Source organism: Rhodoferax sp. P1_F3 (genome assembly GCF_056405715.1).
Map to the genome: position 1 here is coordinate 1 of NZ_JBFUBO010000006.1, position 54,916 is coordinate 54,916.

Genomic DNA, 54,916 nt, shown 5'->3' on the forward strand with positions numbered 1-54,916 from the left:
TGAGTGGTCAAAATCGAGAGTGAAGACTGCGGTGTTTGTCGCTATTTTTATGAGAGCAGCTCACGCAGACTGGATATGAAAAAATGCCATTTTTTATAGACCACACTCCCACGTTATACCGCAGCGCTTTGCGGTATAAATTACGTTAAACGTCCATGGAAGCATCGACCTTTCTCATAGACTTTCACTCTCATCTCGGCGAAGAAAGCTGGCGAAATTTCATGCTCGCTGTCGGAACTGCCGGGGCAAGCAGTCGCTGGCTCGGCTCTCACCAAGTCGAGTTGACCTGCATAAAGCGCAGTCAACTTCAGCACGTAGGTTTCATCATTTACAGAGTCTGTCAACCTCGCCTAGGCAATGTCGTTGGCGTCACCGGGCTAGCTGAAGATCGGGCAAGTGCATATGCGCAGGCCGTTTAACAGGTTCGTCGAATGGACCCACAACGGCGGCCAACGTTAGACATTTGAAGTCATGAGTACGCTTTCGCCACAAGAGCTTGAGAAACTGTTCCATCCAACGATGGAAGAACCATTGCAATGGACAGTCATACGCTATGAGGTCGATTTGGCGTATGAAACTGGGTGCGCGGAGTTTGTCCTGCTCACCTTCCAATCTGTCTCTGGCTCCTTGAAACGCCTGAGATTTTCTGTCCCTCGGACCATGAACTTTTCTTGTCAGTTGCCACAAAACCTCTATGTGGCCGACTTGAGTAGTCTGGGATGGGAGAATGGTCAGCAGATTGAGGTCGGCGAATGGGGGGAAGACAATGCAGTGGTTTTTTGGGCCAAATCAGTCGAAGAAGATGTCTAACAATTTGTTCGTCGCGGACATGCAGCAGCAGAATGCCGCTGCGCGGCGTGTGCTGCCCGCCGTACAACGTCGACGTTAACGACTGCTTGGGAGCACTGTGAAAGACTGTAACCAGTCTGCAGGCGCCTCGGCTCCGCGGCGGAAGCGGGCCCTTAGAAACGATTCGCTGCTAAATCACGTTAAGCGGCAATATGACATTCGTTCGTGAAATTTGTACTACTCAAGTCTTCAACGCGCTGCGCTTACCGCATAGTCTGCTTGAGGATGAAAAACTAAACTTTCTCGAACAGCACTTGATTTTTGAAATCGACAGCTGTAGCGCGCTCATTATTCGGCCGTTTCACTACTCAAGTTACCCAGATCGCCAGATGGACTTCTATGTAGAAGAAAAACACTTCATTGCTTGGGAATTAATACAACCCGCCGATGGGCCTGAGAGGGTTGAAATCTACTTCAATAAAAGTGCGTCGAAAGAAGAAAGGGCCAAAGTTACTGCATTGCTTCAAGAGGCAGTTGGAACAATGCGAGATGGATTTCGCGAGTCACCACGTTTACTCCCAATCGTTGGCCGGGAATCAGGCTGGTCATGAATTCAATTTCTATGCTGCTACCCTTTGACCATTCGGCTCTGAATGAACATGCAACCGACAATGATCCCTTCGCGGCAAAGATTGCGCACCAGTAGTCTCCACTGTTAAAGCTAGAAATCGTAGTTGTTTAATGACCGCTTCCAGTCTGATGCCGCTATCTGATAAATCTCGCTGAATGTCACCTATTAGTCGAATCGCTGCTCTTAACGCCTTGGTCAAAGTCTCAATACCCGTTCCCGAAGCTATTTCAAATCTAGCCCTACTTCCGTGGGACTCGGAATCAAACTTGATAGTCCTCAACCCTGATGACTTCAGCCAGGTGCTGTCCAAGTTTGTTCGAGGAACATTGGCTGAATCTGACGTTGAGGCGTGGGCAAACGCACTTGAGTGGCGGGAGGATATTGGGTACGCCAACTCGACAGTAAGAGAGCTGCTGCATGAACTTGCAAACCCGTTGCTAACCATGCAACTGACACCTCAGAGAGCGGCGCTTCTGTTGGCAATAGCGCAGAAAGTCAGCTAACAGTCTGTTGACGCCTCAGCTACTCGGCAGAATCTGACATCTGAAGTGTCGATAACATTGCCCAATCCATAGTTCACCTAGCCGCAATATGACATTTTCATTCGTCTTAGTTGATGAACCTACGCATGTAAAAGATCATTGCTGTCCGGACATGTCGGAGCAAAGCAACATGTCCTTTCCGGCAGCAGAAAGTCCTCTGCTGGGTTCAACTGACAAGCGAATCTATTGGTCGCCAGTGTTCGACGAATACGGCTTGATTTGTCAGCCTTCGGCCGAAGTTCTGCAGATAAATCATTGTCCTTTCTGTGGCTCTAAGCTCCCACCATCTCGACGAGATAGATGGTTTGAGAAGTTGGCAGAGCACGGATGGAGTACTTGGGGCGACCCAATCCCCGCTGAACTACTTACATATAACTGGTGAGTGTTTTGACCGCTTTCAGTCGGCAGGCACCTCAGCTACCCGAAGGATCTGGACCCAATTTAAGCTCCTTAGACTTGCGCAGCAAATCCCTGTAAATGACCACTATGGGTAGTCGTTGGGATCTGCTTTTAGACTAAAGTTTTCAATGCTCTTCCGCTGGCGTATTGGGAAGAGCTCGCGAACGCAGAATGGTTGCCAGCACGCCACTGGTCACGATGACCGCAATGCCCGCCCATCCCATCGGTTCGATGTGGTCGCCAAACAGCACCAGGCTAAAGACCACAGCAAACACAATGCCCGAATACTGCATGCTGGCCACCACCAGCGTTGCGCCTTTGCGGTAGGCGCGCGTCATGCACCACTGGCCCAGTGAAGCCAGGATACCGATGGGGATGACCCAGGCCGCGTCTTGCCAGGCCACTTCGCTCCAGGGCGTGATGTGGGTAAACAGCGTGCCCACGCCGCCCACCACGGCACTGCCCACCGAGAAGTAAAACACCGTGCGTTCCTCGGGCTCGCCCACCTTGCCCAGTGCGGTGACCTGCATATAGGCCAGGGCGGAGCCCAGACCCGAGAGCAGGCCCACCACGCCGCCGAAGAGCTGGTTTTGGTCGATGGTGGGGCGTAGTGTCATCACCACCCCCGCGAAGCCCATGAACACCGTGCCCAAGAGCGCGCCCTGGGGTTGGTTCTTGCCGTAGAGCAGGGCGCCGCCCACCACAAAGGCCGCCACCCATACGCCGCTCATGTAGTTCAGCGTCATGGCGGTGGCCAGGGGCAGGTGGGCGATGGCGTAGAACCAGGAACTGAGCGAGGCCACGCCAATGAAGCTGCGCCACACATGCATCATGGGCACCGGCGTGCGCAGGGTGGCACCACGGGCGCGCACCACAATGCCCATGAAGATGATGCTGACGATGCCGCGGTAAAACACCAGCTCAAACGTGCCAAAGCTGTGGGAGGCGAACTTGATGCCCACCGCCATCAGCGCGAACCAGAACGAGGCCAGAACCATCCACAGTGCTTGCATGGTGTCTGTCGTGCTCAGGCCAGGTGTTGGGACAGGTCGACCTTGCCGCGGTACCACTCGTGGAAGTGCTGCATGCCGTCTTCCATAGGGCTTTGGTAGGGGCCGATCTCGTTGTCGCCACGCGCCAGCAGGGCGGCACGTCCGGCGTCCATGCGCTCGGCGATTTCATCGTCCTCGATACAGGTTTCCATATAGGCAGCCTGCTGGGCTTCGACGAACTCGCGCTCAAACGCGGCAATCTCTTCGGGGTAGTAGAACTCGACCATGTTCATGGTCTTGTTCGGCCCCATCGGGTGCAGCGTGGACACGGTCAGCACATGCGGGTACCACTCCACCATGATGTGCGGGTAGTAGGTCAGCCAGATGGCGCCAAACTTGGGCGGCACACCGTTGCGGTAGTTCAACAGGGCGTTTTGCCAGCGCTCGTAGGCGGGGGAGCCTCCAGAGGCGTCGGCCTTGCCCAGGCGGTTGGCCACGCCCACGGTTTGCACCGAGTAGTTGTCGTGCATTTCCCAGCGCAGGTCGTCACACGTCACAAACTGGCCCAGGCCCGGGTGGAAGGGGCCCACGTGGTAGTCCTCCAGATAGACCTCAATAAAGGTCTTCCAGTTGTAGTTGCACTCGTGCATCTCCACGCGGTCCAGCACATAGCCGTCAAAGCTCAGGTCGGCGCGCGGGCCCATATTGGCCAGTTGGGCCGCCACGTCCACGCCATTGGCTTCAAACAGCAGGCCGTTCCACTCCTGCAGCTTGTAGTTGTTCAGGTTCAGGCAGGGGTCTTGGGCAAAGTGGGGGGCGCCGATCAGCGTGCCGCTTTGTGTGCCATGGCTGCCTGCGTGGGCGCCGCTGTAGGTCCAGCGGTGCAGCGGGCAGACGATGTTGCCACTGGCGCTGCCCTGGGCGTTGTGGGTCAGCGAGCCGCGGCCCTTGAGCATCACGGCCTGGCGGTGGCGGCAGACGTTGGAGATGAGTTCGATCCCGCCCGCATTGCGCACCAGCGCGCGGCCTTCCTTTTCCTGGGGCAGGGCGTAGTAGTCCCCCACGTTGGGAACGCTCAGGGAGTGCCCCACATAGCGGGGCCCTTGCTGGAAGATACTTTGCATCTCAAGCGCATAGAGCGCCGGGTCAAAGTAGCTTGAAACTGGTAGTTGGCTGTGTGCCTGCTGCAGTTGAAGACTTAAATCAGACATGGGTGACCTGACCTGAAGACTCCCCACAGGGGGGTGCGCCATAGGGTGCGCATTCAGGTGCGCAACAAGGAGCTCGGTAAATGGGAGCCGTCCATCCCAGAAGCGGGAGGCCGGAGGCGGGAGGGGCGATTGTACCTGCTTGGGCCTAAAATCGCGGTTTGCTTTTTGAACGTCTCCCATGCCCAAGGCCAGTGCTTCCTCTCCTACCCTTGCCAACGCCGCTGTCGACAGCAGCGTGCCCCCGCCCGCCAGCTATGAGGCTGCCATGGAAGAACTGGAGCGCCTGGTCGCCCGGCTGGAGTCTGGCGAGATGCCACTGGACCAGTTACTGAGCGGTTACCAACGCGGCGCGGCACTGCTGCAGTTCTGCCGTGACAAGCTGCAGGCGGTGGAAGAACAAATCAAGGTGCTGGACGACGGCGCCCTGAAACCCTGGAAAGCCTGATGCTCGCAGCCGTTGCCCCCCACCCCGTGGCCCCTTTTGACTTGGACAGCTGGAGCCGCGAACGCCTGAACCAGGTAGAGCGCGCGCTGGAAGCCTGGATCACCGCTGACGCGCCCCAGGGCGTGGACCACGGCGCGCCCGCCGCGCTGGTGGAAGCCATGCGCTATTCCGTGCTGGACGGCGGCAAGCGCCTGCGCCCGCTGCTGGTTTTGGCCGCGCATGAGGCCGTTGCGGCCAATGGCCATGGCTGCCCCGCCGCCGCCCTGCGTGCGGCCTGCGCGGTGGAGCTGATCCACGCGTATTCGCTGGTGCACGACGACATGCCCTGTATGGACAACGACGTGCTGCGCCGGGGCAAGCCCACGGTGCATGTGCAGTTTGGCGAGGCCAGCGCGCTGCTGGCCGGTGACGCTTTACAGGCTCTGGCGTTTGAATTTTTGACGCCCCAGGACGACTCGGTGCCCTGTACCGTGCAAGCGCGCCTGTGCGGCCTGCTGGCGCGCGCCGCGGGCAGTGCCGGCATGGCCGGTGGCCAGGCGATTGACCTGGCCAGCGTGGGCCTGCCACTGACGGAGAACCAGCTGCGCGAAATGCACCAGCTCAAGACCGGCGCGCTGCTGCAGGGCAGCGTGGTGATGGGCGCACACTGCGCCGCCCCCTCGGTCCAGGCGCTCAAGGGCCTGGAGGCGTATGGCGCGGCCATTGGCCTGGCCTTCCAGGTGGTGGACGATATTCTGGATGTGACCGCCGACTCGGCCACGCTGGGTAAGACCGCTGGCAAAGACGCCGACAATGACAAGCCCACCTATGTGTCGCTGATGGGGCTAGCCGCCAGCCAGGCTTATGCGGCCCAGCTGCTTCAACAGGCGCTGGACGCGCTGCAGGCCAGTGGCCTGGCCGACACCCGCGCCCTGCAGGCCCTGGCCGGCATGGTGGTGCACCGCGCAAGCTAGGTGTTGAGAGAGAAATAGGCCTCTAGCCCCCGAATAATATGCGCAAGCAGCTACAAAAAAGATAGCAAATGCCCTCTAACGACATCATTCCATTGCCCCTGCTCTCCACGATTGAGGACCCCGCGGCACTGCGCCAGCTGCCGCGCGCGCAGCTGCGCACCCTGGCCGACGAGCTGCGCACCTACTTGCTCAACAGCGTGGCCAAGACCGGTGGGCACCTGAGCTCCAACCTGGGCACGGTGGAGCTGACCGTGGCGCTGCACTATGTGTTCAACACCCCCGAAGACCGCGTGGTCTGGGACGTGGGCCACCAGACCTACCCGCACAAAATTCTGACCGGTCGGCGCGACCGCATGCATAGCCTGCGCCAGTTCGGCGGCCTCTCGGGCTTCCCGCGCCGCGACGAGAGCGAATACGACACCTTTGGCACCGCGCACTCCAGTACCTCCATCTCGGCTGCGCTGGGCATGGCGCTGGCGGCCCGCATCAAGGGCGAAGACCGCTACTCGGTGGCGGTGATTGGCGACGGCGCGCTGACCGCCGGCATGGCCTTTGAGGCGCTGAACAACGCGGGCGTGGAAGACTGCAAGCTGCTGGTCATCCTGAACGACAACGACATGTCCATCAGCCCGCCGGTGGGTGCGCTGAATCGCTACCTGGCCCAACTCATGAGCGGCCAGTTTTACGCCGCTGCCAAGAACGTGGGCAAGACCGTGCTCAAGGGCGCGCCCCCGCTGTTTGCGTTGGCCAAGCGCATTGAAGAGCAGGCCAAGGGCATGGTGGTGCCCGCCACGCTGTTCGAGAAATTCGGCTTTAACTACATCGGCCCCATCGATGGGCATGACCTCGATTCCCTGATCCCCACGCTGGAAAACATCAAACAACTCAAAGGCCCGCAGTTTTTGCACGTGGTTACCAAAAAAGGCCAGGGCTACCAGCTGGCCGAGGCCGACCCCGTGGCCTACCACGGCCCCGGCAAGTTTGACCCGGCCGTGGGGCTGGTCAAGTCCACCGCCGTGGCCAAGCCCACCTTCACCCAGGTGTTTGGCCAGTGGCTGTGCGACATGGCTGCCGCCGACCCGCGCCTGGTCGGCATCACGCCCGCCATGCGCGAGGGCTCGGGTATGGTGGAGTTTGAAAAGCGCTTTCCCGCACGCTACTTTGATGTGGGCATTGCCGAACAGCACGCGGTGACGTTTGCCGGTGGTTTGGCCTGCGAGGGCTTGAAGCCCGTGGTGGCGATTTATTCCACCTTTTTGCAACGTGCCTATGACCAGTTGATCCACGATGTGGCGCTGCAAAACCTGCCCGTGGTATTTGCGCTGGACCGTGCCGGTTTGGTGGGCGCAGATGGGGCCACCCATGCAGGCGCCTACGACATTCCTTTCTTGCGCTGCATTCCCAATGTCAGCATTGCCTGCCCGGCCGACGAGAACGAATGCCGCCAGTTGCTGAGCACCGCGTTTGCCCAAAACCACCCGGTGGCGGTGCGCTATCCGCGTGGCAGTGGCGCCGGTGTGGCGGTGCAAAGCAGCCTGGAAGGACTGCCCTTTGGCAAGGGTGAAATTCGCAAGCAAGGCAAGGGCATTGCCATTCTCGCCTTTGGCACACTGCTGCAGCCGGCGCTGGTAGCCGCCGAAGCGGTGGGCGCCACGGTGGTGAACATGCGCTGGGCCAAGCCGCTGGACACGGCCTTGCTGCTGCAGGTGGCGAACAGCCACCAGGCGCTGGTGACGGTGGAAGAGGGCGCCACCATGGGCGGTGCGGGCAGTGCGGTGCTGGAGGCATTGCAGGCCGCCGGGCTGGAGCTGCCGGTGCTGCAACTGGGCCTGAGCGACGAGTTCATCGAGCATGGTGACCCCGCGTATTTGTTGCAACTGCAGGGGCTGGATGCCAAGGGCATGCAGGCTTCCATCACGCAGCGTTTTGGTGCATTGTTGGCACCTGCCGCACGCGCTGCGTAAGCCACCCGTCAGTTAGAAAGCCAGCGCGCAACACGCTGGCTTGCAGAATCCTGAATGCGGCGTGCCAGCGTGCCCGTGTCGAGGGAAAACCCCCACGAAAGGGGGGCACCGCGTTCCTACAATCGCGCTTGACTACTACAGTCCTTGCGGCAAGGGAGCACTTCGCCGTGAGATGGTTACAACACAATTACCGGAGTACACCGAATGGATCGTCGTTCAATCATCAAAAACGCAGGCATTGCTGGCGTTTTGGCCGCAGGTGCAGCACCTGCTGTGCATGCACAAGCCGCAGTGCGCTGGCGCCTGGCCTCCAGCTTCCCCAAGGCGCTGGACACCATCTTCGGTGCTGCCGAAGTGTTCGCCAAAAAAGTGAAAGAAATGTCGGGCGGCAAGTTTGAAATCTCCACCCACGCGGGCGGCGAAATCACGCCTCCGTTCGGTGTGGTCGATGCCGTGAAAGATGGCGCGGTGGAATGCGCACACACAGCGCCTTACTACTTCTTCGGCAAGAACGAAGCGTTTGCTTTGGGCTGCGCGATTCCCTTCGGCCTGAACAGCCGCCAGATGACCGCCTGGATGTACGAAGGCAACGGCCTGAAGCTGATGCGTGAGTTCTACACCAAATACAACATGATCAGTTTCCCCATGGGCAACACAGGCGCCCAGATGGGTGGCTGGTACCGCAAGGAAATCAAGTCGGTGAAGGACCTGCAAGGTCTGAAGTTCCGTACCGGTGGCTTCCCCGGCAAGGTGATGGAAAAAATCGGTGTGGTGCCCCAGAACATTCCTGGCGGCGAAATCTACACCGCGCTGGAAAAAGGCACCATCGATGCGGCCGAGTGGGTCGGTCCTTACGATGACCAGAAGCTGGGCTTCAACAAGGTGGCACCGTACTACTACTACCCCGGATGGTGGGAAGGCGGCCCTCAGCTGGACCTGTACATCAACCAGAAGGCCTACGACGCACTGTCGGCGGAAAACAAGGCCATCGTCGAGTGCGCCGCGGCCTATGCCCACACCGACATGCAAGCCAAGTACGATGCCCGCAACCCTGCTGCACTGAAGCAGCTGGTGGGCAGCGGCACCAAGCTGCGTCCGTTCCCCAACGACGTGATGGCTGCTGCGTTCAAGGCCGCAGAAGCCCTGTACGCCGAACTGAACGACAAGAACGAAGACTGGAAGAAGATTTACGCAGACTACTCCAAGTTCCGCGCTGACTCTAACCTCTGGTTCCGTTTCACCGAAGCCAAGTTCGACGGCTTCATGCAAAACCAGAAGCTGTAAAACACCACGTCAGTGGCAACAAAAAACCGCGCTACGGCGCGGTTTTTTTTATGGGCGCACGCGCAGCCTTCAGGGGTTGTTGCGCAGCACGGTCAGCGCCAGTTCCAAGCGTTTGAATTCGGCCAGCATGGTGGCATCGGCAGCATAAAAGATGATCAGCTTGCCGCCAAAACTCTTGGTGTAGAGCCGTGGGGCAATCAGCCAGTCCAGCCCGCCAATGCGGATGACCTTGGCATAGGCCAGGTTGTTCAACTCCACGCGCTTGCGCCACATCCACGACTGCTCCAAAAACTGGCCGTTGAGTCGAGTTTTTCCGGTAACCACAAACCATACGGTGTAGGCCATCAGCCCCCAGGGTGCCAACAGCCAGAAAACGGGCTGCGGTGCGGCCTGCTGCAAATTCCATTGGTGCATCTGCCAGGCCCATGCGCCGGCCAGCATCAGCAGCACCAGGGCAATGCCCTTGAACACGGTGCCATAAGCGGCCGAGGTGACCTCACCAGCCTCGGGGGCGAAATTCAGTACGGCGGGAGGTGTGGGTGCCAGGGGGGGGGAGGTGTCTTGGGACATGCAGGTTCCTGAAAGTAAAAAGGCCCCACCCAGTGAAGGCGGGGCCGTGGCAGGCAAGGCCCCAGCGGGGCTGGGGCGGTGGTCTTATTTTTTGAACAGCTCGTCGATTTTCTTCTGCTCGTCTTCAGCCGCTTTTTCTGCAGCCTTGTCGACAGCCGCAGCGTCCACAGGGGGGGCCACTTCACCGGGCTTGAGTTCCATGGTGGCGGGGGCGCCTTCTTCGGCGGGCATTTCAATCGTCACCTTGTCGATGTCCACGACGATCTTCTCGTCCAGGAACATGGTGACCGATTGGGGCAGGAAAATCACCACCACCACCAGGATGATTTGCATGATCACCCATGGAATGGCACCGAGGTAGATGTCGTTGGACAGCACGGGGCGGGGAATGCGCTTGTCCTTGAACAGCGTGTCGGCAATGCCGCGCAGGTAGAACAGCGCGAAGCCGAATGGTGGGTGCATGAAGCTGGTTTGCAGGTTCACGCACAGCAGCACGCCGAACCAGATCAGGTCGATGCCCATCTTGTCGGCCACCGGGGCGAGCATGGGCACGATGATGAAGGCGATCTCAAAGAAGTCCAGGAAGAAGGCCAGGAAGAACACAAACACGTTCACCACCACCAGGAAGCCGACTTGGCCGCCGGGTAGACCGGTCAGCAGGTGTTCGACCCACTTGGCACCGTCCACGCCCTGGAACACCTGGCTGAACACGCGTGAACCGATCAGGATGAACACCACCATGGCCGTCAGGCGCATGGTGCCGCTCATGGCTTCCCAGATCAGGGCGGGGGTCAGGCGTTTGGACATGGCGGCCAGAATCAACGCGCCCACCACGCCCATGGCGCCGGCTTCGGTTGGTGTGGCAATGGCGGTGTTCTGGAAGGGCAGGCCGCCCATGGAACCCAGCACCGCAAAAATCAACACGGCGGAGGGGATGATGCCGCGCAGGCACTTGGACCACAGGGCCCAGCCGTCCAGCGTGCGTTCGCTCTTGGGGATGCCGGGCAGGTACTCGGGCTTGAAGCGCGAGAGCGCAAAGGTGTAGGCCGCAAACATCAGCACCTGCAGGATGGACGGGCCCCAGGCGCCCTTGTACATATCGCCCACGGGCTGGCCCAACTGGTCAGCCAGCACCACCAGCACCAACGACGGTGGCACCAACTGCGTGATGGTGCCCGAGGCCGCCAGCACTCCGGTGGCGTAGCGCATGTTGTAGTTGTACTTCATCATCACGGGCAGCGAGATCAGCGCCATGGCGATCACCTGGCCAGCCACGGTACCAGTGATGGCCCCTAGGATGAAGCCCACGATGATGACTGAGTAGCCCACGCCACCGCGCACCGGGCCAAACAGTTGGCCCATGGAGTCCAGCATGTCTTCGGCCAGGCCGCACTTCTCCAGAATCGTGCCCATGAAGGTGAAGAAGGGAATCGCCAGCAGCAGCTCATTGTTCAGGATGGAGAACAGCGAGATGGGCAAGTTGCCCATGAAGGCGGCGGGAAACCAGCCCATCTGGATGGCGTAAAAGCCGCTGGCCAGGCCCAGCGCAGCCAGGGAGAATGCGACCGGAAAACCGATCAGCATGATGACGACCAATCCCGCGAACATCAGCGGGGGGAAATGTTCCAGTTGCATAGGAGGTTCCTGAGTATCTTGTCGTTGTAGGTATGGGGGGCGGCCGTGCTTACTGCAGGGGTTTTTCGTAATGGGTGTCCATCTCGTACTTGCCTTGCAAATACGCCACGCGCTTGATGATTTCAGCCACGCCTTGCAGCCATACCATGGCAAAGCCTACGGGCATGGCCAGCACTGCGGGCCAGCGAATCAGGCCACCGGCGTTTTGCGACATTTCGCGGGACACGTAAATGCCCCAGAAATAATGGGCCGACAGGTAGGTGAGCAGGGTGATCACGGGCAGCAGGAAAAACAGCAGCCCGAACAGGTCTACGTAGACCGGCTTGTTGCCCTTGAGCTTGCCGTAGATCAGGTCCACCCGCACATGTTCGTTGAGCTTGAGTACGATGGGGGCGCCCACCATCACGGTGTAGGCAAACAGGTACCACTGGATCTCGATCCAACCGTTGGAGGTCAGGTCGAAGCCGTAGCGGATGAAGGCGTTGCCCGCGCTGATCAGGGCGGCCAGTAACACCGTCCACGACGCGAAGGTGCCCAGCTTTTCGCTGAGCCAGTCAATGCCAAAAGCGAATTTCAGTAGTGCAATCACAGAGGAGTCTCCATTAGTCTTGTTCGGGGGCACGCGCAGGCGCAGGCCGTGCTTTCAAGTCTTGGATAGTGCCTTAAATCCCCTGTAGAAAGCCTGACGCATGCGCTTGGTGTTTACCCTTAAGCGAAGGTCCGCAAAGCGCACTGTGGCGCTAGTGCAGCCAGCGCTCCAGCCCCATGTAAACGACGGCACCAGCCAGGTAGCCCAGCAGCGCCAGCCCGCCGATTTTGCGGGCGTACCAGAGGAAGTCAATCTTCTCCAGGCCCATGGCCGCCACCCCGGCGGCCGAGCCAATGATGAGGATGGAGCCCCCAGTGCCCGCGCAGTAGGCCATGAACTCCCACAGAAAGCTGTCGGCAGGGTACTGCGCCAGGCTGTACATGCCCATGCTGGCGGCCACCAGGGGTACGTTGTCCACCACGGCGCTGACCAGGCCTATGATCATCACGATGGCGTCCTGGCGTCCCACGGTCTGGTCCAGCCATTGGGCGATGGACGACAGCACATGGGTGTGCTCCAGCACCGCCACGCTGAGCAAGATGCCGATGAAGAACACCAGCGAACCCATGTCGATTCGCGTCAGCGCGCGTGCCAGCGTCAGGCGCTGCTTGCGCAGGTCTTCTTCCTGGCGGTGCACCAGATCGCCCACCAGCCAGAGCACGCCCAGGCCCAGCAGGATGCCCATGAACGGGGGCAGATGCGTCAGCGTCTTGAACACCGGCACCAGTACCAGAATGGCCAGGCCCAGAAAGAACATCAGGTTGCGTTCGAACGCACTGGTTTCCAGGCCGGCATCTTCGGCGCTGCGCTGCGGGGCCAGCACAGGACGCTTACCCAGCATGTAGCTCGTCACGGCCAGCGGCACCAGCAGGTTAACCAACGAGGGCAGGAACAGCCCTTTCATGATCTCCAGCGCGGTGATCTGGCCACCGATCCACAGCATGGTGGTGGTGACATCGCCAATGGGGGTCCAGGCGCCACCGGCATTGGCCGCGATGACGATGATGCCGGCGAAGAACAGGCGGTCATCGCGCTCTCGCAGCAGCTTCTTCATGAGCGAGACCATGACGATGGTGGTGGTCAGGTTGTCCAGAATCGCACTCAGAAAGAACGCCACCAGACCGACCAACCACATCAGTGTGGACAGCCGGGTGGTCTTGATGCGCGAGGTGATCACCTCAAAGCCGTTGTGTGCGTCCACCACTTCCACAATGGTCATGGCCCCCATCAGGAAGAACACGATCTGCGCGGTACCCATGAGTGACTCGCCCAACTGAGCGTTGACCAGCGCAGCATCGTTGTGGCCCAGCGCATACAGCGTCCACAGCAGGCCCGCGCCCAGCAGTGCGGATGCCGACTTGTTGACCCCGAGCGGATGCTCCAGGGCAATGGCGACATAGGCCAGAACGAAGATACAAATCAGTGCGGTCAGCATGGGGGCCTTTCTCGGGTCGGGGGAGTGTAAGGCCGTGTCATCACGACGTCATCGCTGCGCGTGACGATGGCGCCTCACAAGGAGGTGCCCATGGCATGGTTGGTACGTTGGCGAATTCGTTCGCGGTTGTTATTGCTGTTGGCGTTCTCGGTGGGGGCTCTGGCACTGGTGGGGGCGTTCGCCGCCTTCACCATCACCCGCGAGGCGCAGCGCGCCACCGACTTCATCGACGCCGAGTTTGAAGCCGTGCAAACCCTGGGCGATGTGCGCACCGCGCTGGGCAGCGCCCGTCGGTTTGAAAAAGACATTTTCCTGACCATGGGCGATGAGCAGGAGACTGAGCAGTTCACCGCCCAGTGGGCTGCCGAAGTAGCCCGCACGCGCGAGGCCATTGCCCGCACCCAGGCGCTGGCGCAGCCCGCTGATGCCGTGGCGCTGGCGGACATGCTGCAGGCGCTGGACCGCTACGCGGCGGGCTTCAAATCCATCCTCGGGCAAATGGCCCGTGGCGAGCTCAACGATCCTTGGGCTGGCAACCGGGCCATGGCGCCGCACAAGGCGCAGATTCAGCAGGCCGAGGCCGCGTTGCAGACATTGACCGCATCCATCTCGGCCCGGGCTGCGCAGCGGCGCGATGCGCTGGAGGCCACTGGTGCGCAGGCACCTTGGTTAGTGGGCGTGGCCACGCTGCTGGTGGCCGCACTGGCCACCGCACTGGTGCTGGCCATCGTGCGCTCCATCCTGCGGCCCATTGCCCAGCTGCAAACCACGGCAGACGCATGGGGCCAGGGCGATTTGCGTGCCCCGCTGCAGGTGTTCGGCCATGACGAACTGGGCGCTGTGCAGCGCGACCTGGGGCGCATGCACACCGCACTGGCCGGCTTGGTGACGCAGGTGCGCGCAGGCGTGGAGGTGGTGAGCAGCAATACCGATGAAATTGCCATGGCCAATACCGACTTGTCGGAGCGCACCGAGAAGGCTGCGGTGTCGCTGCAGCGCACCACGGTGGCTGTGGGCCAGTTGTCAGACGCTGTGCGGCATACAGCCGAATCGGCCCAGCAGGCGGTGCGCTCGGCCGTGGCGGCCCACCAGGTGGCCGAGCGCGGCGGCGCGGTGGTGGCCCAGGTGGTGCAAACCATGCAAGACATCAACGGTGCCTCGCGCAAGATTGCCGACATCATCCAGGTTATTGACGGTATTGCGTTCCAGACCAATATCCTGGCGCTGAACGCCGCCGTGGAGGCCGCCCGTGCCGGCGACCAGGGCCGTGGCTTTGCCGTGGTTGCCAGCGAGGTACGGGGCCTGGCGGGCCGTTCGGCCGAGGCCGCGCGTGAGATCAAGGCCATCATTGGCCGCTCGGTAGAGGCGGTGGAGCAGGGTACCGTGCTGGTGGCCAGTGCCGGGCGCACCATGCAGGACATTGTGCGCAGCGTGGGCCAGGTGTCCCTGACCATTGAGACCATCCGCAGCGCCGCCCAGGCGCAGCACACCGGCATAGGCCAGCTGCGCATCACGCTGGACCAGATCGACCAGGCGACCCAGCAGAACGCGGCCATGGTGGAGGAGTCGGCGGCGGGCGCCTTGAGCCTGGCCCAGGAAACCCAACACCTGCGCAGCGCAGTCCAAGTGTTTCAGCTCGACGACAACCCGAGTTTCATGCCAAATAGGCCGCTAGCCCTCATGAACTATGCGTGAGAAGCTATAAAAAACGTAGCAGACCGGATGCCTGCCACGGTGAGCAGCAGCGAGCCCAGCAGGTGTACCGCCGAGGTGCCCAGCGCCAGCGCATAGCGCTGCTGGCCCAGCATGCCGACCACTTCAGCCGAGAAGCTGGAGAAGGTGGTGAGCGCGCCCAGAAAGCCCGTGACCAGCGCCAGGCGCCAGGCCGGGTCCAACTGCGGCAGGGCCTGGAACACCGCCACACACACGCCAATCAGGTAGCCACCAATGAGGTTGGCGGCCAGCGTGCCCAGCGGCAGTGTGGTGCCCGCTGCAGCGGCTGCAGGGTTGAGCCACAGGCCCAACTGCCAGCGGGCCAAGGCACCGGCGCAAGCGCCCACACAGATGGCGAAAACGGCCAGCATTACGGGGTGGCTCCGGGGTAGGTGGCTCCGCCTACGGTCAGGCCCTGGGCGGAGAGTTTGGTGGCCGTTGGGGCCTTGATACCTTTGACGCGGACCATGAAGTCGGCCCAGCTTTTGAATGGTCCGGCCTCGCGCGCCTGCAGAATGCGCGCGGTCTGGCTGGGGCCCAGGCCACGCACACCATCGAGCTGTGCTTCAGTGGCGTCATTCACCTCCAGCGCCCAGCTCGATAGGCTGAACACCAGGCCGGCGGCCAACAGGGTCAGGGCGCGTGCGTATGCCATCGAGGTTAAGCCTTGCGGTTGGCCAGCCACTGCACGTACTTGCCCACGCCGGTTTGCACGTCTACAAACGCGTGGTCGCAGCCGGTGGCGCGCAGGGCCGTCAGATCGGCCTGGGTGTAGCACTGGTATTTGCCACGTAGCGCATCGGGGAAGGGGATGTACTCCACCAGGCCTTGGGCTGCGATATCGGCCAGTGGCAAGGCGGCCTCGCCGCGCAGACCTCGCATCGCGTTGACGACCGAGCTGGCCACGTCGTTGAAGGGCTGGGCGCGGCCCGACCCGAGGTTGAAGATGCCACTTTGCCCCGGGTTGTCGAAGAACCAGAGGTTCACGGCTACCACGTCGTCGATAAATACAAAGTCGCGCATCTGGCCGCCCTGCGGGTAGCCACCGTATTCACCAAACAGCTTGACCTTGCCTTCGGCATTGAACTGGTTGAACTGGTGAAACGCCACACTGGCCATGCGGCCCTTGTGCTGCTCGCGCGGGCCATAGACGTTGAAGTAGCGAAAGCCCACCACCTGGTGCGTCTTGCCGGCCTTGGTGCGCTGGAAGTCGTTGCCGCACTCACGGCGCATGCGCTGGTCAAACAGCAGCTTGGAGTAGCCGTAAACATTGAGTGGCGCCTCAAACGCAGGGTCTTCGCGGAAGGTGTCGGAGCCGCCATAGGTGGCCGCGCTGGAGGCATACAGCAGGCGCGCCCCGCGCTTCTGGCAGGCCTGGAACAGGTGCCACGACAGCGTGTAGTTGTTGGCCATCATGTACTTGCCGTCCTGCTCCATGGTGTCGCTGCAGGCGCCTTCGTGGAACACGGCTTCCACCTGGCCATAGTGACCGGAGGCAAAGTCGTCGTAGAAGCTGTCGGCATCCACATAGTCGGCAATTTGCAGGTCCGCCAGGTTGCGGAATTTGTCGCCCTGCTTGAGGTCGTCCACTGCAATGATGTCGGTCAGGCCGCGGGCATTGAGCCCGGCAATGATGTTGCTGCCAATGAAGCCGGCCGCGCCGGTGACCACGATGCGTGTCATGCAAATAGCTCCTCGTAAGACACCGTAGCGGTGCCGAATTTACCCACCACCAAACCACCGGCGCGGTTCGCCAGAGGCACGGCCTCACGCAAACTCAATCCGGCCCCGACCATGGCCGCCATGGTGGCAATCACCGTGTCGCCAGCGCCGGTCACGTCAAACACTTCGCGCGCCTGGGCGCTCACATGCAATTGGCCCGCGGCATCGAACAGCGTCATGCCTTCCTCGCTGCGGGTGAGCAGCACGGCGTCCAGCTGGAGTTGTTGGCGCAGGGCGCTGACCTTGCTGCGCAGTTCGTCTTCGCTGTGCCAGGCACCGATGACTTGCTGCAGTTCGGCGCGGTTCGGTGTGATGACGGTGGCCTGCTGGTAGCGCGAGTAATCGCTCCCCTTGGGGTCGATGAAGATCGGTTTGCCCGCAGTGCGCGCGCGTGCAATCATGTCGCTCACGTGGGCTAGGCCGCCCTTGCCGTAGTCGGAAAACAGAATCGCGTCGTGCTGCGGCAGCAGGTTTTCAAAAATGGCGGTCTGGCCGGCCAGGATTTCGTGGTTCGGGGTGTTTTCAAAGTCCAGGCGGATCAGTTGCTGCTGGCGCCCAATGACGCGCAGTTTGACCGTGGTCTTGAGGTCGCTGTCGCGGCCAAAGTGGGTGCGGATGCCGGTGGTGGCTACCAGCGCTTCGAGCTTGTGGCTGGCTTCGTCGTCACCCACCACGGTCAACAACGACGCCTGGGCGCCCAGCGTGGCGGCGTTGAAGGCCACGTTGGCGGCGCCACCGCAGCGCTCTTCTTCGCGGGTGACGCGTACCACGGGCACCGGGGCTTCGGGGCTGATGCGGTCTACCGCACCGTACCAGTAGCGGTCCAGCATCACATCGCCCACGACCAACACGCGGGCTTTTGAGAGAGTCAGTTTGGAAATCGTCATGGTCTTGTTATAGCGATTCAGAGTTCTTCGACGCGACGTGCGGGGTAGCTGTCCCATGCCTGGCAGCCCGGGCATTGCCAGAAGTGCACCTTGGCTTCAAAGCCGCAGGCTGCGCACCGGTAGCGCGTCAGGGGTTTGACCGCATGGTCCAGCGCACGCTGGACCTGGGGGTGGAAGGCTTCGCGTTCCAGCTTTTCGCCGGCAATCCATTTGGCAGCAGCCACCAGCGAGGGTTCTTTTTCGAGGTGGCGTGCGTACCAGTCGCGGGCGGTGGGCGTGGTTTCGCTACTGGCAGCTTCCAGCGCCACGATGGCGTCCAGCACGTCCAGCGAGGCAACCTGGGCGTAGCAATCCTTGAGCAGTGCCAGCGCGGCCGCGCCTTGGCCCGCGGCCACAGCCTGCTGGGCCAACAGCGGAGCGATCAGGGCCACGGCACTGGGAGCCGCCTGCATGGCCTCGGTCAGCGTGGTGTAGGCCTGGGCCGCGTGCCCGTTGTGGGCCTGTAGGTCGGCCAGATCCATGCGCGGGCGGGGCACGTCAGGCGCGGTGGCAATGGCCTGGTGCAACAGGAACTGTGCCTGGGCGGTTTCGCCAGCGGCCCGCAGCGTGGCGGCCTGTTCGCACAGGTAATGTGCCAGGCGACCCTTGAAACTGCCCTGGTCGCTGGATTCCAGCTTCTGCGCCACCAGCGCGGCCTGTTCCCAGTCGCGCGAGCGTTCGTAGTTGGCCAGCAGAGCCAGGCGGGCCTGGGCTTCAAAGCGCGTGCCTTCGAGTTTCAGCAGCGCGTCTTCGGCTCGGTCCAGCAAGCCGGCCTTGAGGTAGTCCAGCGCCAGTGCATGTTGTGCGCGATGGCGGTCGTCCAGGCTCAAGTCGCCGCGCGAGAGCAGGTGCTCGTGCACGCGCACGGCGCGCTCGTATTCGCCGCGGCGGCGGAACAGGTTGCCCAGCGCAAAGTGCAGCTCCGAGGTATCGGGGTCGTTCTGCACCGCCTCGATGAAGGCGTCGATCGCCTGGTCTTGCTGCTCGTTGAGCAGGAAGTTCAGGCCTTTGAAATAGGCTTTGGGCGCCTGCCGGTTTTCCATGCGCAGCTGGCGCATGTCCATGCGCGAGGCCAGCCACCCCAGCACAAAGGCCACGGGCAGGCCCATGAGGATCAGAGTGATGTCAAAGTCCATGCGGTGGGGCCATCGGCGGTTTGTTGGATTCGGCGTTGGCGTTGGCAATGGCGGCGGCTGCGGCCTGGCGTGCCAGGCTGGCAGCCCGTCGGTGGCGCCACCAGCGCGGCACCATGCCCAGCACACCAATTAGCAGGCCGGCGGCAAAGGCAATCAGCACCACTAGCACCAACGGAGCAGTCCAGCGAGTGCCAAAGAAAAATTGCACGGTCACATCGCCCTGGTTGTTCAGGGCAAAGGCGAACAGGGTAAAAAAAATGGCTGCTTTAAGTAGCCACTTAAAGAGCCATACGAGCTGTTTCATTGATCTCCTCAGTAGCGAGGAATTCTACTCAGCCCTTGGGGTGGGATTCCAGCTCGGCAGTACGTTGGTCCACAGCTTCACGCAGGGCCTTGCCGGGCTTGAAGTGAGGGACGCGTTTTTCGGGGATAGCCACGCTCTCGCCACTGCGCGGATTGCGGCCCATGCGGGGCGGGCGGCGGTTGATCGAGAAGCTGCCAAAACCACGGATTTCGATGCGGTGACCACGGACCAGGGCGTCGTTCATGGCGTCCAGAATGGCCTTCACGGCGAATTCGGCGTCGCGGTGGGTCAGTTGGCTGAAACGGTTGGCCAGTTCTTCAACGAGGTCGGAGCGGGTCATGACAATCCAGGGATAAGGCTAAGAAAAAACGACCGGCACCCCAACAAGGGAGGCCGGTCGTTCGTTCAGGTCAACAACATATCAGATGTTTGGTGGGACAGACCTTGAGCCTGTCCCCAACTGATGATTAAGAGTTGTTGTCCAGTTTGGCACGCAACAAAGCGCCCAGGCTGGTCGTACCGGCGTTTTCGCGGGCAGACTGCTGGCTCAGGGATTGCATGGCTTCGTTTTGGTCAGCCATGTCTTTCGCCTTGATGGACAACTGGATGTTGCGGGTCTTGCGATCCACGTTCACCACCACAGCCGTCACTTCGTCGCCTTCTTTCAGCACGTTGCGAGCGTCTTCAACGCGGTCGCGGCTGATTTCGGAAGCGCGCAGGTAACCCAGAATGTCTTCACCCAGGTCGATTTCAGCGCCCTTGGCGTCCACGGTCTTGACCTTGCCGGTCACGATCTGGCCCTTGTCGTTGACCGACACGAAGGTGGTGAAAGGATCGGAGTCCAACTGCTTGATACCCAGGGAGATGCGCTCGCGGTCCACGTCCACAGCCAAGACCAAAGCCTCGACTTCTTGGCCCTTCTTGAATTCGCGCACGGCGGTTTCGCCGGACTCGTTCCAGGACAGGTCGGAGAGGTGCACCAGGCCGTCGATACCGGCAGCCAGACCCACGAACACGCCGAAGTCGGTGATGGACTTGATGGGGCCCTTCACGCGGTCGCCGCGCTTGGTGTTCTGAGCAAACTCTTGCCATGGGTTGGCCTTGCACTGCTTCATGCCCAGGGAGATGCGACGCTTGTCTTCGTCGATTTCCAGAACCATGACTTCGACTTCGTCACCCAGGGCAACGATCTTCGAAGGAGCAACGTTCTTGTTGGTCCAGTCCATTTCGGACACGTGGACCAGACCTTCGATTCCAGGTTCCAGTTCCACAAACGCGCCGTAATCGGCGATGTTGGTGATCTTGCCGAACATGCGGGTACCTTGGGGGTAACGGCGGTTCACGCCCATCCAAGGATCGTCGCCCATTTGCTTCAGACCCAGAGACACGCGGTTCTTTTCGGTGTCGAACTTCAGGATCTTGGCAGTGATTTCCTGACCAGCAGTCACCACTTCGGATGGGTGACGGACACGGCGCCATGCCATGTCGGTGATGTGCAGCAGGCCATCGATACCGCCCAGGTCCACGAACGCACCGTATTCGGTGATGTTCTTGACCACGCCTTGCACAACAGAACCTTCTTTGAGGGTGTGCATCAGCTTGGCGCGCTCTTCGCCCATGGAGGCTTCCACCACAGCGCGGCGGCTCAGCACCACGTTGTTGCGCTTGCGGTCCAGCTTGATAACCTTGAATTCCAGGGTCTTGTTTTCGTAGGGAGACAGGTCCTTGGTAGGACGGGTGTCGACCAGCGAACCGGGCAGGAAGGCGCGGATGCCATTGACCAGAACGGTCAGGCCGCCCTTGACCTTGCCGGAGGTGGTGCCGGTCACGAATTCGCCGGATTCCAGGGCCTTTTCCAGGCTCATCCAGGACGCCAGACGCTTGGCCTTGTCGCGGGACAGGATGGTGTCGCCATAGCCGTTTTCCACGGAGTCGATGGCCACAGACACGAAGTCGCCCACTTGGACTTCGAGTTCGCCCTTGTCACTCTTGAACTCTTCGATTGGCACATAGGCTTCGGACTTGAGGCCAGCGTTAACCACGACGAAGCTGTGTTCGATACGGACAACTTCAGCGGTGATAACTTCACCGGTGCGCATTTCCGAGCGTTGTAGAGACTCTTCAAATAGGGCTGCGAAAGATTCAGACATGAGGTGTGCGGTTTGCACCGCGGGGTTAAGTTATTGAACCCCACAGCCGGTGCGCAGACGCGCGAGAGGAGCTATGGGGACCAGGTTGCCTAGAAAGGCTGTTTGCTTTGCCACCAGGCCAACACCGTTTCAACAGACGATTCGACTGTCAAATCCGAGTTGTCCAGCAACTGGGCATCTTCTGCAGGCTTCAAGGGGGCGACGGTGCGGGACGAGTCCCGGGCGTCGCGCGCCTCTAGGTCTGCGCGAAGACTGTCGATTGTAGTTGGAATTCCCTTTGAAATCAACTGCTTATAACGCCGCTCTGCGCGGCAGGCGGCGCTGGCGGTCAGGTACACCTTGAGCGGGGCGTCCGGGAAGATCACCGTGCCCATGTCGCGCCCGTCGGCCACCAGGCCCGGCAGCTTGCGAAAACCGCGCTGCAAGTCAATCAGGGCGGCGCGCACGGCCGGGAAGGCCGATACCTTGGAGGCGTTCATGCCCGCATCTTCAGTGCGGATGGCTTCGCTCACGTCTTCCTGGGCCAGCCAGATGTGGCTGCCCTCGAAATGGATGGGCAGGCTGCGTAGCAGGTTGACGATGGCCTGTTCGTTGGCGACGTCCAGCGCAATGCCGGCGCGGGTCGCGGCCAGGCCGGTGATGCGGTAGAGGGATCCGGAATCCAGAAAGTGGTAACCCAGCTTTTCGGCCAATACGGCCGCCAGCGTGCCTTTGCCGGAAGCCGTGGGGCCGTCCACGCAGACCACGGGGATGGCGGCGGTGTCGGCGGTAGCAACCGAGAACAGCGCCTCAAAGTAGTCGGGGAAGGTTTTTGCCACGCATTTGGGGTCTTCGATGCGCACGGGCAATCCGGCCGGGTTGAAAGCGGCCAGCGAGAAACACATGGCCACGCGGTGGTCGTCGTAGGTGTGGATGCTGCCGGTTGCCCATTGCGCAGCAGAGGCGGGCGGCGTCACGCTGATGAAATCCGCGCCCTCGACCACGGTGGCGCCCAGCTTGCGCAGCTCGGTGGCCATGGCGACGATGCGGTCGGTCTCCTTGACGCGCCAGCTGGCGATGTTGCGCAGCGTGGTGGTGCCGTCGGCGTAGAGCGCCATCACAGCCAGCGTCATGGCGGCGTCGGGGATGTGGTTGCAGTCCAGGTCAATGGCTTTCAAGGGCCACGCGCCGCGCTGGATGTGCAGCCAGTTCGGGCCGCTGTCAATCTTGGCGCCCATGGCCTGGGCGGCTTCCATGAAGCGGATGTCCCCCTGGATGGAGTCGGCACCCACGCCCCGGATCTTGATGCCATTCTGGCCGTCAGCCCCCGTTGTAATTGCGCCAAGTGCTATGAAATAGCTAGCACTGGAGGCGTCCGCTTCGACGTGGATGTCGCCCGGCGACTGCAGCTGGCAGCCCGCGGGAATAGTGAAACGCTGCCAGCCATCGCGCCGCACCTGTACGCCAAAGCGCGCCAGCAGATTGAGCGTGATCTCGATATAGGGGCGGGAAATCAGCTCGCCGACCACCTCAATCACGATGTCCTTGGCGGCGACCAGAGGCAGCGCCATGAGCAGGGCGGTGAGAAACTGGCTGGAAACATCGCCACGCACTTGGATGGCAGCATCGAGTTTGAGCGCCGGGCGGCCCAGGCGCAGCGGCGGGTAGCCGTTGTTGCCCAGGTAGTCAATCTGGCAGCCCAGCTGGCGCAGCGCGTCCACCAGATCACCGATGGGGCGCTCGTGCATGCGGGGCACGCCGCTGAGTTCAAAGTCGCCACCCAGCACGGCCAATGCGGCCGTCAGCGGGCGCATGGCGGTGCCGGCGTTGCCCAGGAACAGCTTGGCCGACGGATTGGGCAGCTTGCCGCCCAGGCCGGTGATGCGCACGATGGCTCCGGATTCTTCCACCCCGCAGCCCAGCGTGCGCAGTGCGACCAGCATGACGCGGGTGTCGTCAGAGTCCAGCAGGTCGTGGATGGTGGTGGTGCCGGCGCTCATGGCGGCGAGCAGCAGCACGCGGTTGGAAATACTTTTGGAGCCGGGGAGGGTGACGGTGCCCGCCGCGTGGGCGAGGGGGGGGAGGTCCAGAAAGGCGGTGGAGAACATTATTTATTGTGTTTGGACGCCATGGTCCAGTTGGCGCGGGTGTTGCTGGCCTGTTCGATCAGGCCTTCGAGCGCATCGCCATTGCCGCTGGAAATCATGAGTTCCATGGCCTGCAGGGTGCGCTGAAAAATCTTGCTTTGCTCCAGCAGCTCTTCGCGATTGGAGACCATGATGTCGCGCCAGATCTTGGGGTCGCCAGCCGCAATGCGGGTGAAATCACGGAATCCGGGACCGGCCAGCGAGAGGTAGTCCTTGCCCTGGGGCTGGCCTGAGATGGCATTCATCAGCGCAAACGCAATCAGGTGCGGCAGGTGGCTGACCGCGGCAAACGCGGCATCGTGCTGCTCGGGCGACATCTTGAGCACCCGGCAGCCCAACGCGGTCCACACGTCCACGGCTTTTTGCAGCTGGTTGGTCAGGGTGCGCTCGATCGGGGTGAGGATGATTTGTTTGCCGGCATACAGGTCGGCATCCGCATGCTCCACGCCCGACAGCTCTTTGCCGGCAATGGGGTGGGCCGGCACAAACGAGCCAATGTGCTCACGCAGGCCGCGGCGGCCCGCGTCGATCACTTCGCGCTTGGTGGAACCCACGTCCATGATCAGCATATTGGGCGTGACCAGGTGCTTGATGGCCTTGAAGGTGGCCTCAGTGGCAGACACAGGCACGGCCACCAGCACGATATCGGCGCCCGACACGGCCAAGAGCGCCGACGGTGCTTCGATGTCGATCACGCCCATCTGGCGGGCACGTTCGGTGGTGGAGGGGGATTTGCTGTAGCCGACCACCCGTTTGACCAGGCCAGCCCGTTTGAGGGCCAGGGCAAACGAGCCGCCCATCAAGCCGCATCCAATCAAGCCAAGCTGTTCAAACATAAGGTGTCCTGGTGTGCATCAGTCGGCCAGCGGGTAGGTTCCCAGCACCTTGTAGAAGGCGCACAGGCTGGACAAGTCTTTCAGGGCCGCCGCCACAGGGGGCTGGGACGGGTGGCCTTGCAAGTCGATGTAGAAATAGTATTCCCATTGGCCGGAACGTGCGGGCCGGGATTCAAAACGTGTCATGGACACGCCGTGGCGTTTGAGCGGCACCAGCATGTCATGCACGGCGCCGGGTTTGTTGGGCACGGATACCACCAGGCTGGTGCAGTCCTTGCCCGAAGCCTCGGGCGCGGGCAGCACGCTGGGCAGGCAGACCACGACAAAGCGGGTGCGGTTGAAGGCCTCGTCCTGGATGGCGTGCGACGCAATGTGCAGGCCAAATTCCGAGCCTGCGCGTTCGCTGGCAATGCCGGCCCAGGCCGGGTTGCTGGCGGCTAGGCGGGCGCCCTCGGCGTTGCTGGAGACGGCGCGGCGTTCGGCGTTGGGCAGGTGGGTGGTAAGCCACTGCTGGCACTGGGCCAGCGCCTGCGGGTGGGCCAGTACCACCTCAATTCCTTCCAGCGACGCGGTGCTGCGCAGCAGGTGGTGGCGCACCAGCAGGCTGATTTCGCCCACGATGTGCAGCGGCGAATTGAGCAACAGGTCCAGCGAGCGAGTCACCACGCCCTCGGTGCTGTTCTCCACGGGAATCACGCCAAACTCGGCAGAGCCCGCAGTGGCGGCGTGGAAGACTTCATCAAAGTTGGCGCAGGGCACATGGGTGATGCTGGAGCCGAAGAAACGCACCGAGGCTTCTTCGCTGAAGGTGCCCTTGGGGCCTAGGTAGGCCACGCGCTGCGGCGCTTCGAGCGAGCGGCAGGCCGACATGATTTCGCGCCAGATGACGGCCACGCTTTCACTCTTCAGCGCGCCCTGGTTGGCCTGTTGCAGGTTTTGGATCACCTGGGCTTCGCGGTCGGGGCGGAAGACGGCGGAGCCATCGAGCTTCTTGACCTCGCCGACTTCGTTGGCAAGGGCTGCACGGCGGGAGAGCAGGGTCAGCAGCTCCTGGTCGACGGCGTCGATCAGGACTCGGAGTTCGGGGAGGGTGCGTGCCATGGTGGGTGTCTTAGCCGTGGGTGCGTTCGAACTCTTGCAGGTATTGCACCAGCGCCTGTACGCCTTCCAGCGGCATGGCGTTGTAGATGCTGGCACGCATGCCGCCAACCGACTTGTGGCCCTTGAGCTGCAGCAGTCCTGCGGCTTTGGCGCCGGTCAGGAAGGCGTCGTTCAACGCCTCGTTGCGCAGGAAGAACGGGACGTTCATGCGCGAGCGGCACGCAGGGCTTACCTTGTTGAAGTACAGGCTGCTGCCATCAATGGCCTTGTACAGCAACTCGGCTTTGGCGATGTTGCGTGCTTCCATGGCCGAAATGCCGCCTTGGCGCTTGAGCCATTGGAAGACCAGGCCCGCCATGTAGATCGAATAGGTGGGCGGGGTGTTGTACATCGAGCCGTTGTCGGCCACCGTCTTGTAGTCAAACGCGCTGGGGCAGACGGGCAGGGCATGGCCCAGCAGGTCTTCACGCACCACCACCACGGTAACGCCCGCGGGGCCCAGGTTCTTTTGGGCGCCGCCAAAGGCCAGGCCGACCTTGCTCCAGTCGACCGGGCGCGAGGCCACGTGGGAAGAGAAATCGATCACCAGTTCGGCATTCGAGCCCAGGGCTTTGAGGTCGGGCAGGGCGTGGAATTCGATGCCGTTGATGGTCTCGTTGGTGCACAGGTGCACGTAGCTGGCATTCGGGCTGAGCTGCCAGGTGGCGGCGTCGGGAATGTGGGTGAATCCCTCGGGCTTGCCCGTGGCCACGGTCTTGGTGTGGCAGTACTTGGCTGCTTCCTTGAGCGACTTGTCGCTCCAGCTGCCGGTCACCACAAAATCGGCCGTACCTTGCTCGCCAGCCGGGGCGCGCAGCGCGCTGAGGTTCAGCGGCACGATGGCGTTTTCAGCCAGGCCACCGCCCTGCATGAACAGGATCTTGAAGTTGGCGGGCACGGCCAGCAGCTCGCGCAGGTCGGCTTCTGCGGCTTCGTAAATGCTCTGAAACTCTTTTCCGCGGTGGCTCATCTCCATCACACCCATGCCACAGCGCTGGCCACTGGCATCGGGCCAGTTCAGCATCTCATCGGCGGCTTGCGCCAGCACTTCCTCTGGCATGGCGGCCGGTCCGGCCGAGAAATTGTAGGGACGTTGCATTCGCAGGTCTATGGGTTAAATAGGGTGCTAGCCCCCGTTAAATATGCGCTAGATGCTATCAATTTAGGAGCGTTTGCGAAGGGCTTACGCGCCTTCGGCCTCTTCGCCTGCATCCTCGCCAGGTTCTGCGTCGGCCGGGTTGGCGTCGTTTTCCACAATACGTTGCAGGCCGCTGAGCTTGGAGCCTTCGTCCAGGCCAATCAGCGTCACGCCTTGCGTGGCGCGGCCGAGTTCACGGATCTCGCTGACACGGGTGCGCACCAGCACGCCCTTGTCGGTGATCAGCATGATCTCGTCATCCACGTGCACCAGCGTGGCGGCAACCACCTTGCCGTTGCGCTCGGACTGCTGGATGGCAATCATGCCCTTGGTGCCGCGGCCGTGGCGGGTGTATTCGGTGATGCTGGTGCGTTTGCCGTAGCCGTTTTCGGTCGCGGTCAGCACGCTTTGCTGCTCGTCTTCCGCCACCAGCATGGCAATCACGCTTTGGCCTACATCCAGCGACATGCCGCGCACGCCGCGGGCATTGCGGCCCAGCGGACGCACATCGTCTTCGTCAAAGCGCACAGCCTTGCCGCCGTCGCTGAACAGCATCACATCGTGCTTGCCGTCGGTCAGCGCGGCGCCAATCAGGTAGTCCCCCTCGTCCAGGTTCACGGCAATGATGCCGCCCTTGCGCGGGTTGCTGAATTCGTCGAGTGCGGTCTTCTTGACCGTGCCCATGCTGGTCGCCATGAACACATACTGGTCGGCCGGGAAAGTGCGTTTCTCACCGGTCAGTGCGAGCACCACGGTGATTTTTTCGCCTTCTTGTAGCGGGAACATATTGACGATGGGGCGGCCGCGCGAACCGCGCGAACCCTGTGGTACTTCCCAGACCTTGAGCCAGTACAGACGGCCGCGGTTGGAGAAGCACAGGATGTAGTCGTGCGTGTTGGCCACGAAGAGCTGGTCGACCCAGTCATCTTCTTTGGTGGCGGTGGCCTGTTTGCCGCGCCCGCCGCGCTTTTGGGCGCGGTATTCGCCCAGCGGTTGGCTCTTGATGTAGCCGCTGTGGCTCATCGTCACTACCATGTCGGTCGGCGTGATCAGGTCTTCAGTAGACAGGTCGAACGAGGAATGTTCGACCAGCGAGCGGCGCGCGCCCAGCTTGGTCTGGCCGAACTCCTGTTTCACATGGCCCAGCTCTTCGCCAATGATGGTGGAGACGCGTTCGGGCTTCGCCAGGATGTCCAGCAAGTCCTCGATCTCGGCCATGACTTCCTTGTACTCGGCAACGACCTTGTCCTGCTCCAGGCCGGTCAGGCGTTGCAAGCGCATTTGCAGAATTTCCTGCGCTTGCGTGTCGCTCAGGCGGTACAGGCCATCCTTGCCCATGCCAAATTCTTTTTCCAGGCCATCGGGACGGTAGTCGTCAGCATTCACCACGCCGCCATCGGCACGCGTGCGGGTGAGCATCTCGCGCACCAACTTGCTGTCCCAGGGGCGGTTCATCAGCTCGACCTTGGCTACGGGTGGCGTAGGCGATTCCCGGATGATGCGGATGAACTCGTCGATGTTGGCCATGGCAACGGCCAAGCCTTCCAGCACGTGGCCGCGTTCGCGCGCCTTGCGCAGGTTGAAGACCGTGCGGCGTGTCACCACTTCGCGGCGGTGCTGCAGGAAGACTTCGATCAGGTCCTTCAGGTTACACAGTTTGGGCTGGCCATTCACCAGCGCCACCATGTTGATGCCGAACGTATCCTGCAGCTGCGTTTGCTTGTACAGGTTGTTTAGCACGACCTCGGGCACTTCGCCGCGCTTGAGTTCAATCACCAGGCGCATGCCTGACTTGTCCGACTCGTCCTGGATGTGGCTAATGCCTTCAATCTTCTTCTCGTGCACCAGCTCAGCCATGCGCTCTTGCAAGGTCTTCTTGTTGACCTGGTAGGGCAGCTCGTCCACGATGATGGCCTGGCGCTGGCCCTTGTCGATGTCTTCAAAGTGGCATTTGGCGCGCATGACCACACGGCCGCGGCCGGTACGGTAACCGTCCTTGACGCCATTGATGCCGTAAATAATGCCGGCGGTGGGGAAGTCAGGCGCCGGGATGATTTCCATGAGCTCGTCAATGGAGGCGCCAGGGTTTCGCAGCAGATGCAGGCAGGCATCCACCACTTCGTTCAGGTTGTGTGGCGGAATATTGGTCGCCATACCGACCGCAATACCGCCCGAGCCGTTCACCAGCAGGTTGGGGATGCGGGTAGGCAACACCAGCGGCTCTTTTTCGGAACCGTCGTAGTTGGGGCCGAAGTCCACCGTTTCCTTGTCCAGATCGGCCAGCAGTTCGTGGGCCATTTTGGACAGGCGGATTTCGGTGTATCGCATCGCCGCCGCGTTGTCGCCGTCCACCGAACCGAAGTTGCCCTGGCCATCCACCAGCATATGGCGCATGGAGAAATCTTGCGCCATACGCACGATGGTGTCGTACACCGACTGGTCACCGTGGGGGTGGTATTTACCGATGACGTCACCCACGATACGGGCGGACTTTTTATAGGCGCGGTTCCAGTCGTTGTTCAGCTCATGCATCGCAAACAACACACGCCGGTGCACCGGCTTCAAGCCGTCGCGCGCATCGGGCAGGGCGCGGCCCACGATCACGCTCATGGCGTAGTCGAGGTAGCTCCGGCGCATTTCCTCTTCTAGGCTGATGGGCAGGGTTTCTTTGGCGAACTGGGTCATGGGTGGGTGCAGGCTATGTCAGGGACAACCTTTGATTCTACGGCCGCCGTGCTGTGGCTTGAGAGCAACAAAGCACGGACTTGCGCGCGGAGCAGTTACATGGGGGATACGGATGTTCTAAAAGCGACTGCGCGCTATGGCACAATGGTGTGAACGTCTCTGGTGCACAAAACTTTGGGCGTCACACAATTAGTCGCAGCGTCGCTGCAGTTTGTCTCGACAAAGGAAGGTCTCATGAAACAATTGAACAAAGTAGCAATCCTGATTGCAACAGCCGTTTTGGCCACTGCTGCTGGCGCGCAAGAAATCCACAACTGGCGCAATGCTGGTGGCGAAGTTTGGAAAAATGCATCCGGCGAATGCTGGCGTGATGCCAGCTGGACTCCCGCTACGGCCGCTGCTGGCTGCGATGGCGCGATTGCTGCTCCCGCACCTGTTGCTGCAGCTCCTGCTGCACCCGCCGCTGCCGCTCCTGCACCTGCGGCAGCAGCCCCCGCTGCCGCAGCTCCCGCCGCAGCCGCTGCCAGCAAAGTGACTTACGCTGCTGATGCGTTCTTTGACTTTGACAAGGCCGTTCTGAAGCCCGAAGGCAAAGCCAAGCTGGACGACTTGGTGAGCAAGGTTAAGGGTATCAACCTGGAAGTGATCATCGCTGTGGGTCACACCGACGCGACTGGTGCCGACGCTTACAACCAAAAGTTGTCGGTTGCACGTTCTGAAGCTGTCAAGGCTTACCTGGTGTCCAAGGGCATCGAAAAGAATCGCGTGTACACCGAAGGCAAGGGTGAGAAACAACCTGTTGCTGACAACAAGACCAAAGAAGGCCGTGCCAAGAACCGCCGCGTGGAAATCGAAGTGGTTGGCACTCGCGCCAAGTAATTCGACCATTCCCATGGTTTGTGAAAAAACCCGCTTCGGCGGGTTTTTTCTTGTCTGTGCCACCATTGCCCTATGAACCCCATACTGAATGCCGATCCGGCCGAGCTGGCCAAGTTTTCCGAGTTAGCCCACCGTTGGTGGGATATGGACAGCGAGTTTCGGCCGCTGCACCAGATCGACCCGCTGCGCTTGGGGTGGATCCAGTCTATGTGTGTGCTGCAGGGCGTGCAGGCCCTGGACATAGGTTGCGGCGGGGGCATCCTGGCGGATTCCATGGCTCGCCAGGGTGCTGAGGTGCTGGGGGTCGATTTGTCGTCCAAAGCGCTTAAGGTGGCGCAGCTGCACGCCCTGGAGGCGCAAACGCCCCGTGTGACGTACCGCGAAGTGAGCGCAGAAGCCCTGGCGCAGGAGAGGCCAGCCAGCTTTGACGTGGTGACCTGCATGGAAATGCTGGAGCACGTACCCGACCCGGCGTCGGTGGTGCAGGCCTGCGCCACGCTGGTGAAACCCGGTGGCTGGGTGTTCTTCTCGACCCTGAACCGCAATGGCAACGCATTTTTGCAAGCCATTCTGGGGGCGGAATATTTGCTGAACCTGCTGCCGCGTGGCACCCATGAATACGCCAAGATGATTCGCCCCAGTGAACTGGCTGCGTACTGTCGGCGCGCAGGGCTGGACCTGAAGGCCACCCAGGGCTTGGGCTACAACCCCTTGACGCGGCGCTATGCCCTGAGCACCAACACCCAAGTGAACTACCTGTTCGCCACCCAAAAGCCGCTGGACTCTCAATGACACGTTTTGCCGGACCGATCGCGGCGGTGCTGTTCGACCTGGATGGCACATTGATTGATAGCGCTCCGGACCTGGGCGCTGCTGCCGACCAGATGCGGGTGAGCCGCGGCTTGCCTTCTTTGCCGTTGGAGCTGTACCGCCCCATGGCAGGTGCTGGTGCACGGGGTATGCTGGGCGTGGCGTTTGGCATCAGCCCCCAGGATGCGGGTTACGAGGCCTTGCGCGACGAGTTTTTTGCCAACTACGAGCGTTGCATGACCGAGCGTACGTTTTCTTTTGACGGAGTGCCGCCCTTGCTGCAAGCCATCATTGAGCGGCGGTTGCTGTGGGGCGTGGTGACCAATAAATCAGCGCGTTTTACCGAGCCACTCACTGCCGCCATGCCGCTGTTTGCGTCGGCCAAAGCGATTGTGAGTGGCGACACCACGCCGCATGCCAAGCCTCATCCCGAACCGCTGCTGGAGGCGGCACGGCGCCTGGGCGTGGATCCTATCCATTGTGTGTACGTGGGCGACGATGAGCGCGACATCGTGGCGGGGCGCGCGGCCGGCATGTACACCGTGGCTGCCACTTATGGTTATTTGGGTGCGCAGAGTGACACACTGGCTTGGGGTGCGGACGCCTCCATCGCCAGCCCAGAGGCGCTGCTGGACCTGTTTTAGTCCTCGCCCCGGCCGCGCTGGGCCTTGATGGCGGATCGCTGTGCCTTGGACTGCAGCCGACGCTGCTTTGCCGCATAGCTGGGCTTCGTGGCTTTGCGGGCCTTGGGTGGAACGGCCACGCTGTTAACCAGCACGTGCAGGCGCTCAAAAGCGTCAAACCGATTCAGTTCCTGGGTGCGAAATTGCTGTGCCTTGATGACCAGCACGCCGTCGCGCGTAATGCGACTGTCTGGTAACTGCAATAGCCGTTCCTTGACGTCATCAGGCAGGGACGAGGCCGGAATATCAAAGCGCAGGTGGATGGCGCTGCTGACCTTGTTGACGTTTTGTCCGCCAGCGCCTTGTGCGCGGATGGCCGAGGTTTCTACCTCGGCTTCCTGGATGGTGATGCGCTCGGCCATGGGGTGTTCGAAAAGCTCTGTGGAACCAACCTTACCACCGCCTGCCAATTACATCGCTGCCAATACTTCGCCGTAACGTGGAGGTTGGCAACCGGCGCGGCTGCAGTTAATGGCTGCGGCCTGCATGGCTTCTTTCAAGGTGCTGGCCACGCGCTGTGGGGCTCCGTTCTGGTTCAGGGCCCAGTCTCCCAGGCAGTTGCCCCAGAAGGTGTCGCCGGCGCCCACGGTGTCCACCACCTGGGTAGCAGGTACGTCAGCCTCAGCCCAAGCCCCGTCCACACCCAACCAAGCACCGTCGCCACCAAACGTGAGGGCAATGCGGCTCGTGCCTTGCGCTACGAAATGCGCGGCAATGCGTGCACCGTCCGCACGCGTGGGTGCATGAAAGCCCAGCAATTCCAGGTCTTCGTCACTGGCTTTCAGCCAGTCTGCCAGCGCGGCAATGGCCTGCACGGCTTGGACGTAGTCCGCCAAATTCGTGGCCAGTTTGGGGCGTAGGTTCACGTCCACGCTGACGGTCCAGCCCAGCGCTTTGGCGCCTTGCAGAATGGCCAGCACCTTGTGGTGTTCCGGTGGTACCAGTAGCAACGAGCCGGTGTGCAGAACGCCGGTAGGCTGGTCTTGCAGGCGTTGCAGCACTGATTCCACGGTGTAGTCGCGGTCGGCAATACCTTCGCGGTAGAAACCATAACTGGGCTGGCCGTTGTGGATTTGCACCACTGCCAAGGAGGTAGGCAGGGCGCTAGGGGCCGACAGCACCTGCACGCTATCGCGTTGCAGTTGCTCGCGCATTTGCCCGCCAAACTGGTCTGCCGACAACGGGTTGACGTAGCCGACCGTGGCACCGCGCAAGGCGGCGGCGCGCGCCAAATTGAAGGGGCTACCGCCCATAAAGGGGCGTAAAGTACCGTCGGCTTGGGCTACACAATCCATCAAGGCTTCGCCCAATACCCATATCGATGCAGTCATTGTTCTCTCAGATTGGTTGATGCGCCCGATGCTGTCAATGCGAGCGCGCCGTGCAGCTTAAACCGACGCCATGCCCGCGGCCACGCCGGATTGGGCAAAAAGTGATACCGGTTTTGCAGTGGCACGGAGAATAACGCAGTTTCGTTTAATTAAATCAAGTAGTTTTACTAATATGATTTCGTATCAGGGTCTGGCATGCTCCAGTCCAATGTGTAAACAGGCTAGCAGTGCCGGTGTGGGCAGGGCGTCCCTTGTTGGAGGGACTGTCCACACTTTGCATGGCGTGGCCACCAATTAAAGAAAGATTGCAATATGTTGAAAGGGATTGATCCTTTGCTCACCCCGGAGTTGCTGATGCACCTCTCGGCCATGGGCCATGGCGAATGGGTGGCGGTTGTGGACGCCAATTTCACGGCCGATTTCTTGAGCGCGGGCAAGCCCTTGGTGCGCCTGCCCGGCCACACACTGGAGCGCGTGAGCAAGGCGGTGCTGTCGGTGATTCCGCTGGCCGAAGATGTGGCTTGCCCAGCCGCCTACATGCGTGTCAGCCACCAACCGCTGGAGCACCGCACTGCCGCGCAGCAGGCCGTGGTGGCCCTGTTGCAGCAGGAAGGCTTGCCCGAAAATCGGGTGGAGCCCGTGGAGCGCTTTGCCTTCTATGACAAGATCAAAGGCGCCAGCCTGATTGTGCAGAGTGGTGAAGCCACGGCCTATGGCAATGCCATGTATTGCAAAGGTGTGATTCTCTGAGCCCTTGCGTGGCAGGGTTGAACAAAGGAATGTGGGTGTGAAAATCTACCTTGATTCGGCCCAGGTGTCGACATGGACGTTGCCAGCCGGTTGTCCCGCAGTACAGGGCGTGACGACCAATCCCAGCCTGGTGTTTCAGGCAGGGCTGCCGGTCACCCTGGCGTCGTATTTGGGGTTGGTGCAGGCCGCCGCGGACCATGGTTTTGCCGAGCTGATGCTACAGCTGCCCAGCGCAGACCTGGGAGAAGCCGGACGGTGGCTGGACGCCTTGCGCACGGCGGTCGACGGTGCGCATGTGCAGCTGACGATCAAGTTACCGTGCGCTGCCGAATGGGAGCCCTGCATCCGCCAAGTTCGACAGGCCGGCCAGGCGATTTTGCTGACTGGGCTGTCCAACCCCGTGCAACTGCTGTGGGCGCGTGACATGCAGGTCCAGTATGTGGCGCCGTATGTGGGCCGCTTGGCGAATGACGGGCGCAATGTCTGGGCGTTGATGCAAGCCTGCGTGGCGCTGCGGCCGCGAGGGCCGCAGTTGCTGGCAGCCAGCATCAAGTCCCCCGAAGTGCTGGCCCAGCTGATTGGCATCGGTGCCGCAGCGGTCACGCTGCCCCCCGCCAGTTTGGTGGCTTGGTCCACCGACACTCTGACGCAGGCGGCGATGGCGCAGTTTGAGCAGGATATTGAAGCGAGCCTGGTGGCTGCTCGCTAGGTCAGAAGGCCTACGGCGCGTGGTCGTCCACACGGCTGTCCAGCGGGCTGACAAAGGAATTGATTTCCCAGCCCGAGGCCAGGCGGCTCTCGGGAAACTCGAGCCCCGACTCTGACAGCAAAGGCGTGAGCCCAGAGGGAGTGCCTTCGGCATCCTTGCTTTGTCTGCGCCGCGTGACCACGGCGTGCAAGTGGTCGCGCACATCCTGAAAGCGAGACTCCAGCGGCTGACTGCCAGTGACGTGCGCCGCCTGTTCACCCAAAAAGGCGGCCCGAATCTGGCTCAGGTGCGGCAGGTTGGCCGGGTCCACCACCCAGTAGCGGATATTGCATTGGTCCAGCAGGCTGTGTTTCAGGGTTTGGTTGCCCATCGACAGGCCATGGGGGCCGATCACATCAATGCACCCCACGACCTTGCCGTCCAGCCCGCAGATGGTGAAGGTGCAGTACACGCCATTGAGGATCTTGTACCAATGGGTGGCTTCGGTTTGCTTGGCGGGGGCGGTGAAGCGTGTGACGGGAAGCTTGATCAGGATGTGCTGGTCGAACATGACCTTGGTGAGCCAGATCCACACACGACGTTCTTGGGAATTGACCAGAGGGCGTGTTTTAAGGGGCCAGACGGATGGAATCCGCCGGCGTTGGCGCTGCTGGTAGCGGTCCCACGCCCAATACAGGGCGGCCCCGAGTCCTATACCCACCACAAGAGAAAGCAGCATCACGTTCCACCCTGAAAGTTAAGCCATCTTTGTGGCTCTGTGTTTGGGTAAAAGTTTACAGTGCTTTTGCGATTTGGTCAGTTTTTGTAAATATTCTCGACATCGGCGCGGTGCGTGTTTACCAACGCCACCAGGCTGGGGTCAAAGTGTCGACCGGACTCGGTATTCAGGTAGTCCAGCGCCTCGGCCAGGGGCCAGGCCTTTTTGTAGCAACTGGCGCTGGCCAGCGAATCCAGCACATCTGCCACAGCGGCGATGCGCCCCGGCAGACTGATGGCATCCGCCTTGAGGCCCTGTGGGTAGCCCGTGCCGTCCCAGTGCTCGTGGTGCTCGTGGGCGATTTGCGCCGCCAGCACGTGCACGCGGGAGCGTGAACGCGAGAGCAGGGCATGGCCCTCGCTGGCATGGGTTTTCATGGTCTCCCATTCCTGCGCATCCAGCGGGCCAGGTTTGGTGAGGATGTGGTCGGGAATGCAGACCTTGCCCACGTCGTGCAGGGTTGCGGCCACGCGCATCAGCTCCACCTCGTGATCGCTGGCGCCCAGCTTGCCAGCCAGCAGGGCCGCCAAATCGCCAACGCGTTGGGGGTGCAGCGACGATTCATTGCAGCGCCGCTCGATGGCACCGCTGAGCAGGGTGATGGTGGAGCGCTGCACGGCCTGGTTGTCCTCACGCAGCAGCAGCCCGTCGTAGGTGATGGCGACATTGCGTGAAAACAGCTCCAGCAGCTCGCGTGCCTGGTCGTTGATCGGCTCGTCAAACTCCATGTAGATCAGGCTCTCGCTGCCGGCCTTGGTCTTGAAGTAGCCGGCGTAGTGCCGCTCGCCGTGGTGACTGGTCTTTTCGCGCAGCGCCCGAGCGATGGCGTCTTGCACGCTGCGCGGCAGGTTGCCCACTTCTTCATCCACCATGAGCTGCGAATAGGCCTCGGTAGCCGCCAGCACCTTGAGTTGGCCTTCGGTGGAGTTGGCGGTGTAGGCCGATACGCGGCTGGCGCACAGGCCTTCGCCGTTCAGGTCCAGCAGAAAGTTCACCTGTTCTAGCACTGCCGAGGCAAAGCCGCGCAGGTTGCGCGAATCGCAGACCTGGCTGATGGCCTCGATGGAGCGACGCAGCCCCAGGCGGGCGTGTTCGATGCGCATGAGGTCGCGGTAGGCGCGCAGGCCGGCGTAAAACACGGTGATCAGCTTGCGCCGCGTGAGGTCGGTTTTTTCCTTGTAGTCGTTGATGTCGTAGTCGCGGATCACCTGCTCTTCGGGCGCCTGGCCGGGCTGGCCGGTGCGCAGAATGATGCGCACATTCAGGTTGCCCAGCTCTTCGCGGATGTAGCGCGCCAACTCCAGCCCGGCGTGTTCGGATTCCATCACCACGTCCAACAGGATCAGCGCGATGTCGCCGCGCGTGGCCAGTACGGCGCGGGCTTCGGTGGCGCTGTAGCAGTGGGTGAACTCCAGTCGGCGGCCGTCCATCTCAAAGTCTGACATCACCAGCTTGGTGACTTCGTGCACCGCGGGTTCGTCGTCCACCACCAGAACCTGCCAGGCGGGCAATCCCTTGCGGGCGATGGGTTCTGCTTGCTCGTCACTAAACACCAGATCATCAGACATGTGTCGGTTGCTCGCTAAGAGGTGGGTGGGCAAAGTTTAAATCGGATTGTGGCTGCGATACTACGGTTCATGCAGCTTCAGGAAATACTCTATTCACAGGGCTTTGGCACACGCCGGGTGTGCGCCGGTTTGATCCAGCAGGGTCTGGTGCAGGTTTATATGCCAAATGAGCCTATAGCCCCCGTCGTCATTGCGCAAGCAGCTACTGAATTTGTAGCAGAAGGGCTGCGCTTCCGGGTGCAAGGCGTGGAGTGGCAGTACTTCGAGAAGGCCTACATCGTGCTCCACAAGCCAGCGGGCACCGAGTGCTCACAAAAGCCTTCTACCTACCCCAGCATCTACACGCTGCTGCCGTCCCCATTGCGCACGCGCCCACAAAAAGCTGCGGTGCAGGGCGTGCAAGCCGTGGGGCGGTTGGACCAGGACACCACGGGCATGCTGCTGCTCACCGATGACGGCAAGTTCATCCACAAAATGAGCTCGCCACGCCACCATGTGCCCAAGGTGTATGACGTAACGGTGAAGCACCCGCTGGACGACAAGCAGGTGCAAAAGCTGCTGGCCGGTGTGGTGCTGGACGATGACCCGGCGCCCGTGCGCGCTGCTGCCTGCGAGGCGGTGGGTGAATTTCATTTACGACTCACGCTGACCGAAGGCAAGTACCACCAGGTCAAGCGCATGGTCGCCGCGGTCAGCAATCGGGTGGAGGGGCTGCACCGGTCGAAGATTGGCGGCATGCCGCTGCCGGCGGACTTGGCGCCTGGCCAGTGGCGCTGGCTCAGCGCCGAAGAGCTGGTTGCCGTGCAGGCGGCGGGCTAGGGCCATGAACGCCATGCTCGATGCGTTTTGGCGGTCGGTGGCGTACTGCCTACACCCGCGGGTGATTGGCCTGTCGCTGCTGCCGCTGGTGCTAATGGTCGGGCTGATCGCGGGGCTGGGCTACTTTTTCATGGACGCAGCCCTGGCCGCCGTGCAGAACATGCTGGAGTCGTCTGACTTGCTCAACAGCCTGTGGGCTTGGCTGGAGTCGGCGGGCGCGGGCAAGCTCAAGACCGTGCTGGTGCCGCTGATCGTGATCACCGTGGCCACGCCCTTGATCGTGATGGCCTGCCTGCTGCTGGTCGCCATGCTGATGACGCCGCTGATGGTGCGCCTGGTGACCCGGCGCCGCTTTCCGCTGCTGGAGCGTACCGGTGGCGCTTCGTACGCTTTCAGCATCGTCTGGGCGCTGGGCTCCACAGTCTTGGCCTTGTCGGCCATGGTGCTGTCCGCGCCGCTGTGGTTCGTGCCACCGCTGGTGCTGATCCTTCCGCCGCTGATCTGGGGCTGGCTGACCTACCGCGTGATGGCGTTTGATGCCCTGGCTGACCACGCCACGGCCGAAGAGCGCCACACCCTGTTTCAGCGCCACCGCTGGTGGCTGCTGGGCATGGGGGTGTTTGCGGGCTACCTGGGCGCGGCGCCCAGCTTGATCTGGTCGGTGGGCTTTGTGGCCGTGGCGATGGCGCCGTTCCTGATCCCTATTTCCATCTGGCTGTACACCCTGGTGTTCGCCTTTGCGTCGCTGTGGTTTGCGCACTACTGCCTGGCTGCGCTGCATCAGCTGCGCTGGGAGCGCGCCCAGTTACCGCCCGTGCCGCCTGCGCCACCCCCATCCCCTGCACTTGAATTGCCTGCGAATCCTCTGGAGCTAGCATGAACGTTGGTTTGGTCATCATTGGAGACGAAATCCTGTCGGGCAAGCGCGCCGACAAACACCTGTCCAAAGCCATCGAGCTGCTTGGCGAACGGGGCCTGCAACTGGCCTATGCAGACTATGTGGGTGATGACCCCGAGCGCATCACCCAGACGCTGCAGCGTGCGTTTGCCTCGGGCGACGTGGTGTTCTCGTTCGGCGGTATCGGTGCCACGCCGGACGACCACACGCGCCAGTGCGCGGCGCGCGCCTTAGGCGTGCCGCTGGAGCTGCACCCGGAGGCCGAGCAGCTGATCCGCGAGCGTATGCAGGACGTGGCCATGGAACAGGGCCTGCCCTACGAACCCGACCGGGCTGACAACGTGCACCGCCTGAACATGGGTATGTTTCCGCGGGGCGCGGCCATTATTCCCAACCCGTACAACAAGATTCCAGGCTTCTTTTGTCGAGGAGGTGGCGGGCTGAGCGCCGCCGGGCCGTTCCAAGGCGCGAGCCCCCCCTCGGGGGGCAGCGACCCACACGTAGTGGGGGAGCGTGGGGGGATCTATTTCGTGCCCGGCTTTCCGGTCATGGCTTGGCCCATGGTGGCGTGGGTGCTGGACCAGCAGTACGCCCATTTGCACCGCAGACACGGTTGGCTAGAGCGTTCCGTGGTCGTTTTTGGTGCCATGGAGTCGACTTTGACGCCGCTGATGGAGGCGCTGGAACAGCGCCATGCAGTCAAGGTGTTTAGCCTACCCAGTGTGGACCACCCGGAGTGGGGGCGCCATATCGAGCTGGGCGTCAAGGGGGAACCAGACGCTGTGGGGCTTGCGTATGCGGGCTTGCTGGAAGGTCTGAAGGCACTGCAAATGGCGTTGGGCCCAGAATTGGTGCGAAGCTGAATTCGCACAATACCGGTGCGCAAATGATTTGCACTAAATTGGTGCAATCGTGCTGCCGATAGAAGTTACATGGGCGCATCTTTGCGGTGCGCCCCCCTAAAACTCCGGTTTCTCGAGGCAGAATATGGCGGTTTCTCTAAATTGCCCGGCCAGCGGTTTTTGGCACAAAAGCTGCATTGAAGACGGGGCAATTCTTTTTTACAACCGTGCAACAGGAGTATTTGATGGCCAAGACCGTCGCAGACGTGATGAAGATGGTGAAAGAGAACGAAGTCAAATTTGTTGACTTCCGTTTCACCGATACCCGCGGTAAGCAGCAGCACACCACCGTGCCTGTCTCGCATTTCGACGAAGACAAGTTCACCTCCGGCCACGCATTCGACGGTTCTTCCATCGCCGGCTGGAAGGGCATCGAAGCTTCCGACATGTTGTTGATGCCCGATCCCAACACGGCCAACATCGACCCCTTCTTTGAAGAAACCACCATCATCATGAACTGTGATGTGGTGGAGCCTGCCGACGGCAAGTCTTACGACCGCGACCCACGTTCCATCGCCAAGCGCGCTGAAGCCTACCTGAAGGCCTCTGGCATTGGTGACGCAGCCTACTTCGGTCCAGAGCCAGAATTCTTCATCTTTGATGGCGTTCGCTGGAGCACCGACTCCAACAACACCTTCTACGAAATCGACGAGTACGAAGCTCCCTGGAACACCGGAACCAAACTCGAAGGCGGCAACCGCGGCCACCGTCCCACGGTCAAGGGCGGTTACTTCCCCGTGCCTCCTGTCGACAGCACGCAAGACATGCGCGCCGAGATGTCCCTGATTCTCGAATCCCTGGGCATCCCCGTCGAAGTGTTCCACCACGAAGTGGCAGGCGCTGGGCAGAACGAAATCGGTACCCGTTTCTCCACCCTGGTGGAACGCGCTGACTGGACCATGCTGCAAAAGTACGTGGTGCACAACGTGGCCAACGCCTACGGCAAGACGGCTACCTTCATGCCCAAGCCCTACCACGGTGACAACGGTTCCGGCATGCACGTGCACCAGTCGGTGTGGAAAGACGGCAAGAACCTGTTTGCTGGCGACGGCTATGCCGGTCTGTCCGACTTCGCGCTGTACTACATCGGCGGCATCATCAAGCACGCACGTGCCCTGAACGCCATCACCAACCCCGGCACCAACAGCTACAAGCGCCTGGTTCCTCACTTCGAAGCACCGGTCAAGCTGGCGTACTCTGCCAAGAACCGTTCCGCTTCCATTCGCATTCCGTTTGTGGCGAACCCCAAGGGCCGTCGCGTGGAAGCCCGCTTCCCCGATCCATTGATGAACCCTTACCTGGGCTTCTCCGCCTTGTTGATGGCGGGTCTGGATGGCGTGGAAAACAAGATCCACCCCGGCGAGGCCGCATCGAAGGATCTGTACCATCTGCCTCCCGAGGAAGATGCCAAGGTGCCAACCGTGTGCCACAGCCTGGACCAAGCGCTGGAATGCCTGGACAAGGACCGCGGCTTCCTGACCAAGGGCGGCGTGTTCACTGACTCCATGATCGATGCGTACATCGATTTGAAGATGCAGGAAGTGACCCGTTACCGCATGTCGGTACACCCTGTCGAATTCGACATGTACTACTCCCTGTGATTTCTGCTGCCCCTGTGGCAGTGTTTTCCTGAAAAAGGACGGCGTAAGCCGTCCTTTTTTTTGCAAACATGGCGGTGTAGATTCAGGTCCAATTGGCAGGGATACTGTGGCGGTTTTGTTTTTAGGCACTTTTTGGCGCATACTGAATCCACCGCCAGGCACTCTGTTAGCGCGGACACAGCATGAACACCCATTTTTTGATTTCTTTGATAGCCCTTGGCTCGCTCTCCGGTGCGTTTGCACAGGAGCGCATCTACCGTTGCGGCAACGAGTACACCAACACTGTGTCCGAGGCCCAGGCGAAAAACTGCAAACTGATTTCTGGTGGCAATGTCACCGTGGTCCAGGCCCAAAAGCCTGGTACCAAAGTCGCATCTGCCAGCCAAAGCGGGTCGCGCGTGGACTCACCCGACCAGCGTGCCAAGGATTCCGATGCGCGCCTGATCCTGGAAGCTGAACTCAAGAAGGCCGAGGCCAAGCAGATCGAGCTGGTCAAGGAGTACAACAACGGTGAACCCGAAAAGTTGGGCCCCGAGACCCGCAACCACCAGAAGTACCTGGACCGCGTGGCCGAGCTCAAGGCCGCCATCGCCCGCAATGAGAGTGACATTGCAGGCATCCGCCGTGAGCTGGGTCGCGTGCCTGCCGCAACATCCCCGTCGGTGTCGTCCGCCAAATAGCGGCGCGCTTTTGTGTGGCCCTGCGGGCCGCGCCGTATTTGACTATCTTCATCGCCTGTGACCCGCACCGACCCTATACCCGAGCGTTTTCAGTCGTTTGACCTTCTGGCTACTTTGGTGGCCGTGGTCTATGCCGACGCCTCTGTGCAGTTTTCCAATGCAGCGCTGGAAGATGCACTGGGCACTTCGCGCAGAACCATTGTGGGTTCCAGCTTCGCCGACATCTTCACAGAACCTGCTGCGCTGCAGAGCGCGCTGGAGGGGGCAGCCGAAAACGCATTTGCGGCTTTGCGTTACGACGCGTGGCTCAAGCGCGCGGCGCTGGACCCCATGCCGGTTCATGTGATCGTGACACGCACCGAGTTTTCTGAAGAAATCATCGTCGAGATGGTGCCGCTGGAGCAGCAGACCCGCCAGGACCGCGAAGAGCGCCTGGCCGAACAAGCGCAGACCAACAAAGAACTGATCCGCAACCTGGCCCATGAGATCAAGAACCCGCTGGGCGGCATTCGCGGCGCGGCGCAATTGCTTGAGATGGAGATGGAGTCCCCCGAACTCACCGAGTACACCCAGGTCATCATCCATGAGGCAGACCGTCTGCAAAGCCTGGTGGATCGCTTGCTGGCACCGCACCGCAGGCCGCACTTGGTGGGCGATGTGAACATCCATGAAGTGTGCGAGCGTGTGCGGTCCCTCATCATGGCCGAGTTCCCACGTGGACTGCGGGTGGTGCGTGACTATGACACTTCCATTCCCGAGTTCCGTGGTGACCGCGAGCAGTTGATTCAGACTGTGTTGAACATCGCACACAACGCCTGTCAGGCACTCGCAGAGCGCATTGCCGCAGGTGATGCCAACCTCACATTTCGCACGCGTGTGACCCGGCAAGTAACGTTCGGTAAGCAGCGTTATCGGTTGGCATTGGAATTGCATGTGATCGATAACGGACCTGGCGTGCCAGATTCGATCAGGGACCGCATTTTCTACCCGCTGGTGTCGGGTAGAGAGGGTGGTTCGGGGCTGGGGCTGACATTGGCGCAAACCTTTGTTCAACAACACCACGGTCTGATTGAAGTCGATAGCGTGCCGGGCCGAACGGATTTCAAAATTCTGATTCCGTTACCGTAAACACAAGAACACAAGGGTGCGCCACAACATGAAGCCGATTTGGATCGTAGATGATGACCAGTCCATCCGCTTCGTGCTGGAGAAGGCGCTGCTGCGCGAACATTTGCCCACACGCAGCTTTTCCAATCCACGCGATGTACTGAGTGCCCTGGCCACGGCCGCGGACGATGAAGGACCGCAAATTCTGGTGAGCGACATTCGCATGCCAGGCGGCTCGGGGCTGGACCTGCTCGACAAGGTCAAGGCCAAGCACCCAGGTTTGCCCGTCATCATCATGACGGCGTTCTCCGACCTGGACAGCGCGGTCAGCGCCTTCCAAGGCGGGGCGTTTGAATACCTGCCCAAGCCATTCGATTTGCCCAAGGCGGTGGAACTGATCCGCCGCGCGGTGGAGGAAAGCCAGCGCGAAGAAGTGGCCGAAGAGCGCATGGCGGAGTCGCCCGAAATGCTGGGCCAGGCGCCCGCCATGCAGGATGTATTCCGTGCCATTGGCCGTCTGAGCCAAAGCAATGTGACGGTGATGATCACCGGCGAATCGGGTTCCGGCAAAGAGCTGGTGGCGCGCGCGCTGCACAAGCACTCGCCGCGCGCCGATGGTCCGTTTGTGGCCATCAACACCGCCGCTATTCCCAAAGACCTGCTGGAGAGTGAACTCTTCGGCCATGAGCGTGGCGCCTTCACGGGCGCGCAAACCATGCGCCGCGGTCGCTTTGAGCAGGCCGATGGTGGCACGCTGTTCCTTGATGAAATCGGCGACATGCCGTTCGAGCTGCAAACCCGCTTACTGCGTGTGCTTAGCGACGGACATTTCTACCGCGTGGGCGGCCACAGCGCTGTCAAATCGAATGTGCGCGTGATTGCCGCGACCCACCAGGACCTGGAGCAACGCGTCAAGGACGGTGCGTTCCGCGAGGATTTGTTCCACCGCCTTAACGTGATCCGCCTGCGCCTGCCCGCGCTGCGTGAGCGCAAGGAAGACGTGTCCATGCTGACACGCCACTTCCTGCAGCAAAGCGCCAAGCAGCTGGGTGTGGAGCCCAAGCGTATCTCGGACCCCGCGTTGGCCTGGTTGGAAGGCTTTGGCTTCCCTGGCAATGTGCGCCAGCTCGAAAACATCTGCCATTGGCTGACCGTCATGGCGCCCGCCCAAGTGATCGAGCGCAAGGACCTGCCACCCGAGGTGAGCATGGGCCGTGAAGGCTTTGGCATGCCAGTCGCAGTTGCAGCACCGGTGCTGACGTCGTCTTCCGAGCTGCTGGGCAAAGAGCCACTGGTGCTGCATGCGCCTGCGGGTGCCGCGTCGGCAACGGAGCCCGAGCAGGACCTGTCCCACGTGCTAGCCCGTGCGGCCGCCGCGCATGGACCCTTGCAAGGCTGGGAGGCCGAGCTGGAGACCGAGGCGGTAGCCTTGCTCGGTGCAGGCCAGGCCGATGTATGGGACACGCTGACGCGCCGTTTTGAGTCGCGCCTGATTCTGGCAGCCCTGGCCAACACCAAGGGCCGCCGGATTGAAGCCGCGCAGAAGTTGGGCATTGGCCGCAATACGATTACCCGCAAGATCCAGGAGCTGGGTCTCGAGTAATCAATAGTGTTTTAGGCCACTAGCCCGCGTGGAATATGCGCAAGTAGCTCCTGAAATGATAGTAAAAGGCCCGCTGCATGTGGGCCTTTTCGCATCTCAGTCCAGCGCAATATCCACCACTACCGGTGCATGGTCGCTGGGACGCTCATTCTTGCGCGGCACCTTGTCGATGGTGCAGGCCCGCACCAGGGGCTTGAGCGCATTGCTGACCAGGATGTGGTCGATGCGCAGCCCGCGGTTGCGGCGAAAGCCCGCGTCGCGGTAGTCCCACCAACTGAAGCTCTTGGGCGGCTGTGCAAACAGGCGGTGGCTGTCGGTCAGGCCTAACGCAATCATCGCGCGCAGGTGGTAGCGCTCTTCCTCGGTGCAATGGATGGTTTCAAACAGGGCCACAGGGTCCCAAACATCGTCATCGTCAAAGGTGATGTTGTAGTCCCCCATGATCACCAGCCGCGGGTGCTGTGTCAGTTCCTCCTTGACCCAGCGGCGCAGCGCCGTGAGCCATTCCATCTTGTACTCAAACTTGTCGCTGCCGGGCTCTTGGCCATTGGGGAAGTAAGCACCGATCACGCGCACACCTTCCACCGTGCCGGTGATGACACGCGCCATGTCGTCGTCAAAACCGGGGATGTTTTTGAGAATGTCGGTGGCCGGGGTACGGGTCAGCAGGGCGACGCCGTTGTAGGTCTTCTGGCCAAACCACTGGGCCTGGTAGCCGGCTGCCGCAAAGGCATCGGCGGGGAACTTGTCGTCGGTGAGTTTGAGCTCTTGCAGCGCCAGCACTTCTACCGGGTTGGCCGCCAGCCAGTCCAGCACCTGCGGCAGGCGCACGCCCAAAGAGTTCACATTCCAGGTGGCAAGTTTCATGGTGGTGGGTAGGCTGGATGATTGAGACATGGAGTGGCTGGCGTGGCCCCAGCGGGTGACACAATGGGCGCACTTTCTTCAGCGGCGCATTTTCGCACCTTGCGGATCTGCGATTGAATCACACCCATGTACGTTAACGTTCCCGCGCCAGCAGCATGCCCCGGTTGCCAGCAGCCCTTGCGCCATGTGGTGCTGGAGGGGCACTATGCCAAAGCCGTGCAGGTTGACCTCTGCGCAGCTTGCCATCTGGTCTGGTTTGATGCCTTTGAGTCGGTGCGCCTTTCGGGCCTGGGCTGGGTGCAGCTGTTGCGCGCCATGCTACTGCAGCCTGTATCGCAGGCCGTGTTGCCTCCCAAAATGGCGTGCGTGCGCTGCCACTCGCCCTTGGTCGGTGTGCACAACCAAACCCGTTTTGGGCACAGCGCGGCGATGGAATGTCGCCAGGGCCATGGGCAGCTGCAAACCTTCACACTCTTGCTGGCTGAACGTGGCTTGTTGCGTGCCGTCTTGCCCGTAGACCGGAGCAGCTTGGCTGCAGAGGGGCGGGAGCTCCAATGCCTGCAATGTGGCGCTGCAGACCACGCGCCGCAGGCCAAAGAATGCGTCTACTGCGAAAGCCCTTTGCTCATGGTGGACGTGCCGCGCCTGGCGTCAGCCTTGTTGGTACGCCATGGTGATGTGCTGCAGTTGGAGCCCGACGCGAATCCCTTGGCGCTCTCCTGCCGCGGTTGTGGCCAGTCGCTCAACCCCACGGCACAAACGCAGTGCCCTAACTGTGACCACGGGGTGGCGTGGTCGGACCTGGCCAGTGTGCGGCCGTTGCTGGACGCGGTTGAACCCTTGCTGCTGGCACAGCAGCCGCGCGAGGCGCGCCCTTGGGGCACGCGCTTGCGTGAGCGGCAGGGCGACCCCAGGGAAACCCAGTTCTACCGTTTTCTGAAGCATGCGAACCTGGTATCGCCCGCGCAAGAAAATGCGTCACTCCATCCAGAGGACGTGCCATCGAATCTAGGTTGGAGTACCGTGTGGCAGCTGTTGGTTCTGGTCTTGGTGGTGCTGTTCACCATGGCGACATGCCGCGGGTAACGATACCCCCATCGTTGATACGGATTCAACCCTGCGCCTGGTAGTTCGCCAGCCAGGCCGGGAAGTCTTCTGCTGGCATGGGGCGGGCGATGAAGTAGCCCTGGGCTATGTCGCAACCAAAGCCGGCCAGTTGGTCCCATTGCGCCTGGGTTTCCACGCCTTCAGCCACGGTCTTGTGACCCAAGTCGTGGGCCAGGTCGATGGTGGAGCGCACGATCACGGCCGAGTCGTTGTTCAGCGACATGTCGCCCACAAACGACTGGTCAATCTTGATGTAGGACACGGGCAGCTTTTGCAGGTAGCTGAGTGATGAATACCCGGTGCCAAAGTCGTCCAGGTACAGTGTGATGCTCTCTAGGCGCAGCCCGTGCAGCACGCGCAGAGCCAACTCTGCGTCTTCCATCACCGCACTCTCGGTGATCTCCATTTCCAGCAACCCGGCCGCCGTGCCCCACTGGGTTTGCCACTGGCGAATCTTGTCCAGCAGGCTCTCGTCGCGCAGGTTGCGGGCGGACAGGTTGACGGCGATGGGCAGGGTATGGCCTTGTTTCTGCCAGGACTGGATCAGGCGCACGCCGCTTTCGATCACCCATTCGGTCAGTGGTTTGATCAAGCCAGTGTGCTCGGCCAAACCGATGAATTCGCCGGGGGGAATGATCCCGCGCTCGGTATGGCGCCAGCGCACCAGTCCTTCCACGCCGCACACGCGCCGGGTGGCAATCTCTACTTTGGGTTGCACGTAGAGCATCAGGTCGCCCGCCTCAATCGCCCGCTGCAGCTCGCCAGCCATATTCAGGTGGTGCGACTGGTTGTGGTTCAGGCTGGGGTCGTATACGACATGGCGGACTCCCTTTTTCTTGGCTTGGTGGACCGCAATGTCCATATGCCGGTACAGGTCGTGGGGAGTAGTGCCGTGTGCGGGAAACAGGCTGACGCCAATGCGCGCGGACACATGCAGCCCAATGTCGGCGATGGCAAAAGGTCGCGCCAGCGCGTCTTCCAGACGTCGCACCATCGCCAGGGCAGCGCCTACGTCGCAACCTGGCAATAGGATGGCAAACTCGTCACCGCGCAGACGGGCCACCTTGGCGGATGGGGATGCGACGGACTTGATGCGGGCGCCAAACTCCTGCAGCATCTGGTCACCCCGGCTAAAGCCCAGCGCGTCGTTGATTTCGCTGAGTCGTTCGATGTTGGCTTGCAGCATGGCAAAGGGCTGACGCCTCCGGGTCGCAGTTTCGATGGCCGCTATCAACAGGGCTGTGAATTGGGTCTCGTTGGGCAGTCCCGTCAGTGCATCATGGTGGGTCAGGCGCTGCATCGCATCCTGCACCCTTTGCTGCTCGGCGCGGGCGCGCAGGTTGGCAATGCCAAAGGCCAGATCGTCGGCCGATTCGGTCAGCAGGGTAACTTCGTCCTGGCCAAAGGGAGGTGGTTCGGCTCCGTAGATCACCAAGACCCCCATCACCACATCTGCCACACGCAGCGGACAAGCCACCGCATGTGCATGGCCGTGCAGGCCAGCCTGCCAAGGTACGGAGCCTGCTTCACTGCGCAGATCCTGGTCTACATGCGTGTGGCCTGTACGCAGGGCCGTGACCACAACACCTCGGTCCTGGCCATGGTCGATGCGGGCGCCCGTGTGCAGACGAAGCCCTGCCAGGCCCGCCGGGTAGCCGCTCTGGGCCATGGCTTGCAGCGGTGCCCCGGCATCCTTCGGGTCTGCGTACCAAACCACCGCCATGGGGTAGCCACCGGCTTCCACAATGGCGCTGCACATACCGTCCAGCAGACCCTGTTCGTCTGTGGCGCGCAGCATGGTTCGGTTGCCTGCGCTCAGGGTGCGTAGGGCGCGGCTGGCTGTTTCAAGTTCGCGCACACGTTGCTCGACCTCGGTGTACAGGCCCTGGATCTTCTCTTCCGACAATTTGCGTTCGGTAATGTCGGAGCCCAGCACGTAGTAGCCGGTTACTCGGTCTTGCGCATCGCGTTTGGGCATGTAGTTGATGAGCTGCCAGACACCGGGGAAGGGCTGCCAGTCGTAGTTCTGCGGCTCGCCCTGCAGCACCTTGGTAATCAGTGGGGCGGCAATGGCATAGCGTGTTTCACCCAGGATTTCACGCACCGTGCAGCCACTGAGATCGGCTCGCTCTGGCGCAAAGCGCTGCAGATACTGCTGGTTGACATAGACATAGCGCTGCTGGGCGTCCACAAAGGCGATCAGGGCGGGCACGTTGTTGATCACGCTGCGCAGATGGTCTTCGCTCTCGCGCAGCTGCGCGGTGCGCTCTTGCACGCGCTGCTCCAGCAGCGCACTGTGTTCACGCACCGCGTGCTGGGCCAGCCGGGCCACGGTTTCATCGCGGAACACCAGTACCACCCCTACCAGCTGGCCATCGCCGTCGCGGATGGGGGCTGCGCTGTCGGCAATCGGGTATTCCCGGCCATCGCGGGAAATCAGTGCCGTGTGGTTGGCCAGCACCTGCACTTCGCCGCTCGCAATCACCTTGGTCACGGGAATTTGCGCCGGCAGGCGGGTCAGCTCGTTGACGATTTGGAACACTTCGTCCACCGGTCGACCCAGTGCTTCGGTCCGTGTCCAACCGGTCAAGCGTTCGGCCACCGGGTTCATCCGCGTGATGTTCCCGCGGGTGTCGGTGGCCAGCACCGCATCACCTATGGAGTGCAGTGTGATGGACAGGCTTTCTTCGCTGGCGCTCAGTGCACGGTGGCTGGCCTCGGTGTCGCGCAGCTGGCGCTTGATCAAGATATAGCTGCCCGCCAACACGGTTAACAGCAGCAGGGACACTGCGACGCCCGCGGCCAGCATGAACTGCTGCGTGCGCTGCTGCGCAGCACTACGGTTTTGCAGCAGCAGGTTTTCTGCATCCTCCATGCTGCTGATCAAGCGGTAGGTACGTTCGCGGGTTTCCTTCAAGGGCGAGATTGCGATAAAGGCGTTGGCGGCCTCCTGGCCCTGGGTTTTGCGCAGCCATTCCACGCGTTTGGAAATGGCCATGCGCTGGTCCAGCACCTCGCGCAGCTGGCCCCAGCGCTCTTGTTGGTTGGCGTTGTCGAGGATGAGCCGCTGCAGCCGCGCTAGCGCGGCTTCACGCAGTGCCATGGTTGCGTCGCGCTCGGTCAGGAAGGCAGGGTCGCCGGTCACGCGAAAGTTCTGCGTGCTGACCTCAACCTGCAGGGTGTCGCCGCGGATATGGGCCAGGGTACTAATGACCTCGTGGGTGCGGCCTACGAGGCGCAGTGCCTCGGTCGCGTCACCTGCCAGTTTCCAGGTAGTCGCCCACAGCACGCAAACCACCACCAAGGCCGCCATGAAGGCTGCGAGCACCTTGGCCTCGAAGCTGGAGCGTGTATGCAAAGAGTCCCACCATTCCTGATATGTGACCAGGCCATTCTGCCCCAGTTGGTATGAATGATCCATACGCAGTTGCCTCGTGTTGGCATAAGAGCAAAAGCCCCGTACTCAGGGCAGAGCGCGGGGCTTGGGCAGGGCTTTCCCTACTTAGAGCTTGTCGGAAAACCAGGCGTCAGTGGCCTTGCGCTCCCAGGCGGCGAGTTGCTTCTCGGCTTCGTCCATGGCGACGCCGTAGCGCTCTTGGATTTTGCCGGCCAGCTGGTCGCGTCGGCCTGCGATGACATCCAGGTCATCGTCGGTCAGCTTGCCCCACTGTTCCTTGGCTTTGCCAGTGGCTTGCTTCCAGTTACCTTGTATGCGATCCCAATTCATAAGTGACTCCTTCGAGGTTGGTTACTGAGGCGAGAGTTGGCTGTGCCAACGCTCAGGGACGGATGGCGATTTCGTTCTTCACCGCCTTGACGCCCTTGACGCCACGGGCAATGGTTTCGGCAGTCAGCTTCTCGCTGGTGTTCTTGGCAAAGCCCGACAGCATCACGGTGCCGTTCAGTGTCTCTACGCTGATGGCTGCGGCGTCCACGGTCTTGTTCTCCACAAAGCGGCTTTTCACGGCGGTGGTGATCGCGGTGTCATCCACATAGGCGCCCACCGTTTCCTGTCCACGGGTGACGGCGCAGCCTGCGGTGAACAGCAGCGCGAGAGAGGTAAAAACAATTGCGAGAGTGGTACGTAAGTTCATGGTGAGTCTCCAGTTAAAAAAAAGAAAAAGGTGGTGTGAAACGAGAGCAGTGACGGGCCCCACTGCCTGTGGGCGGAACGGAGATTTAGGGTGGCGGCGCGCGCGAGCTCAAGTTGTTGACCAGATAGGGCAGCAGGCTGGCGACCACAGCGGGCTGGAATATCCAGCGCCAGGGGCGGCTCCAGGCCAATACCCCCGCGGCAAGCACGGCGCCCAGCGTCCAACCTAGCGGGTGGGTGTGAAACTGGGTTTTAGCCTTCTCCCACAGGGCTTGTACTTCGGGTGATTCCTTCAAACGCGCCATCCAGACAGGCGCCGCGTGCTGGCCCCATAGCCAGGCGGTTGGTGCCGTGTCGGTATGCGTGTGCAGCGCCTGGCGTAAGCGGGTGCGTGACAGGGTCAACCGAACTGCGGCAGCGGTAATGGCGTTGGCGCTCATGATTGGCTCACCTCGGCCAACAGGGCCATGTCGGCTTTCAGCTGTTGGCGCAGCTGGCTAAAGGCCCCCGGATGGGACGGCACCCGTGCGCACAAGGTACACACCAGCGCCACGACAGCGGGAAACAACGGGGCCACCCACAGTGCCCAGGGTGCCTGGATGTTTTGGGGCGGCACCGTAGCCCAGAGCATCAGTGCCACGCCGGCCAACACGGCTGCCGTACCGAAGGTGCACAAAGCCACGGCATTGAGCAGTGCGTTGCGCTTCCAGATGGTGGAGGCTTCACCCGCTTCGGCGGCGACCAGCGCCGCGTAGCCTTCGGCGTGCTCCACCAGCAACTGGGTCCGGCTGGACAGCAACAGAAGCAGGGGGTGCAACACTCAAATTCCCTTGATCAGGCCGAACAGGAAACTGGCAACCGCCAGGATCAGGAAGACGATGAACAGAATCTTGGCAATGCCAACGGCGCTCGCGGCAATGCCACCAAAACCAAACACGGCGGCAATCAGGGCAATGACAAAAAAGACAACGGCGTAGTGCAGCATTTTCGGCTCCTCGGGAAGGGCGAGCATGGAGGCTCGTCCGGTTAACACAGTGGCGCAAACGGGTGGGATTGCGATGGGTCCAGTGTGGCTTGCCAGGGGCGCGAAGGCGATAGGGCAGCTTGCCGTCTGCGTGTGGGAAAACGTCGTGACAACGTGTAGGACTGTGCTGACAGCCCTTGGGGATGCGCTATGCCGACGTCGTAGGGCCAGCCTCGGGAATGCGGGCCTGGATGCGGGTGCCTTGGCCCGGTGCGGAGACCAGTCGCAGGGTGCCGCCTTCGGCCTCTACCCGAAAACGCATGCCAACCAGCCCGTGGGCGGATGTGGGTTTGCTGCTGGCGTCAAAGCCAACGCCGTCGTCGCGCACGGTGATTTCCACCATGCCGTCATGGGTGACTAGTCTGACCCAGACGTGGCTGGCGCGGGCGTACTTGGTGATATTGGTAATGGCCTCTTGCACCAGGCGGTACACCATCAGCTCGGCAGAGATGCGCAGGTTCACGGGCTCCAGATCGCAATGTACCTCCACGCCCGAATGGTCGGCGTACTCACGCACCAGAATGTCCAGCGCGGCTACCAGGCCCAGGTTGCTCAGTGAAGAGGGCCGCAAGTCTTCGATGATGCGCCGCCCCAGCGCAATGCCGCTGTTCAGCGTACCCACCAGATGGGCCAGCAGCTCCATGGTTTCTGACTGCCCCTGTGAGGACAGCCGCGAGCGGATGCGCGCGGCATCCAGCTTGGCCGAGGTGAGCAGCGAACCCAGATCGTCGTGCAGGTCGCGCGCCAGGCGCTGGCGTTCGTCTTCGCGTGCGGTTTGTAGATGCTGTGCCAATTGGGTGAGTTCAGTCGTGCGCTGGATGACTTCCACCTCCAGGCGGTCACGTTCCAGTTGCACCACGCGTTGCAGCTCTTGCTGTTGTAGCTTCAGCGCCAGCGACTGGCGCAGGTAAAAGAACAGCGCTATCAGGCTGATAAGGCTGAGAAACGCCACCCCGATACGCCCGAGCATCAGGCTGCGAAACAGCTCGGCCCTGCGCGCCGTCACATTCTGGGTCTGGTAGGCCAGCAGCTCGGCGCAGACGGCGCGCACCGCGTCCATTTTTTCACGACCAATGTCGGTCAGCAGAATTTCCGTGCCCGCCTGGCCATTGCCTTTTTCATCGAGCTGCAGGGTCAGCGCTAGCTCGGACAGCTTGGTCTCAGTCAGTTCGTGCAAGCGCTTTAGCAGGTCGCGCGATTCGGTGTCTTCGCCGTAATAGGCATCCAGGTGGCGGTAGGCCTCGTCGATGCGCAGCAGGGCTTTTTCGTAGGGCTGCAGGTATTCCTTGCGGTGCGTCAGCAGGAAGCCGCGCTGGCCGGTTTCGGCGTCCAGCATGCTGCGCTCCAGCATTTGGATCTGGGTGCGTGCCGCACCCATGGCGGTCAGGCTGTCCAGCGTCGCCGTGGACTGGGAGTATGAGCCCTCGCTGATAAAGATCATGGCCGCCGCGGCGACACAGGCCAAGGCAAGCACCACGGGGTGGCGTTGGATGACGGTGAGCACCTTCATATGCGGGGTATTCCGCAAAGTATGGGATCATGTAGCATGAAATTCTGTTGCACTCCATGATCCGAATTGCCATTGTGGATGACCATGCCATGGTCCGTGCCGGGCTGCGGCAGTTCTTCTCGGACGAGGAGGACTTCTGCGTGGTCGCCGAGGCAGTCAATGGGCGCGAGGCGCTGGACGTGGTGCGCCGGGGCGAAGTGGATGTGATGGTGATGGACATCTCTATGCCCGACCATAGCGGTATTGATGCGCTGGCGGCGATCAAGGCGCGCGCACCGGACCTGCCGGTGCTGATCCTGAGCGGCTTTGCTGAGATGCATTACGCCACCACCATGCTGCGCCATGGCGCCAGTGGCTACCTGAACAAGGACTGCGACCCCGCCGACATCATCAAAGCGATTCGCACGGTGCACCGTGGGCGCAAATACATCACCCCCGGTGTGGCCGAGTTGCTGGCCGAGGGGCTGGGCGGCGATGGCGGCGACAAGCCGGTGCATGAGCAATTGTCGGAGCGCGAGATGCAGGTCTTTTTGCGCCTGGCCCGCGGCGAAACGGTGAGCCACATTGCCACCAGCATGTCGCTGAGCATGAAGACCGTGAGTACCTACCGCACCCGCGTGATGGAGAAAATGGGGCTGGAGTCCAACAGCGACCTGACCTACTACGGCTTGAAGAACGGGCTGATCCAGTAGCGGGTTCATACACCCAGGGCAGCGGGGCCGGTGGCGTTGGTGCCCTCGGCCAGTTCGCTGCAGTACTGGATCAGTGCATCGATTTCCGTCGACTTGTCAAACACCCGCTTGGCACCCAGCGCCAAGCATTTGGCGCGTATGTCCTTGGTGGCGTAGTTGCTCAGAACCACCATCGCGCACTTTGGGCCCAGTTGTTGCGCGGCCTTCAGCACACCCAGACCCGATCCGCGCTTGAGAAAAATATCCACGATGACCAGGTGCACATCGTTCGCCGGCTCTGCAAGCCACTGCGTGGCATGCCACTCGTCGTCAGCCATGCCAATGACTTTGACAGGGGTGAGTTCTTCCAGTGTAGCGACAAGGCTTTGCTGGATAACGGGGCTGTCTTCGACGAGAAAGGTCTTGAGTGCGAGCATGGCGGAATGAGGGTCTCAGCGATTAGTAGGTAGTGTGCACTTATCTGTGCGCGTTTTCCATGGGCGAGGCGCTCTATTTGGTGTCGGACCAGTCCTACAAAGATTGGCGGCTTCGTCTGCTAGCGGCAGTCGGCCGCATTTTCGATACTGCAGGCATCAGACATCGCCGATGTCGATTCAAAGAGGTCACACAGTGAAAAATCTACCTGCAACCCTGTCGAGCACCATCCTTGCGGTTACCCTGCTGGGCCTCACGGGCTGCGCGGGCATGACTAGCCGTGAGAAGAGCACCGCTACCGGCGCCGTCATTGGTGGCGTGGCTGGCGCTGTTGTGGGTGGAGGTGCTTTGGGCACCGCAGCGGGTGCCGCAGCCGGTGGCGTGATCGGCCACGAAATGGGCAAGTAGTAAATTTGCACGGCGCGCGCAAGGCGCCGCTGCACTCAGATGTGCAGTGCCGCCAGCGCGCCCACCAGCACGCCCAAGGAGCCCACACCAAACATGGCGTACTCCAGCCATTTCTTCTTGGTCAGCAAGGCAATCGCTGCAAGTGCAATGGCCACCTGCAGCACCGTGGTGGCCTGCGCCCAGCGGTGGTGCAGGTGCATCTGCTCATCGCTTTGATGGTCCCACTCGGTGGCTTCGGCTTCCAACTTTTCGGCCACCAGCTTGATCTCCCCTTTTTCTTTTTCGTAGCGCTCTACCTTGGCCTGGTAGGCGGCCTTCCCAGCTTCCGGGGATAGGTTCATGGCTAACTCGGCCAGTGACTGCTTGGTACTCTTGGCCTGGAAGAAATT

At 61.4% G+C, this 54,916-nt stretch carries 57 protein-coding genes (1 of these 57 cut by a window edge); 24 read left to right on the forward strand and 33 right to left on the reverse strand.

From position 1 onward, the window contains the following. The first annotated feature begins 471 nt into the window (after nt 1-471). The 4 genes from AC1DZ5_RS10805 (at nt 472) to AC1DZ5_RS10820 (ending at nt 2,344) form a co-directional block, all read left to right on the forward strand. Nucleotides 472-810, forward strand: a complete 339-nt coding sequence (locus tag AC1DZ5_RS10805; protein ID WP_477888860.1) for a hypothetical protein — start codon at nt 472-474, stop codon at nt 808-810. A 191-nt stretch (nt 811-1,001) separates the two neighbouring features. Further along, nucleotides 1,002-1,400: a hypothetical protein gene (locus tag AC1DZ5_RS10810; RefSeq protein ID WP_477888862.1), complete on the forward strand. Its 399-nt coding sequence runs from the start codon at nt 1,002-1,004 to the stop codon at nt 1,398-1,400. Nucleotides 1,401-1,686: 286 nt separating this feature from the next. Further along, nucleotides 1,687-1,923, forward strand: a complete 237-nt coding sequence (locus tag AC1DZ5_RS10815) for a hypothetical protein (protein WP_477888864.1) — start codon at nt 1,687-1,689, stop codon at nt 1,921-1,923. Between the two features lie 88 nt (nt 1,924-2,011). Continuing rightward, entirely contained in the window at nt 2,012-2,344 is a 333-nt protein-coding gene (locus AC1DZ5_RS10820) for a DUF6980 family protein (protein ID WP_477888866.1), read from the forward strand. A 142-nt stretch (nt 2,345-2,486) separates the two neighbouring features. Here AC1DZ5_RS10820 and AC1DZ5_RS10825 read toward each other — a convergent pair whose 3' ends face one another. Together AC1DZ5_RS10825 and AC1DZ5_RS10830 are read right to left on the reverse strand one after the other, a co-directional pair. After that, nucleotides 2,487-3,374: a DMT family transporter gene (locus AC1DZ5_RS10825; RefSeq protein ID WP_477888868.1), complete on the reverse strand. Its 888-nt coding sequence runs from the start codon at nt 3,372-3,374 to the stop codon at nt 2,487-2,489. Between the two features lie 14 nt (nt 3,375-3,388). Further along, nucleotides 3,389-4,564 carry an aromatic ring-hydroxylating oxygenase subunit alpha gene (locus tag AC1DZ5_RS10830; protein WP_477888870.1) on the reverse strand — a complete coding sequence of 392 codons (1,176 nt, stop codon included), beginning with the start codon at nt 4,562-4,564 and terminating at the stop codon, nt 3,389-3,391. Between the two features lie 178 nt (nt 4,565-4,742). On the opposite strand from AC1DZ5_RS10830, the gene AC1DZ5_RS10835 reads away from it, so the two are divergent. The 4 genes from AC1DZ5_RS10835 (at nt 4,743) to AC1DZ5_RS10850 (ending at nt 9,210) form a co-directional block, all read left to right on the forward strand. Then, a complete protein-coding gene (locus AC1DZ5_RS10835; protein ID WP_477888872.1) occupies nt 4,743-5,009 on the forward strand; it encodes an exodeoxyribonuclease VII small subunit in 267 nt (88 codons plus the stop codon). Further along, nucleotides 5,009-5,962, forward strand: a complete 954-nt coding sequence (locus AC1DZ5_RS10840) for a polyprenyl synthetase family protein (protein WP_477888874.1) — start codon at nt 5,009-5,011, stop codon at nt 5,960-5,962. Before AC1DZ5_RS10835 ends, AC1DZ5_RS10840 begins: the two co-directional genes overlap by 1 nt. 68 nt (nt 5,963-6,030) lie before the next feature. Then, nucleotides 6,031-7,926 (forward strand): 1-deoxy-D-xylulose-5-phosphate synthase, encoded by a 1,896-nt coding sequence (gene dxs, locus AC1DZ5_RS10845; RefSeq protein WP_477888876.1) that lies wholly within the window; start codon nt 6,031-6,033, stop codon nt 7,924-7,926. A 204-nt stretch (nt 7,927-8,130) separates the two neighbouring features. After that, nucleotides 8,131-9,210: a TRAP transporter substrate-binding protein gene (locus AC1DZ5_RS10850; protein WP_477888878.1), complete on the forward strand. Its 1,080-nt coding sequence runs from the start codon at nt 8,131-8,133 to the stop codon at nt 9,208-9,210. Nucleotides 9,211-9,279: 69 nt separating this feature from the next. Here AC1DZ5_RS10850 and AC1DZ5_RS10855 read toward each other — a convergent pair whose 3' ends face one another. The 4 genes from AC1DZ5_RS10855 to nhaD form a co-directional block, all read right to left on the reverse strand. Continuing rightward, complete coding sequence (locus tag AC1DZ5_RS10855; protein ID WP_477888880.1) at nt 9,280-9,780, reverse strand: hypothetical protein; 501 nt, start codon at nt 9,778-9,780, stop codon at nt 9,280-9,282. Nucleotides 9,781-9,864: 84 nt separating this feature from the next. After that, the gene (locus AC1DZ5_RS10860; protein WP_477888882.1) at nt 9,865-11,415 is read right to left on the reverse strand and encodes a TRAP transporter large permease; all 1,551 of its coding nucleotides are present in this window, start codon (nt 11,413-11,415) and stop codon (nt 9,865-9,867) included. 49 nt (nt 11,416-11,464) lie between these two features. Beyond that, complete coding sequence (locus AC1DZ5_RS10865) at nt 11,465-12,004, reverse strand: TRAP transporter small permease subunit (RefSeq protein WP_477888884.1); 540 nt, start codon at nt 12,002-12,004, stop codon at nt 11,465-11,467. 151 nt (nt 12,005-12,155) lie between these two features. Next, nucleotides 12,156-13,439 carry a sodium:proton antiporter NhaD gene (gene nhaD, locus AC1DZ5_RS10870; protein ID WP_477888886.1) on the reverse strand — a complete coding sequence of 428 codons (1,284 nt, stop codon included), beginning with the start codon at nt 13,437-13,439 and terminating at the stop codon, nt 12,156-12,158. A 90-nt stretch (nt 13,440-13,529) separates the two neighbouring features. Between nhaD and AC1DZ5_RS10875 the strand changes: the two genes are divergently transcribed. Next, the gene (locus AC1DZ5_RS10875) at nt 13,530-15,134 is read left to right on the forward strand and encodes a methyl-accepting chemotaxis protein (RefSeq protein ID WP_477888888.1); all 1,605 of its coding nucleotides are present in this window, start codon (nt 13,530-13,532) and stop codon (nt 15,132-15,134) included. Here AC1DZ5_RS10875 and crcB read toward each other — a convergent pair. The 13 genes from crcB to gyrA form a co-directional block, all read right to left on the reverse strand. Next, nucleotides 15,125-15,523 carry a fluoride efflux transporter CrcB gene (crcB, locus tag AC1DZ5_RS10880; RefSeq protein ID WP_477888890.1) on the reverse strand — a complete coding sequence of 133 codons (399 nt, stop codon included), beginning with the start codon at nt 15,521-15,523 and terminating at the stop codon, nt 15,125-15,127. The genes AC1DZ5_RS10875 and crcB overlap by 10 nt on opposite strands. Beyond that, entirely contained in the window at nt 15,523-15,807 is a 285-nt protein-coding gene (locus tag AC1DZ5_RS10885) for a ComEA family DNA-binding protein (RefSeq protein ID WP_477888892.1), read from the reverse strand. The genes crcB and AC1DZ5_RS10885 overlap by 1 nt, the downstream gene beginning before the upstream one ends. A gap of 5 nt (nt 15,808-15,812) precedes the next feature. Continuing rightward, entirely contained in the window at nt 15,813-16,835 is a 1,023-nt protein-coding gene (gene rfaD / locus AC1DZ5_RS10890; protein ID WP_477888894.1) for an ADP-glyceromanno-heptose 6-epimerase, read from the reverse strand. Continuing rightward, nucleotides 16,832-17,761, reverse strand: a complete 930-nt coding sequence (rfaE1, locus tag AC1DZ5_RS10895) for a D-glycero-beta-D-manno-heptose-7-phosphate kinase (protein ID WP_477888896.1) — start codon at nt 17,759-17,761, stop codon at nt 16,832-16,834. The genes rfaD and rfaE1 overlap by 4 nt, the downstream gene beginning before the upstream one ends. 17 nt (nt 17,762-17,778) lie before the next feature. Next, entirely contained in the window at nt 17,779-18,936 is a 1,158-nt protein-coding gene (lapB, locus tag AC1DZ5_RS10900) for a lipopolysaccharide assembly protein LapB (RefSeq protein WP_477888898.1), read from the reverse strand. Next, nucleotides 18,926-19,240: a LapA family protein gene (locus tag AC1DZ5_RS10905; protein ID WP_477888900.1), complete on the reverse strand. Its 315-nt coding sequence runs from the start codon at nt 19,238-19,240 to the stop codon at nt 18,926-18,928. Before AC1DZ5_RS10905 ends, lapB begins: the two co-directional genes overlap by 11 nt. Before the next feature lie 28 nt (nt 19,241-19,268). After that, on the reverse strand, nt 19,269-19,580 hold the full coding sequence (locus AC1DZ5_RS10910; RefSeq protein ID WP_310341725.1) for an integration host factor subunit beta: 312 nt from the start codon (nt 19,578-19,580) through the stop codon (nt 19,269-19,271). Between the two features lie 127 nt (nt 19,581-19,707). Continuing rightward, nucleotides 19,708-21,390: a 30S ribosomal protein S1 gene (gene rpsA / locus AC1DZ5_RS10915; protein WP_310341726.1), complete on the reverse strand. Its 1,683-nt coding sequence runs from the start codon at nt 21,388-21,390 to the stop codon at nt 19,708-19,710. Between the two features lie 89 nt (nt 21,391-21,479). Continuing rightward, entirely contained in the window at nt 21,480-23,477 is a 1,998-nt protein-coding gene (locus AC1DZ5_RS10920; protein ID WP_477888903.1) for a bifunctional 3-phosphoshikimate 1-carboxyvinyltransferase/cytidylate kinase, read from the reverse strand. Further along, nucleotides 23,477-24,352 (reverse strand): prephenate dehydrogenase, encoded by an 876-nt coding sequence (locus tag AC1DZ5_RS10925; protein WP_477888905.1) that lies wholly within the window; start codon nt 24,350-24,352, stop codon nt 23,477-23,479. Before AC1DZ5_RS10925 ends, AC1DZ5_RS10920 begins: the two co-directional genes overlap by 1 nt. An 18-nt stretch (nt 24,353-24,370) precedes the next feature. Then, nucleotides 24,371-25,453 (reverse strand): prephenate dehydratase, encoded by a 1,083-nt coding sequence (gene pheA / locus AC1DZ5_RS10930; protein ID WP_477888907.1) that lies wholly within the window; start codon nt 25,451-25,453, stop codon nt 24,371-24,373. Between the two features lie 10 nt (nt 25,454-25,463). Continuing rightward, a complete protein-coding gene (serC, locus tag AC1DZ5_RS10935; protein WP_477888909.1) occupies nt 25,464-26,591 on the reverse strand; it encodes a 3-phosphoserine/phosphohydroxythreonine transaminase in 1,128 nt (375 codons plus the stop codon). An 84-nt stretch (nt 26,592-26,675) separates the two neighbouring features. Further along, on the reverse strand, nt 26,676-29,315 hold the full coding sequence (gene gyrA, locus AC1DZ5_RS10940) for a DNA gyrase subunit A (protein ID WP_477888911.1): 2,640 nt from the start codon (nt 29,313-29,315) through the stop codon (nt 26,676-26,678). A 234-nt stretch (nt 29,316-29,549) separates the two neighbouring features. Here gyrA and ompA point away from each other — a divergent pair, with 234 nt between their 5' ends. The 3 genes from ompA to AC1DZ5_RS10955 all read left to right on the forward strand — a co-directional run bounded on the left by ompA (nt 29,550) and on the right by AC1DZ5_RS10955 (nt 31,648). After that, nucleotides 29,550-30,194, forward strand: a complete 645-nt coding sequence (ompA, locus tag AC1DZ5_RS10945) for an outer membrane protein OmpA (RefSeq protein WP_310341734.1) — start codon at nt 29,550-29,552, stop codon at nt 30,192-30,194. A gap of 72 nt (nt 30,195-30,266) precedes the next feature. Further along, nucleotides 30,267-30,986, forward strand: a complete 720-nt coding sequence (ubiG, locus tag AC1DZ5_RS10950) for a bifunctional 2-polyprenyl-6-hydroxyphenol methylase/3-demethylubiquinol 3-O-methyltransferase UbiG (protein WP_477888914.1) — start codon at nt 30,267-30,269, stop codon at nt 30,984-30,986. Further along, nucleotides 30,983-31,648: an HAD family hydrolase gene (locus AC1DZ5_RS10955; RefSeq protein ID WP_477888916.1), complete on the forward strand. Its 666-nt coding sequence runs from the start codon at nt 30,983-30,985 to the stop codon at nt 31,646-31,648. The genes ubiG and AC1DZ5_RS10955 overlap by 4 nt, the downstream gene beginning before the upstream one ends. On the opposite strand, the gene arfB is transcribed toward AC1DZ5_RS10955, so the two are convergent. Beyond that, entirely contained in the window at nt 31,645-32,049 is a 405-nt protein-coding gene (gene arfB / locus AC1DZ5_RS10960) for an alternative ribosome rescue aminoacyl-tRNA hydrolase ArfB (RefSeq protein ID WP_477888918.1), read from the reverse strand. The genes AC1DZ5_RS10955 and arfB overlap by 4 nt on opposite strands. 48 nt (nt 32,050-32,097) lie before the next feature. Next, a complete protein-coding gene (locus AC1DZ5_RS10965; RefSeq protein WP_477888920.1) occupies nt 32,098-33,018 on the reverse strand; it encodes a PfkB family carbohydrate kinase in 921 nt (306 codons plus the stop codon). 312 nt (nt 33,019-33,330) lie between these two features. Between AC1DZ5_RS10965 and AC1DZ5_RS10970 the strand changes: the two genes are divergently transcribed. Both AC1DZ5_RS10970 and AC1DZ5_RS10975 read left to right on the forward strand, forming a co-directional pair. Continuing rightward, on the forward strand, nt 33,331-33,768 hold the full coding sequence (locus tag AC1DZ5_RS10970; RefSeq protein ID WP_310341740.1) for an RbsD/FucU family protein: 438 nt from the start codon (nt 33,331-33,333) through the stop codon (nt 33,766-33,768). A 37-nt stretch (nt 33,769-33,805) separates the two neighbouring features. Then, nucleotides 33,806-34,477, forward strand: coding sequence for a transaldolase family protein (locus tag AC1DZ5_RS10975; RefSeq protein WP_477888923.1), 672 nt, complete (start codon nt 33,806-33,808; stop codon nt 34,475-34,477). A gap of 10 nt (nt 34,478-34,487) precedes the next feature. Here the strand turns inward: AC1DZ5_RS10975 and AC1DZ5_RS10980 are convergent, their stop codons facing one another. Together AC1DZ5_RS10980 and AC1DZ5_RS10985 are read right to left on the reverse strand one after the other, a co-directional pair. Further along, nucleotides 34,488-35,195, reverse strand: coding sequence for a DUF2726 domain-containing protein (locus AC1DZ5_RS10980; protein ID WP_477888925.1), 708 nt, complete (start codon nt 35,193-35,195; stop codon nt 34,488-34,490). Between the two features lie 77 nt (nt 35,196-35,272). Continuing rightward, nucleotides 35,273-36,802 carry a DUF3369 domain-containing protein gene (locus tag AC1DZ5_RS10985; RefSeq protein WP_477888927.1) on the reverse strand — a complete coding sequence of 510 codons (1,530 nt, stop codon included), beginning with the start codon at nt 36,800-36,802 and terminating at the stop codon, nt 35,273-35,275. A gap of 69 nt (nt 36,803-36,871) precedes the next feature. Here AC1DZ5_RS10985 and AC1DZ5_RS10990 point away from each other — a divergent pair, with 69 nt between their 5' ends. From AC1DZ5_RS10990 to ntrC, 7 genes are all read left to right on the forward strand, one after another. After that, entirely contained in the window at nt 36,872-37,621 is a 750-nt protein-coding gene (locus tag AC1DZ5_RS10990) for a 16S rRNA pseudouridine(516) synthase (protein WP_477888929.1), read from the forward strand. Nucleotides 37,622-37,625: 4 nt separating this feature from the next. Continuing rightward, nucleotides 37,626-38,501, forward strand: a complete 876-nt coding sequence (locus tag AC1DZ5_RS10995) for an EI24 domain-containing protein (protein ID WP_477888931.1) — start codon at nt 37,626-37,628, stop codon at nt 38,499-38,501. Then, the gene (locus tag AC1DZ5_RS11000) at nt 38,498-39,382 is read left to right on the forward strand and encodes a competence/damage-inducible protein A (RefSeq protein ID WP_477888933.1); all 885 of its coding nucleotides are present in this window, start codon (nt 38,498-38,500) and stop codon (nt 39,380-39,382) included. Before AC1DZ5_RS10995 ends, AC1DZ5_RS11000 begins: the two co-directional genes overlap by 4 nt. Nucleotides 39,383-39,606: 224 nt before the next feature. After that, a complete protein-coding gene (gene glnA, locus AC1DZ5_RS11005; RefSeq protein WP_477888935.1) occupies nt 39,607-41,022 on the forward strand; it encodes a type I glutamate--ammonia ligase in 1,416 nt (471 codons plus the stop codon). A 182-nt stretch (nt 41,023-41,204) separates the two neighbouring features. After that, nucleotides 41,205-41,702, forward strand: coding sequence for a hypothetical protein (locus tag AC1DZ5_RS11010; protein ID WP_477888937.1), 498 nt, complete (start codon nt 41,205-41,207; stop codon nt 41,700-41,702). 57 nt (nt 41,703-41,759) lie between these two features. After that, on the forward strand, nt 41,760-42,830 hold the full coding sequence (gene glnL, locus AC1DZ5_RS11015) for a nitrogen regulation protein NR(II) (RefSeq protein WP_477888939.1): 1,071 nt from the start codon (nt 41,760-41,762) through the stop codon (nt 42,828-42,830). Nucleotides 42,831-42,858: 28 nt separating this feature from the next. Then, on the forward strand, nt 42,859-44,412 hold the full coding sequence (gene ntrC / locus AC1DZ5_RS11020; protein WP_477888941.1) for a nitrogen regulation protein NR(I): 1,554 nt from the start codon (nt 42,859-42,861) through the stop codon (nt 44,410-44,412). Nucleotides 44,413-44,508: 96 nt separating this feature from the next. On the opposite strand, the gene AC1DZ5_RS11025 is transcribed toward ntrC, so the two are convergent. After that, a complete protein-coding gene (locus tag AC1DZ5_RS11025) occupies nt 44,509-45,279 on the reverse strand; it encodes an exodeoxyribonuclease III (protein ID WP_477888943.1) in 771 nt (256 codons plus the stop codon). 126 nt (nt 45,280-45,405) lie between these two features. On the opposite strand from AC1DZ5_RS11025, the gene AC1DZ5_RS11030 reads away from it, so the two are divergent. Then, nucleotides 45,406-46,365, forward strand: coding sequence for a TFIIB-type zinc ribbon-containing protein (locus AC1DZ5_RS11030; RefSeq protein WP_477888945.1), 960 nt, complete (start codon nt 45,406-45,408; stop codon nt 46,363-46,365). Between the two features lie 25 nt (nt 46,366-46,390). On the opposite strand, the gene AC1DZ5_RS11035 is transcribed toward AC1DZ5_RS11030, so the two are convergent. The 7 genes from AC1DZ5_RS11035 to AC1DZ5_RS11065 form a co-directional block, all read right to left on the reverse strand. Beyond that, a complete protein-coding gene (locus AC1DZ5_RS11035; RefSeq protein ID WP_477888947.1) occupies nt 46,391-49,807 on the reverse strand; it encodes an EAL domain-containing protein in 3,417 nt (1,138 codons plus the stop codon). Nucleotides 49,808-49,888: 81 nt separating this feature from the next. Next, nucleotides 49,889-50,113, reverse strand: a complete 225-nt coding sequence (locus AC1DZ5_RS11040) for a CsbD family protein (RefSeq protein WP_477888949.1) — start codon at nt 50,111-50,113, stop codon at nt 49,889-49,891. Nucleotides 50,114-50,165: 52 nt separating this feature from the next. Next, nucleotides 50,166-50,480, reverse strand: a complete 315-nt coding sequence (locus AC1DZ5_RS11045; RefSeq protein WP_477888951.1) for a BON domain-containing protein — start codon at nt 50,478-50,480, stop codon at nt 50,166-50,168. A gap of 85 nt (nt 50,481-50,565) precedes the next feature. Then, entirely contained in the window at nt 50,566-50,919 is a 354-nt protein-coding gene (locus AC1DZ5_RS11050; protein ID WP_477888953.1) for a hypothetical protein, read from the reverse strand. After that, the gene (locus tag AC1DZ5_RS11055; protein ID WP_477888955.1) at nt 50,916-51,296 is read right to left on the reverse strand and encodes a hypothetical protein; all 381 of its coding nucleotides are present in this window, start codon (nt 51,294-51,296) and stop codon (nt 50,916-50,918) included. Before AC1DZ5_RS11055 ends, AC1DZ5_RS11050 begins: the two co-directional genes overlap by 4 nt. Before the next feature lie 3 nt (nt 51,297-51,299). Then, on the reverse strand, nt 51,300-51,464 hold the full coding sequence (locus AC1DZ5_RS11060) for a DUF1328 domain-containing protein (protein WP_310342125.1): 165 nt from the start codon (nt 51,462-51,464) through the stop codon (nt 51,300-51,302). 187 nt (nt 51,465-51,651) lie between these two features. Next, complete coding sequence (locus tag AC1DZ5_RS11065; protein WP_477888957.1) at nt 51,652-53,013, reverse strand: CHASE3 domain-containing protein; 1,362 nt, start codon at nt 53,011-53,013, stop codon at nt 51,652-51,654. A gap of 56 nt (nt 53,014-53,069) precedes the next feature. Between AC1DZ5_RS11065 and AC1DZ5_RS11070 the strand changes: the two genes are divergently transcribed. Then, nucleotides 53,070-53,705: a response regulator gene (locus tag AC1DZ5_RS11070; protein ID WP_310341776.1), complete on the forward strand. Its 636-nt coding sequence runs from the start codon at nt 53,070-53,072 to the stop codon at nt 53,703-53,705. 5 nt (nt 53,706-53,710) lie between these two features. On the opposite strand, the gene AC1DZ5_RS11075 is transcribed toward AC1DZ5_RS11070, so the two are convergent. After that, a complete protein-coding gene (locus tag AC1DZ5_RS11075) occupies nt 53,711-54,121 on the reverse strand; it encodes a response regulator transcription factor (RefSeq protein ID WP_477888960.1) in 411 nt (136 codons plus the stop codon). 193 nt (nt 54,122-54,314) lie between these two features. Between AC1DZ5_RS11075 and AC1DZ5_RS11080 the strand changes: the two genes are divergently transcribed. Beyond that, the gene (locus AC1DZ5_RS11080) at nt 54,315-54,527 is read left to right on the forward strand and encodes a glycine zipper 2TM domain-containing protein (protein WP_477888962.1); all 213 of its coding nucleotides are present in this window, start codon (nt 54,315-54,317) and stop codon (nt 54,525-54,527) included. A 35-nt stretch (nt 54,528-54,562) separates the two neighbouring features. Here the strand turns inward: AC1DZ5_RS11080 and AC1DZ5_RS11085 are convergent, their stop codons facing one another. Further along, a protein-coding gene (locus tag AC1DZ5_RS11085) for a DUF4337 domain-containing protein (protein ID WP_477888964.1) crosses the window boundary here: on the reverse strand, nt 54,563-54,916 show its 3' portion. The gene runs 252 nt beyond the window's last position; the window shows 354 of its 606 coding nt (coding positions 253-606); its start codon lies off the right edge, out of view; it ends in the stop codon at nt 54,563-54,565.

Bases quoted from the DNA above. Each gene is read 5' to 3' on its own strand.
- AC1DZ5_RS10825 (WP_477888868.1), bottom strand. From the start codon at position 3,374: ATGCAAGCACTGTGGATGGTTCTGGCCTCGTTCTGGTTCGCGCTGATG.
- AC1DZ5_RS10920 (WP_477888903.1), bottom strand. From the start codon at position 23,477: ATGTTCTCCACCGCCTTTCTGGACCTCCCCCCCCTCGCCCACGCGGCG.
- AC1DZ5_RS10830 (WP_477888870.1), bottom strand. From the start codon at position 4,564: ATGTCTGATTTAAGTCTTCAACTGCAGCAGGCACACAGCCAACTACCA.
- AC1DZ5_RS10835 (WP_477888872.1), top strand. From the start codon at position 4,743: ATGCCCAAGGCCAGTGCTTCCTCTCCTACCCTTGCCAACGCCGCTGTC.
- AC1DZ5_RS10995 (WP_477888931.1), top strand. From the start codon at position 37,626: ATGAACGCCATGCTCGATGCGTTTTGGCGGTCGGTGGCGTACTGCCTA.
- AC1DZ5_RS10840 (WP_477888874.1), top strand. From the start codon at position 5,009: ATGCTCGCAGCCGTTGCCCCCCACCCCGTGGCCCCTTTTGACTTGGAC.
- crcB (WP_477888890.1), bottom strand. From the start codon at position 15,523: ATGCTGGCCGTTTTCGCCATCTGTGTGGGCGCTTGCGCCGGTGCCTTG.
- AC1DZ5_RS10885 (WP_477888892.1), bottom strand. From the start codon at position 15,807: ATGGCATACGCACGCGCCCTGACCCTGTTGGCCGCCGGCCTGGTGTTC.
- AC1DZ5_RS10810 (WP_477888862.1), top strand. From the start codon at position 1,002: ATGACATTCGTTCGTGAAATTTGTACTACTCAAGTCTTCAACGCGCTG.
- pheA (WP_477888907.1), bottom strand. From the start codon at position 25,453: ATGGCACGCACCCTCCCCGAACTCCGAGTCCTGATCGACGCCGTCGAC.
- glnA (WP_477888935.1), top strand. From the start codon at position 39,607: ATGGCCAAGACCGTCGCAGACGTGATGAAGATGGTGAAAGAGAACGAA.
- ubiG (WP_477888914.1), top strand. From the start codon at position 30,267: ATGAACCCCATACTGAATGCCGATCCGGCCGAGCTGGCCAAGTTTTCC.
- AC1DZ5_RS10990 (WP_477888929.1), top strand. From the start codon at position 36,872: ATGCAGCTTCAGGAAATACTCTATTCACAGGGCTTTGGCACACGCCGG.
- AC1DZ5_RS10860 (WP_477888882.1), bottom strand. From the start codon at position 11,415: ATGCAACTGGAACATTTCCCCCCGCTGATGTTCGCGGGATTGGTCGTC.
- AC1DZ5_RS10985 (WP_477888927.1), bottom strand. From the start codon at position 36,802: ATGTCTGATGATCTGGTGTTTAGTGACGAGCAAGCAGAACCCATCGCC.
- AC1DZ5_RS10905 (WP_477888900.1), bottom strand. From the start codon at position 19,240: ATGAAACAGCTCGTATGGCTCTTTAAGTGGCTACTTAAAGCAGCCATT.
- ntrC (WP_477888941.1), top strand. From the start codon at position 42,859: ATGAAGCCGATTTGGATCGTAGATGATGACCAGTCCATCCGCTTCGTG.
- AC1DZ5_RS10850 (WP_477888878.1), top strand. From the start codon at position 8,131: ATGGATCGTCGTTCAATCATCAAAAACGCAGGCATTGCTGGCGTTTTG.
- lapB (WP_477888898.1), bottom strand. From the start codon at position 18,936: ATGGACTTTGACATCACTCTGATCCTCATGGGCCTGCCCGTGGCCTTT.
- AC1DZ5_RS11070 (WP_310341776.1), top strand. From the start codon at position 53,070: ATGATCCGAATTGCCATTGTGGATGACCATGCCATGGTCCGTGCCGGG.
- serC (WP_477888909.1), bottom strand. From the start codon at position 26,591: ATGCAACGTCCCTACAATTTCTCGGCCGGACCGGCCGCCATGCCAGAG.
- AC1DZ5_RS11060 (WP_310342125.1), bottom strand. From the start codon at position 51,464: ATGCTGCACTACGCCGTTGTCTTTTTTGTCATTGCCCTGATTGCCGCC.
- AC1DZ5_RS10980 (WP_477888925.1), bottom strand. From the start codon at position 35,195: ATGCTGCTTTCTCTTGTGGTGGGTATAGGACTCGGGGCCGCCCTGTAT.
- AC1DZ5_RS11010 (WP_477888937.1), top strand. From the start codon at position 41,205: ATGAACACCCATTTTTTGATTTCTTTGATAGCCCTTGGCTCGCTCTCC.
- gyrA (WP_477888911.1), bottom strand. From the start codon at position 29,315: ATGACCCAGTTCGCCAAAGAAACCCTGCCCATCAGCCTAGAAGAGGAA.
- AC1DZ5_RS10805 (WP_477888860.1), top strand. From the start codon at position 472: ATGAGTACGCTTTCGCCACAAGAGCTTGAGAAACTGTTCCATCCAACG.
- AC1DZ5_RS11040 (WP_477888949.1), bottom strand. From the start codon at position 50,113: ATGAATTGGGATCGCATACAAGGTAACTGGAAGCAAGCCACTGGCAAA.
- rfaD (WP_477888894.1), bottom strand. From the start codon at position 16,835: ATGACACGCATCGTGGTCACCGGCGCGGCCGGCTTCATTGGCAGCAAC.
- AC1DZ5_RS11065 (WP_477888957.1), bottom strand. From the start codon at position 53,013: ATGAAGGTGCTCACCGTCATCCAACGCCACCCCGTGGTGCTTGCCTTG.
- rpsA (WP_310341726.1), bottom strand. From the start codon at position 21,390: ATGTCTGAATCTTTCGCAGCCCTATTTGAAGAGTCTCTACAACGCTCG.
- AC1DZ5_RS10965 (WP_477888920.1), bottom strand. From the start codon at position 33,018: ATGACTGCATCGATATGGGTATTGGGCGAAGCCTTGATGGATTGTGTA.
- AC1DZ5_RS11000 (WP_477888933.1), top strand. From the start codon at position 38,498: ATGAACGTTGGTTTGGTCATCATTGGAGACGAAATCCTGTCGGGCAAG.
- AC1DZ5_RS11035 (WP_477888947.1), bottom strand. From the start codon at position 49,807: ATGGATCATTCATACCAACTGGGGCAGAATGGCCTGGTCACATATCAG.
- AC1DZ5_RS11045 (WP_477888951.1), bottom strand. From the start codon at position 50,480: ATGAACTTACGTACCACTCTCGCAATTGTTTTTACCTCTCTCGCGCTG.
- AC1DZ5_RS10855 (WP_477888880.1), bottom strand. From the start codon at position 9,780: ATGTCCCAAGACACCTCCCCCCCCCTGGCACCCACACCTCCCGCCGTA.
- AC1DZ5_RS10970 (WP_310341740.1), top strand. From the start codon at position 33,331: ATGTTGAAAGGGATTGATCCTTTGCTCACCCCGGAGTTGCTGATGCAC.
- ompA (WP_310341734.1), top strand. From the start codon at position 29,550: ATGAAACAATTGAACAAAGTAGCAATCCTGATTGCAACAGCCGTTTTG.
- AC1DZ5_RS11075 (WP_477888960.1), bottom strand. From the start codon at position 54,121: ATGCTCGCACTCAAGACCTTTCTCGTCGAAGACAGCCCCGTTATCCAG.
- AC1DZ5_RS10925 (WP_477888905.1), bottom strand. From the start codon at position 24,352: ATGTTTGAACAGCTTGGCTTGATTGGATGCGGCTTGATGGGCGGCTCG.
- nhaD (WP_477888886.1), bottom strand. From the start codon at position 13,439: ATGCTGACCGCACTGATTTGTATCTTCGTTCTGGCCTATGTCGCCATT.
- AC1DZ5_RS11050 (WP_477888953.1), bottom strand. From the start codon at position 50,919: ATGAGCGCCAACGCCATTACCGCTGCCGCAGTTCGGTTGACCCTGTCA.
- rfaE1 (WP_477888896.1), bottom strand. From the start codon at position 17,761: ATGACGATTTCCAAACTGACTCTCTCAAAAGCCCGCGTGTTGGTCGTG.
- AC1DZ5_RS10820 (WP_477888866.1), top strand. From the start codon at position 2,012: ATGACATTTTCATTCGTCTTAGTTGATGAACCTACGCATGTAAAAGAT.
- AC1DZ5_RS11025 (WP_477888943.1), bottom strand. From the start codon at position 45,279: ATGAAACTTGCCACCTGGAATGTGAACTCTTTGGGCGTGCGCCTGCCG.
- AC1DZ5_RS10955 (WP_477888916.1), top strand. From the start codon at position 30,983: ATGACACGTTTTGCCGGACCGATCGCGGCGGTGCTGTTCGACCTGGAT.
- AC1DZ5_RS10875 (WP_477888888.1), top strand. From the start codon at position 13,530: ATGGCATGGTTGGTACGTTGGCGAATTCGTTCGCGGTTGTTATTGCTG.
- dxs (WP_477888876.1), top strand. From the start codon at position 6,031: ATGCCCTCTAACGACATCATTCCATTGCCCCTGCTCTCCACGATTGAG.
- AC1DZ5_RS10910 (WP_310341725.1), bottom strand. From the start codon at position 19,580: ATGACCCGCTCCGACCTCGTTGAAGAACTGGCCAACCGTTTCAGCCAA.
- AC1DZ5_RS11030 (WP_477888945.1), top strand. From the start codon at position 45,406: ATGTACGTTAACGTTCCCGCGCCAGCAGCATGCCCCGGTTGCCAGCAG.
- arfB (WP_477888918.1), bottom strand. From the start codon at position 32,049: ATGGCCGAGCGCATCACCATCCAGGAAGCCGAGGTAGAAACCTCGGCC.